General features: G+C 65.4%; 48 protein-coding genes (2 of these 48 running past the window's edge). 22 read left to right on the top strand and 26 right to left on the bottom strand.

Translation table 11 applies throughout. The features are described 5' to 3' along the window. The 5 genes from AC1DR6_RS11460 to AC1DR6_RS11440 form a co-directional block, all read left to right on the top strand. On the top strand, positions 1-558 hold the 3' end of the coding sequence (locus tag AC1DR6_RS11460; protein ID WP_476829343.1) for a glycosyltransferase family 2 protein. Its footprint begins 636 nt before the window's first position; 558 of the gene's 1,194 nt are visible here — the last part of the coding sequence; the start codon falls outside the window, past its left edge; the stop codon is at positions 556-558. Positions 559-952: 394 nt separating this feature from the next. Further along, positions 953-1,555: a hypothetical protein gene (locus AC1DR6_RS11455; protein WP_476829342.1), complete on the top strand. Its 603-nt coding sequence runs from the start codon at positions 953-955 to the stop codon at positions 1,553-1,555. Positions 1,556-2,317: 762 nt separating this feature from the next. After that, a complete protein-coding gene (locus AC1DR6_RS11450) occupies positions 2,318-4,462 on the top strand; it encodes a hypothetical protein (RefSeq protein ID WP_476829341.1) in 2,145 nt (714 codons plus the stop codon). A gap of 125 nt (positions 4,463-4,587) precedes the next feature. Next, complete coding sequence (locus tag AC1DR6_RS11445) at positions 4,588-6,876, top strand: type I secretion system permease/ATPase (RefSeq protein WP_476829340.1); 2,289 nt, start codon at positions 4,588-4,590, stop codon at positions 6,874-6,876. A gap of 73 nt (positions 6,877-6,949) precedes the next feature. Beyond that, positions 6,950-8,884: an HlyD family type I secretion periplasmic adaptor subunit gene (locus AC1DR6_RS11440; protein WP_476829339.1), complete on the top strand. Its 1,935-nt coding sequence runs from the start codon at positions 6,950-6,952 to the stop codon at positions 8,882-8,884. A 38-nt stretch (positions 8,885-8,922) separates the two neighbouring features. Here AC1DR6_RS11440 and AC1DR6_RS11435 read toward each other — a convergent pair whose 3' ends face one another. The 4 genes from AC1DR6_RS11435 to AC1DR6_RS11420 form a co-directional block, all read right to left on the bottom strand. After that, complete coding sequence (locus tag AC1DR6_RS11435; RefSeq protein WP_476829338.1) at positions 8,923-9,525, bottom strand: sigma-70 family RNA polymerase sigma factor; 603 nt, start codon at positions 9,523-9,525, stop codon at positions 8,923-8,925. Between the two features lie 102 nt (positions 9,526-9,627). Continuing rightward, positions 9,628-10,917 carry a polysaccharide biosynthesis/export family protein gene (locus AC1DR6_RS11430; RefSeq protein WP_476829337.1) on the bottom strand — a complete coding sequence of 430 codons (1,290 nt, stop codon included), beginning with the start codon at positions 10,915-10,917 and terminating at the stop codon, positions 9,628-9,630. Between the two features lie 17 nt (positions 10,918-10,934). Beyond that, positions 10,935-12,344: a Wzz/FepE/Etk N-terminal domain-containing protein gene (locus tag AC1DR6_RS11425; RefSeq protein WP_476829336.1), complete on the bottom strand. Its 1,410-nt coding sequence runs from the start codon at positions 12,342-12,344 to the stop codon at positions 10,935-10,937. A 146-nt stretch (positions 12,345-12,490) separates the two neighbouring features. Continuing rightward, a complete protein-coding gene (locus tag AC1DR6_RS11420; protein ID WP_476829335.1) occupies positions 12,491-13,216 on the bottom strand; it encodes a DUF3102 domain-containing protein in 726 nt (241 codons plus the stop codon). Between the two features lie 314 nt (positions 13,217-13,530). Between AC1DR6_RS11420 and AC1DR6_RS11415 the strand changes: the two genes are divergently transcribed. Further along, entirely contained in the window at positions 13,531-13,884 is a 354-nt protein-coding gene (locus AC1DR6_RS11415) for a PilZ domain-containing protein (protein WP_476829334.1), read from the top strand. Positions 13,885-13,920: 36 nt separating this feature from the next. Here AC1DR6_RS11415 and xth read toward each other — a convergent pair whose 3' ends face one another. From xth to AC1DR6_RS11385, 6 genes are all read right to left on the bottom strand, one after another. Continuing rightward, entirely contained in the window at positions 13,921-14,697 is a 777-nt protein-coding gene (xth, locus tag AC1DR6_RS11410; protein WP_476829333.1) for an exodeoxyribonuclease III, read from the bottom strand. A gap of 199 nt (positions 14,698-14,896) precedes the next feature. Beyond that, positions 14,897-16,030, bottom strand: a complete 1,134-nt coding sequence (locus AC1DR6_RS11405; RefSeq protein ID WP_476829384.1) for a glycosyltransferase family 4 protein — start codon at positions 16,028-16,030, stop codon at positions 14,897-14,899. A 5-nt stretch (positions 16,031-16,035) separates the two neighbouring features. Continuing rightward, positions 16,036-17,073, bottom strand: a complete 1,038-nt coding sequence (locus tag AC1DR6_RS11400) for a glycoside hydrolase family 5 protein (RefSeq protein WP_476829332.1) — start codon at positions 17,071-17,073, stop codon at positions 16,036-16,038. Further along, on the bottom strand, positions 17,070-18,878 hold the full coding sequence (locus AC1DR6_RS11395) for an alpha/beta fold hydrolase (RefSeq protein WP_476829331.1): 1,809 nt from the start codon (positions 18,876-18,878) through the stop codon (positions 17,070-17,072). The genes AC1DR6_RS11400 and AC1DR6_RS11395 overlap by 4 nt, the downstream gene beginning before the upstream one ends. Beyond that, the gene (locus AC1DR6_RS11390; RefSeq protein ID WP_476829330.1) at positions 18,875-20,254 is read right to left on the bottom strand and encodes a lipopolysaccharide biosynthesis protein; all 1,380 of its coding nucleotides are present in this window, start codon (positions 20,252-20,254) and stop codon (positions 18,875-18,877) included. Before AC1DR6_RS11390 ends, AC1DR6_RS11395 begins: the two co-directional genes overlap by 4 nt. Beyond that, positions 20,251-21,465 carry a glycosyltransferase gene (locus AC1DR6_RS11385; RefSeq protein WP_476829383.1) on the bottom strand — a complete coding sequence of 405 codons (1,215 nt, stop codon included), beginning with the start codon at positions 21,463-21,465 and terminating at the stop codon, positions 20,251-20,253. Before AC1DR6_RS11385 ends, AC1DR6_RS11390 begins: the two co-directional genes overlap by 4 nt. A gap of 422 nt (positions 21,466-21,887) precedes the next feature. On the opposite strand from AC1DR6_RS11385, the gene AC1DR6_RS11380 reads away from it, so the two are divergent. Then, positions 21,888-24,038, top strand: coding sequence for a GumC family protein (locus AC1DR6_RS11380; RefSeq protein ID WP_476829329.1), 2,151 nt, complete (start codon positions 21,888-21,890; stop codon positions 24,036-24,038). A gap of 1 nt (position 24,039) precedes the next feature. After that, complete coding sequence (locus tag AC1DR6_RS11375) at positions 24,040-25,293, top strand: UDP-phosphate alpha N-acetylglucosaminyltransferase (protein WP_476829328.1); 1,254 nt, start codon at positions 24,040-24,042, stop codon at positions 25,291-25,293. Here the strand turns inward: AC1DR6_RS11375 and AC1DR6_RS11370 are convergent. Beyond that, complete coding sequence (locus tag AC1DR6_RS11370) at positions 25,269-26,459, bottom strand: acyltransferase family protein (protein WP_476829327.1); 1,191 nt, start codon at positions 26,457-26,459, stop codon at positions 25,269-25,271. The genes AC1DR6_RS11375 and AC1DR6_RS11370 overlap by 25 nt on opposite strands. Positions 26,460-26,838: 379 nt before the next feature. Here AC1DR6_RS11370 and AC1DR6_RS11365 point away from each other — a divergent pair, with 379 nt between their 5' ends. The 5 genes from AC1DR6_RS11365 to AC1DR6_RS11345 all read left to right on the top strand — a co-directional run bounded on the left by AC1DR6_RS11365 (position 26,839) and on the right by AC1DR6_RS11345 (position 33,074). Continuing rightward, positions 26,839-27,084, top strand: coding sequence for an acyl carrier protein (locus AC1DR6_RS11365; RefSeq protein WP_476829326.1), 246 nt, complete (start codon positions 26,839-26,841; stop codon positions 27,082-27,084). Positions 27,085-27,194: 110 nt separating this feature from the next. After that, positions 27,195-28,346 (top strand): acyl-CoA dehydrogenase family protein, encoded by a 1,152-nt coding sequence (locus AC1DR6_RS11360; RefSeq protein ID WP_476829382.1) that lies wholly within the window; start codon positions 27,195-27,197, stop codon positions 28,344-28,346. Positions 28,347-28,351: 5 nt separating this feature from the next. Next, complete coding sequence (locus AC1DR6_RS11355; RefSeq protein ID WP_476829325.1) at positions 28,352-29,272, top strand: amino acid--[acyl-carrier-protein] ligase; 921 nt, start codon at positions 28,352-28,354, stop codon at positions 29,270-29,272. A 177-nt stretch (positions 29,273-29,449) separates the two neighbouring features. After that, complete coding sequence (locus AC1DR6_RS11350) at positions 29,450-30,451, top strand: DUF1839 family protein (protein WP_476829324.1); 1,002 nt, start codon at positions 29,450-29,452, stop codon at positions 30,449-30,451. A gap of 4 nt (positions 30,452-30,455) precedes the next feature. Then, positions 30,456-33,074 (top strand): glycosyl hydrolase 2 galactose-binding domain-containing protein, encoded by a 2,619-nt coding sequence (locus tag AC1DR6_RS11345; RefSeq protein WP_476829323.1) that lies wholly within the window; start codon positions 30,456-30,458, stop codon positions 33,072-33,074. Between the two features lie 188 nt (positions 33,075-33,262). Here AC1DR6_RS11345 and glpK read toward each other — a convergent pair whose 3' ends face one another. Continuing rightward, positions 33,263-34,765, bottom strand: a complete 1,503-nt coding sequence (gene glpK, locus AC1DR6_RS11340) for a glycerol kinase GlpK (RefSeq protein WP_476829322.1) — start codon at positions 34,763-34,765, stop codon at positions 33,263-33,265. Between the two features lie 337 nt (positions 34,766-35,102). Here glpK and AC1DR6_RS11335 point away from each other — a divergent pair, with 337 nt between their 5' ends. Continuing rightward, on the top strand, positions 35,103-36,101 hold the full coding sequence (locus tag AC1DR6_RS11335; RefSeq protein ID WP_476829381.1) for a Ppx/GppA phosphatase family protein: 999 nt from the start codon (positions 35,103-35,105) through the stop codon (positions 36,099-36,101). Between the two features lie 11 nt (positions 36,102-36,112). Beyond that, positions 36,113-36,853, top strand: coding sequence for an RlmE family RNA methyltransferase (locus tag AC1DR6_RS11330; protein ID WP_476829321.1), 741 nt, complete (start codon positions 36,113-36,115; stop codon positions 36,851-36,853). A 24-nt stretch (positions 36,854-36,877) separates the two neighbouring features. On the opposite strand, the gene AC1DR6_RS11325 is transcribed toward AC1DR6_RS11330, so the two are convergent. Next, complete coding sequence (locus AC1DR6_RS11325) at positions 36,878-38,317, bottom strand: MFS transporter (RefSeq protein ID WP_476829320.1); 1,440 nt, start codon at positions 38,315-38,317, stop codon at positions 36,878-36,880. 269 nt (positions 38,318-38,586) lie between these two features. Between AC1DR6_RS11325 and AC1DR6_RS11320 the strand changes: the two genes are divergently transcribed. The 5 genes from AC1DR6_RS11320 to eno all read left to right on the top strand — a co-directional run bounded on the left by AC1DR6_RS11320 (position 38,587) and on the right by eno (position 43,940). Further along, positions 38,587-38,910, top strand: a complete 324-nt coding sequence (locus AC1DR6_RS11320) for a hypothetical protein (protein ID WP_476829319.1) — start codon at positions 38,587-38,589, stop codon at positions 38,908-38,910. Positions 38,911-39,079: 169 nt separating this feature from the next. Beyond that, positions 39,080-40,591 (top strand): IMP dehydrogenase, encoded by a 1,512-nt coding sequence (gene guaB, locus AC1DR6_RS11315; RefSeq protein WP_476829318.1) that lies wholly within the window; start codon positions 39,080-39,082, stop codon positions 40,589-40,591. A gap of 287 nt (positions 40,592-40,878) precedes the next feature. After that, on the top strand, positions 40,879-41,289 hold the full coding sequence (locus AC1DR6_RS11310; protein WP_476829317.1) for an MAPEG family protein: 411 nt from the start codon (positions 40,879-40,881) through the stop codon (positions 41,287-41,289). Positions 41,290-41,574: 285 nt separating this feature from the next. Continuing rightward, positions 41,575-42,543: a DUF2865 domain-containing protein gene (locus AC1DR6_RS11305; RefSeq protein WP_476829316.1), complete on the top strand. Its 969-nt coding sequence runs from the start codon at positions 41,575-41,577 to the stop codon at positions 42,541-42,543. Positions 42,544-42,656: 113 nt separating this feature from the next. Further along, a complete protein-coding gene (gene eno / locus AC1DR6_RS11300) occupies positions 42,657-43,940 on the top strand; it encodes a phosphopyruvate hydratase (protein ID WP_476829315.1) in 1,284 nt (427 codons plus the stop codon). Positions 43,941-43,962: 22 nt separating this feature from the next. On the opposite strand, the gene AC1DR6_RS11295 is transcribed toward eno, so the two are convergent. Further along, entirely contained in the window at positions 43,963-44,586 is a 624-nt protein-coding gene (locus tag AC1DR6_RS11295) for a hypothetical protein (protein ID WP_476829314.1), read from the bottom strand. A gap of 255 nt (positions 44,587-44,841) precedes the next feature. On the opposite strand from AC1DR6_RS11295, the gene AC1DR6_RS11290 reads away from it, so the two are divergent. Next, positions 44,842-45,711, top strand: coding sequence for a DMT family transporter (locus AC1DR6_RS11290; RefSeq protein ID WP_476829313.1), 870 nt, complete (start codon positions 44,842-44,844; stop codon positions 45,709-45,711). Positions 45,712-45,714: 3 nt separating this feature from the next. Here AC1DR6_RS11290 and tgt read toward each other — a convergent pair whose 3' ends face one another. The 6 genes from tgt to AC1DR6_RS11260 form a co-directional block, all read right to left on the bottom strand. Continuing rightward, positions 45,715-46,875 (bottom strand): tRNA guanosine(34) transglycosylase Tgt, encoded by a 1,161-nt coding sequence (tgt, locus tag AC1DR6_RS11285; protein ID WP_476829312.1) that lies wholly within the window; start codon positions 46,873-46,875, stop codon positions 45,715-45,717. A gap of 165 nt (positions 46,876-47,040) precedes the next feature. After that, complete coding sequence (locus AC1DR6_RS11280) at positions 47,041-47,397, bottom strand: ArsC family reductase (RefSeq protein WP_476829311.1); 357 nt, start codon at positions 47,395-47,397, stop codon at positions 47,041-47,043. A gap of 11 nt (positions 47,398-47,408) precedes the next feature. Next, positions 47,409-48,116 (bottom strand): glutathione S-transferase N-terminal domain-containing protein, encoded by a 708-nt coding sequence (locus tag AC1DR6_RS11275; RefSeq protein WP_476829310.1) that lies wholly within the window; start codon positions 48,114-48,116, stop codon positions 47,409-47,411. A 126-nt stretch (positions 48,117-48,242) separates the two neighbouring features. Next, positions 48,243-48,665 carry a 2'-5' RNA ligase family protein gene (locus AC1DR6_RS11270; RefSeq protein ID WP_476829309.1) on the bottom strand — a complete coding sequence of 141 codons (423 nt, stop codon included), beginning with the start codon at positions 48,663-48,665 and terminating at the stop codon, positions 48,243-48,245. 82 nt (positions 48,666-48,747) lie between these two features. Further along, positions 48,748-50,316 (bottom strand): glutamine-hydrolyzing GMP synthase, encoded by a 1,569-nt coding sequence (gene guaA / locus AC1DR6_RS11265; protein ID WP_476829308.1) that lies wholly within the window; start codon positions 50,314-50,316, stop codon positions 48,748-48,750. Between the two features lie 49 nt (positions 50,317-50,365). Next, positions 50,366-51,667 (bottom strand): RsmB/NOP family class I SAM-dependent RNA methyltransferase, encoded by a 1,302-nt coding sequence (locus tag AC1DR6_RS11260; RefSeq protein WP_476829307.1) that lies wholly within the window; start codon positions 51,665-51,667, stop codon positions 50,366-50,368. Positions 51,668-51,844: 177 nt separating this feature from the next. On the opposite strand from AC1DR6_RS11260, the gene AC1DR6_RS11255 reads away from it, so the two are divergent. Beyond that, positions 51,845-51,988: a hypothetical protein gene (locus AC1DR6_RS11255; protein WP_476829306.1), complete on the top strand. Its 144-nt coding sequence runs from the start codon at positions 51,845-51,847 to the stop codon at positions 51,986-51,988. A gap of 110 nt (positions 51,989-52,098) precedes the next feature. Here AC1DR6_RS11255 and crcB read toward each other — a convergent pair whose 3' ends face one another. From crcB to AC1DR6_RS11225, 6 genes are all read right to left on the bottom strand, one after another. After that, the gene (gene crcB, locus AC1DR6_RS11250; RefSeq protein ID WP_476829305.1) at positions 52,099-52,530 is read right to left on the bottom strand and encodes a fluoride efflux transporter CrcB; all 432 of its coding nucleotides are present in this window, start codon (positions 52,528-52,530) and stop codon (positions 52,099-52,101) included. Positions 52,531-52,753: 223 nt separating this feature from the next. After that, entirely contained in the window at positions 52,754-53,056 is a 303-nt protein-coding gene (locus AC1DR6_RS11245; RefSeq protein ID WP_476829304.1) for a hypothetical protein, read from the bottom strand. Positions 53,057-53,227: 171 nt separating this feature from the next. Further along, positions 53,228-54,019, bottom strand: a complete 792-nt coding sequence (locus AC1DR6_RS11240) for an amino acid ABC transporter ATP-binding protein (protein WP_476829303.1) — start codon at positions 54,017-54,019, stop codon at positions 53,228-53,230. A 20-nt stretch (positions 54,020-54,039) separates the two neighbouring features. After that, entirely contained in the window at positions 54,040-55,416 is a 1,377-nt protein-coding gene (locus AC1DR6_RS11235) for an amino acid ABC transporter permease (protein ID WP_476829302.1), read from the bottom strand. A gap of 10 nt (positions 55,417-55,426) precedes the next feature. Beyond that, positions 55,427-56,620 carry an amino acid ABC transporter permease gene (locus tag AC1DR6_RS11230; RefSeq protein ID WP_476829301.1) on the bottom strand — a complete coding sequence of 398 codons (1,194 nt, stop codon included), beginning with the start codon at positions 56,618-56,620 and terminating at the stop codon, positions 55,427-55,429. Positions 56,621-57,091: 471 nt separating this feature from the next. Further along, positions 57,092-57,671 carry the 3' portion of an amino acid ABC transporter substrate-binding protein gene (locus AC1DR6_RS11225; RefSeq protein ID WP_476829300.1) on the bottom strand. It continues 443 nt past the right edge of the window, so 580 of the gene's 1,023 nt are visible here — the last part of the coding sequence; its start codon lies off the right edge, out of view — the gene reads right to left on this strand; it ends in the stop codon at positions 57,092-57,094.

The following is a 57,671-nucleotide window of genomic DNA, read 5'->3' as shown; positions in this document are numbered from 1 at the left end:
CCTTACGACGCGTTACGCCAGTTCGAACTCGCGACGGGGCACCTCGCGGAAGACCAGAAGCTGGGCGCGGATTTCGCCCTCGCCGGCCTGGCGCCACGCTTCTGCCCCGACGCGGTGGTCACGAGCCGCCTTCCACAGGGCGACCGAGGCAAGCGGCAGCAGCGCACGCGCTGGGAGCACGGGCATCTGGCGGTGATCGCAGATTTCCTACGTCCGCTGGTTCGCCATAGCGTTAGGATCCGCAGCGCGAGCCTTCTCGCCTTCACGCTGGACCTGTGCATCCCGCCGCTGACGATGCTGGCGATGTCGCTGATCCTGCTTCATCTGACCTGCTTCGCCGCCCTCGCCTGTCTTGGCATCGCAGGGCCGCTGATGCTGTCGACAGCCCTGCTGGTAGGTCTGGTGACCGCGGTCGCCGTGGCATGGTGGCGTTTCGCGCAGCAGATCATCTCCTGGCGCGAGCTTGTAGCCGGCCCGGGCTATTGTCTGCTCAAGCTGCCATCTTACGCACGCTTCGTCCTCGGCCGCCGCATCGGCTGGATTCGGACGGAACGCTGAGATGAGCGATCGGTGGCCTGAGGCACCGCTGGAGAACGCCCTCGCGCGCCGTCATCTCCGACCCGCCCTGCGGCACGCTCTCCGAAGGATGGGCGGATTTGCAGCACTCACGGTTATTGCAGGGTGTTGGGGTCCGGCAGTGTTCGCGCAGAGTGCTCCAGCTGCGGAGGGCCCCCGGCAACCCTTCGCCCTGGGCCAGCGGCCCTTCACACCGACCTCGTCCTGGAACACCCCGATCCCAGCTGAAGCGACCTTCGAGGCCATTCCCTGGCCGGCCGACGCGCGTTTTGGTGTCGCGTGGAGCAGCTATTCGCCTGCCGTTCATGCGAGTTCACCGACAGCCCCCCTCGTTACGATCGAGCATCCAGCGAGCTGGGGGCGGCCAGCAGGTACGGTGCGCATTCGTCTCCCCGCCGACATTGATGGCGCCGCCGGGACCGATGGCGAACTGCTCGTGATCGATGGCGACCTCGTGCATAATTTCTGGCAGTTCAGGCGCCTGGGGCCTCATCAGGCGAGCGCCCAGTCCTATGGCGTGGCGAACCTCGCCGATGATACCGGCTGGGGTGTCGCGATCCCTTTCCTTGGCGCAGGGATCGTCGCCGCGGGCTCGAGCCAATTGGCCGGCCTTCTGGTTGAGGCCGAGACCGGTCGGGGCGAGATCGCCCATGCCCTGCAGATCGCGCTCGACGAGGCCTATGCGAGACCGGGCCATGTCGGCGAGGCGATCAGCGGCGACGGGCGCAACCCCCATGGTCTCCTCAAGGAAGGCGAGCGGCTCGCCATCCCCCCCGGCACCATGATGCCGACGGGACTATCGCCGCTCGGACAAAAGGTCTTCCGCGCCTATCGCCGCTATGGCGGCTACATCGTCGACGTCGCCGGCGGGGTGACCAACCTGCGGGCTCAAGCCAATGTCTATGACGAGGCGACAATCGCGGCCCTGCGGGCAGACCTTGGCCGGATTTCGCCATTGCTTCAGCGTGTGAAGCGATAGATCTCGCCTAGGCGTTGCTGCTGCGGGCTTATCGATTTCTGATCCGCACGGTCGATCGTGGACTTTGCCGCACCGATACGATGCGGTTCCGCAACGTCCGGCCGGTTGCCGGGGACCTGCGATCGCCGCCAGTCCTCCCATGAGCCCTCCCGATCCCCTGCCATAAACGTGGCGGCGCGGCCATGCGACCCGGCCGTCCACAGGCTATCCACAATGATCGCGCTGATAAATGACTGAATTGTATGATTAATTTTCAAGTTAATAAAAATTCTTTGGCAACATACTTCAAACACTATATCTCAGCATCTTCGCTCGTGGATGGAACCACGATTCGCTGCTCGATGCGGCGAGGCTCCATCTAGCGACCGCGATCGTGCAGCGTGCCTGGCTATTGGCTGCAATCGACGGAACGCGAGGCCTACCGGCTGGCCTACCCAAAATCCCCTACGCATTCCTTCTGTATAAACCGAGGATATCAGGCATATGACCTTACTCGAAACACGGCCTTTTTCTGCCTCTTCGAGTTGGAATACTGCAGTAAAATCCGATGCAGCTTTCACGAAACTCAACTGGCCATCTTCGACGGGGTATAATTACAGCGTCGCATGGGATAGCTATTCACCAGCAGTCTACGTTGCCTCTAATTCAGACCCGCTAGTACAGGTTACGTATCCGCCCGGATGGGGCTATCCCGGCGGCACCGTCAGCGTCCACATGCCAACCGCCGCGAACGGCGCCGCAGGCACCGATGGCGAGCTAATCGTGATCGATGGCGACGTCGCCTATAATTTCTGGCAATTCAACCGCACCGGCACGAATTCGGGATCGGCCGCGTCCTTTGGAGCGGAAAACATCGTTACCGGCGATGGCTGGGGCAGCAAATCCCCCTTTCTGAGCGCAGGCATCACGGCGGTCGGGGCGAGCGAGCTTGGCGGCCTCGTCGTCAAGGACGAGACCAACGACGGCTCGATCGACCACGCGCTGCAGCTCGTCGTCGACGCGAAGCTCGTCCAGTCGGGCATGGTCGGTCAGGCGATCTCCAGCGACGGCAGCAGCGCTTCCGGCATCGTCAAGGAAGGGCAGCTTTTGGCGATCCCGCCGGGCACGCCGATGCCGGCCGGGCTCTCAGCCCTCGGGCAGCAGGTCTTCACGGCCTTGCAGAAATACGGGGCCTATGTGGTCGATGTCGCCGGCGGCACCACCAATATCCGCGCCCAGTCGAATGCTTTCGACGATGCGACGATGACGTCGCTCTGGCATGACATGGGCAACATCACGCCGCTGTTGCAGGGCGTCAGCGGCGGCACGACCTCTGGGGAAACCGGCGGCGGGGCGACCCAGCCTCCGGTCACCACGCCCCCCGTCGTGACCACACCTCCGCCCGTCACCAGCCCGCCCGTGACCGCCCCCCCGGTAACCAGCCCGCCTGTCACCACGCCGCCGGTCACCTCGCCGGCGACCGACACGGCTAAACCGACGCTGCAGTGGATCGCGGCCAACGGTCCCGGCCTGGTCAATGGCGGCGGCACCGTCCGGACCGGCGATACGGTTCGGCTGACGCTCAAGCTCAGCGAGGCCGTCACCGTTACTGGCACACCGACCCTGGGATTGAACGACAGGGGCGTCGCGCGTTATGTCAGCGGCACTGGCACCGATACCCTGCAGTTCGATTACAAGGTCGCAGCCGGTCAGAACACCGCCGATCTTGCCATCAGCAGCTTCGCCCTCTCCGGGGTGAAGGATCTGGCAGGCAACGTCGTAAATTTGGCAGGCGCGCCGCGCCAGCCGGCCGGGACTTTGGTGGTCGATACCAAGGCCGCCCCCGTCAACCCGACCGCGCCCGCTACCCCGCTTGATACCACCGCTCCGAAGGTCCAGTGCGTTGCCGCGAGCGGTGCAGGCATCAGTGACGGCCATGGCAAGGTCGGGGCTGGCGACACGGTTCGACTGTCCGTGAACTTCAACGAAGCTGTGACCGTGACGGGGACACCCACCCTGTCGCTCAACAGCGCCGGGACCGCCAAATATGTCGGCGGTGCCGGCACCAACACGTTGCAGTTCGACTACGCCGTCAAATCCGGGGAGACAGCCGCCGATCTCGAGATCGCCGGTTACAATCTGAACGGCGTCAAGGATCGCGCCGGCAACGCCGTCGATCTGCGCGGTTCGCCGCATCAGCCGGGTGGCGTTCTGGCGGTCGGGACGGCGCAAGCGAGCGACCCCACTGCCCCGCAGGTCCGCTGGATTTCGACATCCGGCTCCAGCATCCGGAACGGTCACGGTGTCGTCAGCGCCGGCGACACGGTCTGGGTGTCCGTGAACTTCGATGAGGTCATGACGGTCAGCGGCAAGCCGAACCTGTCGCTGAACAGCAACGGCACCGCCCAATACGTCAGCGGCTCAGGGACCAATACGCTACAGTTCAAGTATGTGGTCGGCGCCGGCCAGACGGCGCCGGATCTCGAGGTCTCCGGTTATCATCTCGACGGCGTCACCGATCGTTCCGGCAAATCCGTCAATCTCGACGGCGCGCCGCAACAGCCCGGTGGCGTGCTGCGGGTCGATGGCGGCGGCTCCCTGGCCAAGACCTCCAGCCTGCTGGCCGAGCCCTCAGCCTCGACTGAGGGGTTGGCTGCAACCTCGGCTTCGAAAAGCTGGACTGCCGGCTCGTCATCTGTCGCCGCGATGACCGATCCGGCTTTCGCGAGCAACCGGACGCTGGGCTATTCCAGCGGGAACGACAATGCCGTCGCGGCCGCCGCCCCTGGCCTTGAAACAGCCAAGCTCGGCTTGCTCAGCCAGTATGCGGCGTCGAGTTTCGCCACGGCTGCGCCGACCTCCACCGGCGCTTCCGCCACGGCGACATGGGACGCATCCGCCCAGACGCTCACCAAGCCGCAAGGCTGAAACGAGCGAAAAACACCACGTCAACGAAGGCGCCGTCCCGGCGCCTTCGCCCTGTCAAAGATTAGCGTTGGACGCGTCGGGTTCGTGAGCACGAGTTCTCTTGTTGCGCCTGCGTCAACCTACACATGCAAGGGTGCCGGAGATTGGAAAATCCCGACAACGATGCCCATCCCCGGCCTGACGACGGCCTGACCGCGCTGATTTTCATCCTGCGCGGACAAGGCGTCAGCGTCGTTCCCGAACAGATCAAGCATCAGTTCCCCGGTCGGCGGATCGGCGTGTCCGAGATGGTTCGCTGCGCGAAGGGCCTCGGCCTGAAGGCGCGCTGCATCACCACGAACTGGGAGCGGCTGGCCAAGACGCCGCTCCCGGTGATCGCCGCGCTGCGGAACGGCAGCTTTCTGCTGCTCGGGCGCTGTGGCGACGACCAAATCCTCGTCCAGGCACCAAATGCGCCGCGACCGGTCATGATGTCGCGCGCCGAGTTGGAGGCCGTCTGGGACGGCCGGCTGGTAATGATGACGAAGCGCGCGACGCTGACGGATCTGGCGCGCCGTTTCGACATCACCTGGTTTATGGGCGCGATCCACAAATATCGCTGGCTGTTGGGCGAGGTCCTGCTGGCATCTTTCTTCCTCCAGCTCTTCGGCCTGATCTCGCCGCTGTTCTTCCAGGTCGTGATCGACAAAGTGCTGGTGCATCGGAGCATGAGCACCCTCGACGTGCTGGTGGTGGGGCTTGTCGCGATCGCGCTGTTCGAGGTCGTGCTGGGTGCTCTGCGGACCTATCTGTTCTCGCACACAACGAACCGCATCGACGTCGAGCTCGGCGCCCGGCTGTTCCGCCATCTGCTCGCGCTGCCGATCGGCTATTTCCAGGCGCGGCGCGTCGGCGACTCCGTCGCGCGGGTTCGGGAACTGGAGAATATCCGCAACTTCTTGACCAGCTCGGGGCTGACGCTCGTCATCGACCTGTTCTTCACGGTCGTCTTCGTCGCCGCACTGTTCTTCTATTCGCCGCTGCTGAGCTGGATCGTGCTGGCTTCGCTGCCGCTCTACATCGCGATCTCGGTCGGTGTGACGCCGCTGTTTCGCCGCCATCTCGACGAGAAATTCGCTCGCGGCGCCGAAAACCAGGCGTTTCTGGTCGAAAGCGTGACGGCGGTCGAAACGCTCAAGGCGATGGCGATCGAGCCGCAGATGCAGCAGCGCTGGGAGGAGCAGCTCGCAGCCTATGTCGCAGCCAGCTTCCGGGTCCTGAGCCTGGGCAATATCGCCAGCCAGGCGGTGCAGTTCATCAGCAAGCTGGTCACAGCCGCGATCCTGTACATGGGCGCCAAGCTGGTCATCGGCGGCGAGCTGTCCGTGGGCGAACTCGTCGCGTTCAATCTGCTGGCGGGGCGCGTGAGCGGGCCGGTGCTGCGGCTCGCGCAGATCTGGCAGGATTTCCACCAGGCGCGATTGTCGATTGCAAGGCTCGGAGACATCCTGAATACGACGCCGGAGCCGGCCTATAATCCTAGCCGGACAGCGCTGCCTGCCATTCGCGGCGACATCGCCTTTGAGCATGTCACCTTTCGTTATCGGATCGACGGGCCGGAAATCCTCCATAACGTCAGCCTCGAAATCCCCGCAGGCCAGATGATCGGGATCGTGGGACCGTCCGGCTCCGGAAAGAGCACGCTGGCGAAGCTCGCGCAGCGGCTTTATGTGCCGGAAAACGGGCGTGTGCTGGTCGATGGCGTCGATGTTGCCCAGATCGACCCATCCTGGCTGCGGCGCCAGATCGGCATCGTCTTGCAGGACAATATCCTGTTCAACCGCTCGATCCGCGACAACATCGCCCTGGCCGACCCCGCTTTGCCGGCCGAGCAGGTGATCGCGGCAGCGCAGCTCGCCGGCGCGCACGAATTCATCCTGAAGCTGCCGGAAGGCTACGACACGATCGTCGGCGAGCGAGGCGGCAGCCTATCGGGCGGCCAGCGGCAGCGCATCGCGATCGCGCGGGCGCTTGCTACCGATCCGCGCATCCTGATCTTCGACGAGGCGACGAGCGCGCTGGATTACGAGAGCGAGCACATCATCCAGCAGAACATGGCGCAGATCGCCCGCTCGCGCACGGTGCTGATCATCGCCCATCGTCTCTCGACCCTGCGGATGGCCGATCGCATCGTTACCATCGAAGGCGGGCGCCTGACCGAGGACGGCACGCATGAGCAGCTGATCCGAAACGGGGGCCGCTACGCGACGCTGCACCGTCTCCAGTCGGGTTTGGCGGAGGCTGCGCCGCAGGCAGGGGGCCGGGCCGATCCATGGCCGGCGGCCGGGGCTTCTGTCGGTTCGCGGGCCCGCCAGGGCTCGGCGGATGCCTCCGAATTCCCATCGCATGAGCCTCACCGAAAGGCGGCCGGATGACCGTTGTTTCCATCACGCCGGACATCGGAAATCGAGGCCGAGACCCACAGGAAGGGATCGCGAGATAACCGCCATGCACGCGATGACGAACGATCAATCGGGTTTGCTCGCCCTCGAAATGCTGCTGCGTTTTCGCGGCGCCGTCGCCACGCGCGACGATCTGCGGCAACATCTTGGAGACGGGGCCGTCGGCATCGCGGAGATGCTGCGGGGCGCGCGGCTCTACGGTCTGGCGGCCAAGACGCTGTCGGCCACCTGGGACAGGTTGGTCGATCTCCCCCTGCCCTGCATCGCGGCACTGCGCGACGGCACGTTCCTGCTGCTCGGCAAGATCGATCACGAAAAGGCGGTCGTCGTCGCCTCGAACATCACCCAACCCAGCTTGATGACGCGGGCTGAATTCGAAGCGCAATGGGGTGGCCATATCGTTCTGGTCAGACAGGGCAAGCCCTCGCCCGAGCCGGAAAAGCGGCTTGACCGCGCGGTGGCGCTGCGGGCACGCCAGGCGCTGGAGACGACCGCGCAATGGAGCGTCCGGGGCACACGCACGGCCATGACCGGCATCGCGACGCGGTCTCAGGCCGTGGGTCAGGCCATCATCGCACGCTCGACCGACGACAACCGCCGGCGAGCGCTGGAACTTGCCTTCCTGCCGGCGGCGCTCGAGATCGTCGAGACGCCGCCCTCCCCTTTGGGCCGCATCATCGGGCTGACCATCATCTCGGTTTTCGGCGCCGCGCTGCTCTGGGCCTGCATCGGCACGGTCGACATCGTCGCGATCGCGCCGGGCAAGATCGTGCCCAGCGACCGGACGAAGATGATCCAGCCTTTCGAGACGGGTGTGGTGCGCGGAATCAAGGTTCATGACGGACAGGCCGTCAAGGCCGGCGAGGTTCTGGTCGAGCTCGACACCACGTCGTCCGACGCAGAACTGGGCCACGTCCAGAGCGACTGGATGGCGGCCCGGCTGGACATCGCCCGGCTGCAAGCGGCCATCGCCAACAAGGACGATCCGCTCTCCGCCTTCGTCGCGCCCGCGGAGGCGGGTGGGGATTTGGTCAAGATCTATCGCGGCCTGCTGCTCAGCCAGAGCAGCGAACAGAAGGCCAAGCTCGCCACCATCGACGGGCAACTGGCGCAGAAGGTCGCCGAACGCGACACGATCCAGGCCTCGATCGATAAGCTGAAATCGACGCTCGTGCCGCTTCAGCAACGCGTCGAAATCCGCGAGCAGCTTTTCCAGAAGGAACTGGGGTCCAAGGTGACCTATCTCACGGAGCTGCAGGACCTTGTGGGTCAGCGCCAGGACATCCTGGTGCAGGAAAAGCGCGGCGGCGAGACCAATGCCGCCGTCGTCGCCCTGAACGAGACCCGCAGCAGAACCATCGCCGAATACGAGCGGATATTGTTCGATGAGCTGACCAAGGCCCAGCAGAAGGCCGCCGGCCTCAGGCGTGATCTGGTGAAGGCGGAACAACGCCGCGACCTTCAGCGCCTGACGGCTCCCGTCGACGGCGTCGTCCAGCAGCTCGCGATCCATACGATCGGCGGCGTGGTCACGCCCGCGCAGACGCTGATGTTCGTCGTGCCGGCCGAGAGCAAGCTTGAGATCGAGGCGATGGTCTCTAACCGGGATATCGGCTTCGTCAGCGCCGGGCAGGAAGCCGCCGTCAAGATCGATACCTTCAATTTCACGCGCTACGGGCTGCTGCGGGGCACCATCCTCAGCGTCTCGCAGGATGCCATTTCGCGCGACAAGGCGCCTGATGGCGCGGCAGAGAAGACCTCGGGCTCGGGCAACGACAGCAGCGAGCCGCGCGGCCGGGAGCTGCTCTATTCCGCGCGCATCGCGCTCGACCGCACGCAGCTGACGATCGAGGACAAACAGGTCAACCTGTCGCCCGGCATGGCAGTGACGGCCGAGGTCAAGACGGGTCGACGCCGCATCATCAGCTATCTGCTCTCGCCGCTGACGCGATATCGGCATGACAGCTTGCGGGAGCGTTGATCAGCGCCCGCGGCAGCGTGCACCGAGCGCGGTTCGCCTCAGAAGGACCAGCGCTTTGTATCCGCCCCTCGGCTGCCGGCCATCACCGCGCGCGTCCGGCTGTCTAGTCCGAGCTCGCTGACATTCTCGATCGAGAGAAGCGCCGCGAGCCGAGATCGGGCCCGGTTGATTCGGCTCTTGATCGTTCCGGTGGTCGTCCGGCACAGCGTCGCGGTGTCCTCATAGGAGAGGCCGGCGGCGCCGACCAGCATCAGTGCCTCGCGCTGGTCGAAGGGAATTTCCCGAAGCGCCGAGCAGAATTCCTTGTATTCGAGCAGGCCTTCCTGCTCGGGCGCGGAGCGCAGGCCCTCTGAATAGCAAGAGTTGGCGTCCTCGACCTCCCGGCGTCGACGGCGAAGGTCGCCGAGGTAGCAGTTGCGCAGGATGGTGGTCAGCCAGCCGCCCAGATTGGTGCCGGGGCGGAAGGTGTCGATCTTGGTGATGGCCCGCAGCAGCGTCTCCTGCACGAGATCATCCGACCTGTCGGCGCTGCGACTGAGCGACATGGCGTAAGCGCGCAGCTGCGGCTCGAACGCCAGCATCTGCTGTTGAACGGAGGCTCCGCCGGGGCTTGCTGTGGCGTTGCGGTCTTCGAAGGCCATCGTCGATCTCCCACTCGATACTCAACAGGACGAAACAACACGGCGTGCCGGCGGCTCGCACGCGTCTCAGACTGCCGGGCCGCAAAGCACGCGGCCCAGGTCTTATTGTTTGACGCGGGTCGGCGTGAGCAGGCTGGTCTGTTCGAGCGAGCCGATGCCGCCGATTGATCCGGGCAGGAAACTGCGCTGAATCCTGAGAACGTCCCCCGGCAAAAGCTCGGTATTCTCGTCCGCCTCGATCGTCAGCGACTTACCGTCCTGCATGCGGACGACGACCAGTGCGCGTGCTTCCACCGGCCCGTCCGAATTGCCGACCAGGGTCGGAACCGTGACTTTCGCCTCGACGAGCAGGCTCCGGTTGGTATCGAACCTCACGCTGATATCGTCGATATCCATCCGGACCTTTTGAACCTCGGCCGTCACCGAAGCGTTCCGCTGGCTTTTCAGGTCGAAAATCCGCTGGTCGGCCTGGGTGATGTTCTGGCGCGACCGCAGGATCAGCGTCTGGAAGCCCTGCTCGTTCATGTCCAGCTGCGCCCGCATGCGCTCAAGATTGGCGAGACGGCTGATGGTCGTCAGGCCGCGCTTGACCAGGCCCCTGACCTCCACGAGCTCCATCTCGACGCTGGCGACCTGAACCTTGTTGGCCTCGATCTGGCGCAGGATCGCATCGATCTCGCGCTCGTAGAGACCGCGGTTCTGCTCCAGGCTCTCGATCTGCGTCTTGAGCGCATCGACATGGATGTTCAGCAGCGAGCGTTCCTCGTCGATCAACTGCCGCACGCCGGGGTCGCTCTGCGAACGCATCATCAGATCGGTCGGGAACTGCACGTCGGCGCGCATGACGAGCTCGGCATTCAAGCGGGCGCGCCGCGCGGTCAGCTCGTAATATCGCCTCGCCAGATTGCGCATCTCGCCGGTGAGATTGATGCTGTCGCGGTCGAGGCGCATCAGGCCGGGGTCGCTGAACCGCAGCCATCCGCCGGCGAGGCTGACGACCTGCAAGGCGGTCATTCCGGGGCGGAACGGGTATTCGCCGGGCTTCTGCACATCCCCGAGGACATAGACCGGGCGGGTCTCGACGACCTCCACGGAGGTGCCGGGCTTGTCGGAAATGCCGGCCCGGACAATGCGCTCGGAAATCTGCCCGGCGATTTCCTTGGTGGAAAGGCCGTTGACCAGGATATCCCCAATGGGCGCGATCGAGATCGTGCCATTGGCGCGGACCTTATATTCGCCGCTCAGCTCGGGATACTGGAAGATCTTGATCCGAAGCTTGTCATCCGCCCGGATAGCATACTCGGACGTGGCGCGGACGGCGTTGCCATCCAGCATGCACAGGAGCAGCGAGGCTGCGGCGATGGCTTTGGTCCATGAACGGTTTCGCTTCATCGTAGCACCTTTCCGCTTCATGCTGATCTCACGACGGGCTGAGATGGCTCTTTCGCGGCGAACAGGCGCCGCCTCGACGCGACGAGCGCTTCAGCCCGCCATAGCGTGTTGCCGAAGCGCCCGAGGACGCGCTCATCGGCTTCGTTCAGAACGGCACCGATGAAGTCCGACCGGGCTACGCCGGCAACGGAGAAAGCGCGCTCGATCCGCTCGAAATTGGTACTGCCGGATCTCACCACCAAGACGACGCCGTCGACATCCTGCGCAGCGATGCGGAACGCGGCGCCGTCCTCGAGCGGCGGCAGTGCCACGACGATCAGATCGGAGGTGGGCTCGGCAGTATCCGGCACCGGGCAGCTCGCGCCCTCAGTGCCGGGCTCGACCAGGACGACCTTGCGGTGGCTGCGCGCGGCGACTTGCGCGACCTGCCATGCGACCTCGGCCGCGCCTTGGCCTGCCGTCGGCGACGCGACGCCGATCACGCGGGCCTGCACAGCCTCGGCGGCGACGAGCACGCGCAGCGAGGTCTGGTTCAATAGCGCCGCGAGAGCCGGCCGCCGCCCCTCGGAGTTTGCGATTGGGAGGCGCGCGCGGTCGCTTTTGCCGGGAAGCACGGGAAACGCGCCGATGCATTCAAGTCCGAGCCGCTCGATCTGTCGCGCCGTGCGGACGGTCCTGTCCAGAAGGTCGCGTGCGATCGCCAGCCCCGCGCCCGTCAGAAGTCCAAGGATCGCCGCTGCCAGCACCACCAGCAGTTTGCGCGGGCCGCTGGGCCTATCGGGGGTGAGCGCGGGCGTCATCACGTAGAGGCTGGGTCCGAGCCCCCGCAGGCGCTCGCGCAAAAGCGGAGCCCTTTCGCCGTCCTGCTCGGCGCTACGGGCCTGCAGGACGGCCTGGCTGATCCCGTTCGCGATACGGGCGGAGTTCGCCGCGTCGCCGCTGGTGACCTCGATCGCGATGGTGTGGCTGGTCCCGATACGCCGGACAGCCAGGCGCCGCACGAGCGAAGCGATCGCGATGTCCTGCCGGCTGCGCTCCTCGGACTGCATTGCTGACGGCGGCCCGAAAACCAAACCCACAATGGTTTGTACGAACGCTGCCTCGGGCACGAATTCCGGATCGTCGGTCAAATTCAGCGCGTTGACGACCCTGGCCAGCGTTCCACGCGAGCGGATAATCTCGATCTCGTTTTCGACCTGCGTAAGGTCGGCCCGGCCGAGCGATATCACCAGCTCGGCACCGGGCTGGACCTCTTTGACGTAGACCAGAACCTGCGTCGTGGCGGTGTAGGTTGCTGCTCGAATCCCTACGAACACCAGGCCAGCTGCAATCGCGACAGTGGCACAGGTCAAGATCAGCCCAAGATGCCGCCGGGCCGTAAACAGTCCGAGCGCTGGAGATTGCCGATTGATGTGCTGGCCCGTCATGGCAGATCCGATTTCTTAGCAAACCCGATCATCGCAGGCCCGGTTTGCTGGCGACGGCCGGTCGATGCCGCTTTAGGCATCGCCGGTTTCGCCATCCGGTGGGGACATCACACACGCAACGAAACGGAGACACGCCGCCGGACCCGTCACTGCAACTCGGAGGAGACAAGGTGGAGGGAAGCGCCCGGGGGCGCGGAGGGCAAAGCCAACTCGGCCCGCTCCGCGTCCACGACCCGCGCCGCCCTCATCCAGACGAAGACGCGGTTCCAGGTTTCCCAGTTCAGTTCCTCCATGATCAGCGCGTAATCGTCCGGGCTGAGACGCCGCAGAAGAAGCTCGGCGACGGCGCGGGCCTGGTCGGGCCCCGCCGCGCGTCCTTCCGCGCCGGCCCGGAGATCGAGCGTCATGAAGGAGGCGGACGAACCTTGTCGCGAAGCCGGACCTGGGCACGAAGCCGGCGCCAGCGCGGTCTCGCGGGCCTTGGAGAGCTGCGAGTACAGATCGCTGCGGGACACCCGGTCGCCGTTTTCGAGCCGTTGCAGCAGAGACGCTCTCACAGCCGGGGGCGTTTTCCTGGACAGGTAGACCCGCAACGTCGAAGGAACCATCAGGGCAACAAGCTTTGCGTCAGGCTTTGTTTCGCGCGCCAGCTTCATCAAGTCTTGCGCTGTCCTGATCTTGAAATCACAGGCTCGCTCGACCCATCTGACGAATGCGCCATGGGGAAGCTTTTCCTTGACGCGCAGCAGTTCCCGCCCGATCTCGATCGCATGCTCAGTGGCAGCCAGCCGCAGGTTCTTGATCTTTTCGGCGGCAGCCTGCAGTTCACCAGCAGAGATCTGCGTTTCGCAAGTTTTCGCTATCGAGCCCACAGCAAATCCCCCAACTCAACCCGCAACAGATTGACGCTACGCTTCATCCATTCCGCAACGAAGAGCGCAAAGGGGATTCCCGCTCTCACCAGAGGGAGTACTCCCTAGAGGGCAGGCCAAGTCTCGCCTCTCCCCCTAAATAGCCGGCTACCGACTAAGCGGCTCTTCGCGATGCAGCCCGTCGTTCTCCCGCCAGCCGAGCACCAGCCGGAAAAGCAGCTTCCGTTAACGCCAAACCACGCCGACGCATGAACCACATGAGAGCCGTGTTATATTGGCGCCCGGTCTGAACTCGGTCGCACAGGAGCCACGGCATGGACGAAGAACGCCGACGCTTGCCGCGCATGCGGACCTTGCTGGCCGGGGTCGCGACGTTCAACGACCGCCGCTCCACGGTCGATTGCACGATCCGCAACGCCTCGGAAGAAGGGGCGCTGCTCAAGCTGTCCGAGGCGGTGATGCTGCCGCCTGTTTTCGAACTTCAAATTCCCGCGCGGCAGAAGCGGTTTTCGGCTCGCGTGATCTGGCGCCGCGGCGATGGGGTCGGGGTGACCTTCGGCGACCCGGTCGCTGAACCGCAGGGGGACCTGCTGCAACGTCTCAAGGTCTCGGAAGCGGCGAATGCGCGTCTGCAGGCGCGGGTGCGGGAGCTGACCGAAGAGGGCTAGGGGGCCTGCTCGCCACGACAGAAAGCGAGATGCCAGTCAGCCGTCGGACAACTCGATCCAGACCGGCGCGTGATCGCTCGCCTTCTCCCAACCTCGGACATGCCGGTCCACTCCGGCGCCTTTCAGGCGCTTCGCGAGCTGCGGACTGAGCAGGAGATGGTCGAGGCGCAGGCCGGCGTTGCGGCCCCAGGCATTCCTAAAATAATCCCAGAACGTATAGATGCGCTCGTTGGGATGGAGTTTGCGCAAAGCATCGGTCCAGCCCTGGGCGGCGAGCCTCGCGAACGCTTCCCGCACTTCCGGCCGAAACAGCGCGTCATCCTGCCAGCGCTCAGGCTTGTAGACGTCGAGCTCGGTCGGCATGACGTTGAAGTCCCCGATGAGCGCGACGGGGACCTCGTGCTCCAGCAGCGATGCCGCATGTGAGATCAGGTGCTCGAACCAGCGCAATTTGTAGTCGAATTTCGGCCCCGGAGCCGGGTTTCCGTTCGGCATGTAGAGGCAACAGACGAGGACGCCTTTGACGGCAGCCTCGAGGTAGCGGCTCTGCGTGTCCTCCTGCTCGCCCGGCAACGCCCGCCGGGTTTCGACCGCGTCTGCACCTCGGACGAGGATCGCAACGCCGTTCCAGCTCTTTTGCCCCTGCCACAGGGCCGAATAGCCGGCCGCACGGAGGGCCTCTTCCGGAAACTTGTTCGGCGCGGCCTTCAGCTCCTGCAAGCACACGATGTCGGGCTGCGCCTCGTCGAGCCAGCGCAGCAGGACCGGCAGCCGGCCGTTGATGCCGTTGACGTTGAAGGTGGCGAGCTTCACGGGTCGCTCAGCGCTTCGGCTCGCCCCCGGTCGCCCGGCCCGGACTTCACCTCGGTCCTGGCCCTGTGCCGGATATCCTGAGCGAGCGATCTTCCGACATCGTCGCGTTTCGACATGGGCACCTCTTTCAGGTCGTGCCCGTTCAACGCATCAGCACCGAATGAGGTCGCATCGCGTTTGGGCATCAAGCGCCCGGTATTCAACGCAGGTAGAGCCCTAGGTATCGCTCGGCGACCTTGTCCCAGGAATAATCGGCGAGCAGACTTGGCGAGGGCCGATCCGCCTTCCCCGCCGCCAGCGCGTCGTAGGCGGCGGCCACCGCGCTCGCCGCCTCCTGCGGTTTGCTGAAATCGGCGAGCCTCATATCCGGGAGCTTTGCGGCGAGCGCTGCGAAAGCGGCATTGGGGTGAACGACGGGGACGAGGCCCGCGCTCATCGCTTCGATCACCACCAGCCCGAAGCCCTCGAACTCGGACGCCGAGACAAAGATAGACGCTTGCCCCAGAAGCGCGCGGATATCTGCGTCGCCGAGGCCCAGATGCAGCGTGACGTGCCGGTCCATGCCTGCGTCGGCGATCGATGCGCGAAGCTCGGTCTCCGTCCAGTCGGACGCCACGCCGATGAGATCGAGGTGCCAATCGGAGTCGCGGCGCGCCAGTTCCCGCATCGTCGCGATCAGGCGGTCAGGCCGTTTGTTCTTGGAGAAGCGGCCGATGCTGATGAGGCGCCGCTTCGAGACCGGGCTCGCCGCGCCCGCGAACTTGTCGAGATTGACGCCGTTTTCGATCAGCATCACACGCTCGCCCGCGATGGTCTCGAAGCGCGCGGCGTCTGCGGCGCTGCACGCTGCGAGCCTGCGATAGGCGCGGGCCGAGAGCCGCGTCAGGCCCTTGAACCACAGCGTCTTCAACCCAGTATAATCGCCGGAGTGGAAGAACCCGCCATGGGTCGTGGCGACCAGCGGCTTGCCGTGCAGGAAGCGCCCCCAAGCCAGGGCATCGAAGAAGAAGTCGATCGCGTGAACATGGACGATGTCGGCTTCGCCAAGATGCGCGAAAACGCCGGGCGCTAGCGGATAACGGCTGGAACCGCGAAACGGGATGCGGGTCACCGGGATTCCGTCGATCACCTCGCTTGCGGGCAGGATGTGGTCGGGCTCGACGAACAGGCGGTTCAACGTCACCACCGACGGTTTCAGGCCGAGCTTGAGCTGCGCCCTGCAGAGATTGGCGACGACATCCTCCAGCCCGCCCCGGTTCGGCAGGAACTGGCGCACGACATGAACGATCCGGGTTCCCGCCGGCAAAGTTTTGGCTTCGGCCGGGAAGACCATCGCGTTCAAGGCTTGGCCTCCCGCCCGCAGGCTCCCTTGGCCTTGGTCGCCTTGAGCCGTTCGATCAACACCTTCATCTGCGGCCGTTCGCCTGAGGCCGTCGGCTCGATGTTGAAGATGTAGTCCGGCGGCCACCAGGCGCCGGCACCCCAATAGGCCCATCCGACCCATTGCTTCGGGTTGGCGTCGACCCGGGCGACGAGCTTGCCGAGCGCCGCGACGCAGTCCGACTGGCCAGACGACGCGAACTCCCCAAGGAAGCCGCGCCGGTCATGCTGTTTCAGCCACGCCGTGACATCGTCGATGGCCTTGATCGCGCGCGGAGCGGCAGAGCATTCGGGAGCGCGGCCGGAGAAATCTGCGTCGAGATATTGATGGAAGTCGTAGGCGTAGCGGTCGAGCGGATCCTTCACGTCGAGCAGGTCGCGGCCGTTGTTGCCGACGGGCAGATCGCTCGTCCAGCTATGGGCGCCGCCATAGGCCGTGCCGGTCACGAGGAGGAGCTGCTTGGCGCCGGCCTTCCGGATTTCCGTCACGGCGACGTTCTGGATGGCGGCCCAGGCGGCACTGTGGATGTCGTAGGGCTCGTTCATGATCGAGAAGACGAGCTTCGGCCGGTTCTTGTAATGCACAGCGAGGCGGCGCCAGACATCGCCCAGCCGTTCGGCCGGCATGTCCTTCGTGCCGAGCTGACGCTTGGCGTAGTAGCCGAAATTATGCAGGTCGAGGATCGGCACGATGCCGGCGTCCGTCGCCTGGCGTACCGCCTGGTCGAGCCGCGCCAGCTCCATGATGTCGAGGCCCTCGCCCAGCGCCGGCTGGAGCCGCTCCCAACGGAACGGCAAGCGCACCGAACCGACGCCGAGACCGGCCAGGCGCTTGAACGCCTCCTCGCTCGGATAGGTGTAATCCTTGTCCGGCTTGCCCGGAACGTCGCCGAACTCCGCGCCCGAGATATTGACGCCGCGCAGGCACATCTCTGCCTGCGCGGGCAGGACGGCGAGCAGGCTCGCCACGATCGCGATGGCAAAGCAGCGCTTCACGGCGCCACCAATCGCATCAGCACCGCCAGCAATCGCTCGGCGGCGGCGCGGTGAGTGAAATTGTGGTCCGCGTCGGGGATCATGGTCAGCGCCGCTTCGGGGTAGGCCGAGAGCCTTTCCCCACGGGCGCCGAAATAGGTGCGGAACTCGCCCATGCCGACATCGCCTTCGGCATAGACCAGCGAGACCTCGACGTCCCTGCCGGCCAGGACGCGCATGCGCCGATGGCATTCGCGATGCAGCCGGCCATGCTTGGTCAGGCGGCCGAGGAAAGGCGCGAGCGCGACCGAGAGCTGCTTATGCCAGCGGAACAGAATGTAGCGCGCCGCCGGGCCGACCCGAAGCTGCCCCGTCAAGAGCCGACGCATCCCACCCTTGCGCCGGAGCGTCGCACCGAAATCGCCGACGCTGCGATGGGCATAGCGGATCGCATCCTCGACGCTTTCGGCAGCGTCCCAGACGAAGCGCTCGTTGTTGACCATCACGAGCCGTCGCACCCGCCGGTCCACTACGGCCGCATTGAAGGCGGCGTAGGCGCCGCTGCAACGGCCGACGAGCACCGGGCTGGCAAAACCACGCGCCTCCAGCGCATCGATGGCGAAGCTGACGTCGTCGATCTGGGCCTGAGAATACAGGATTTCGTCAGGACCGTCGCTTGCAGCCGGACTGTCGCCGATGCCGCTGCAATCGAAGCGAAGCGAGACCACGCCACGGCGCGCGAAAGCCCGCGCCTGGTTCACGGTCACCCGAGCCCAGCCAATATGGTAGTCACGCCCGGCATTGACGAAAAGCACCGGCTCGCTGTCCGCCTCGCCAAGCGGCTCGCAAAGAATGCCGAGCAGGCGCCCACCGGGCCCGAACCGGAACGGTCGCTCGGCATAACCGTCGCCCCGCAGGACGTCATGGCCGAAGATCGGGCCCGGCATGGGCACGACGACACCGGCGTCATTGGCGGGCGTTACCGCCGCGCGCTCGCCGATCCACTGGACGATCCCCGCCAATGTCTGCTGCGGGGGACGAGCCGCGGTGGGATCGGTCGTAAGGACCTCATAGCCCTCGTAAGGCTGCTCCGCGACAGCGCAGCCAAGCGCCGACAGGGTCTCAGCAACGGTGGCATCGGCCGCATGGCCGGGGCGCACGACGAGCAGCGCGTCGGGCGAAGGCGCGGCCTCGATCGTGTTCACCGTCAGGCCGGCGATTGCGTGCAGCCGGCCGGGCGCGATGCGCATGCCCGCTACGGCGCAACCGGTGTCGTCGTCGGGGTCGATGCCGATGCCGATGCGATCGCAGACCATACGCGACCAGACCGAGAGCTCGCGCTGGTAGCGCTTGCCGTTGGCGACGGGCGCCATCAGGACCGTTCCCGCCAAAGGCTGGAGCGCCGGCGCGGCGTGCAGTGCGAGCATCCCGCCCAGCCCTTGCCCGACCAGCACGAGCTGGGAGCAGCCGCTGGCACGCCGCAGCATCTCGGCCGCCGCCCGGATCGTCTCGAACCAGTCGCTTAGGCCTTCGGCATCATCAGGCTCGGGCGCATCGCCTTGTCCCGGATAATCGAAGCGCAGGCTGGCGATGCCGGCTTGCGACAGCTTTTCAGACAGCGCCTGCCAGGTCGTGCGCAGGCACATCTCCTCATAGCCGACGGCGCCCAGCATCAGCACGGCCACCGCCCCTCCGCCGGGATAAAGCAGGCCGAGGCTGTTGCGAATGATGACGGGCTCGCCGAGACGCGAGGGCTCGCGCTCGGCCTCCACTGGGCGCAGCGGCACGATTTGCGCCGTCGACAGAGCCACCGAGGATTGCCTCATTTGCCCGCTCCATGCGCCGGTTGGACCGTCTCGAAGGATTTATCGGCCGGGCGACCGCCGAACAGGAACGGACGGATGAACGCCGTCGCCATGTTGTCGACGCCCCAGCGCGACTTGACCCAGTGCCAGGCGACCAGATTGAGCGCGGTGTTGAAAATGACGCCGGCGATCGCAATGCCCATCAGGCCACCGATGCTGCCCAGCCAGTAAAGCAGCCCGAGATAGAAGACGAAGAGGACCGCGCGGGCACCCAGGAAATAGCGCTCCCCGCCGCCGATCATCAGCAGCCAGGAGCCGGGCCCGAAGAAAGCCTGAGCGATGGACAGCACGCAGAGCGCCGTCAGCACGTCCTCGTGGCGCACGAATTCGGGGTTGAACAGAGTAAGCACGAAGGGCGCGAGGACCGCGAGGCCGAGACCGCCGGCGAGCGAGATGACGAAGCTGCCGAAGGACAATTGCGCGACCAGCTTCTGGACAGCCGGCATGTCGTTCTTCTGCACGCGGGCCGCGATCATCGGGATGCCGACCGTGTCGATCGCGGCCACCGGCAGCGTCAGCAGCATCGCGATGCGCAAGGCGACGAAATAGAAGCCGGCCTTGTCGAGGCCGAGCAGCACGCCGATCAGGATCGTCTCGAAATAGGCCGATGCGGAGATGAAGACGCCGTTGGCGATGAAATATCGGCTTTCCTGCTGCCATTCGGCCTGTGTCTTTGCCGGCGCGCTCGCTTTGGCATGCAGCCAGGTCGTGCCCTCGCGCCGCAGGAAGGCGGCGCTCTGGTAGAAGGTCGTGGCGAAGAGCAGAGCCGTTAGGATCATCATCACGCCCTGGCCGCCACCGAGGAACCCGGCCAGCCCGGCAGCCCCGATGGCCAGGATCGAGCCGCCGCGCCAGACGATCTCGCGCGGCATCAGAGAGAGATTGATCTCGCCATGGATGCGGAAATAGTTCTGCAGGTATTCGCTGAGCGAGAACACGGCTGCGAAGACGAAGGCGAGCCAAAGCTGGCGATAGGTTTCCGGCAGGCTGTCCGAGAAGATGAAAAGCAGCACTGCGCCAGCCAGCAGCAAGGCGTTGCCGAGGCCGAGCCAGCGCGCATTCACGCCGAGTAGCGCCTGGTTCAGCGGCAGATCCGCGCCTTCCATGCGCTGATAGTGCTTCACCACCAGGATCTGCTGGCCGAGAACGGCAATCAGCCCAAGCGCGCTGCCGACCGAAAACAGAAAGACATAGAGCCCGTATTCCTGCGTCGGCAGGAAATGGCTCGCCGTCAGCAGGACGAGAAAGCTCAGCAGCGTGCTGCTGAACCGCGACGAGAACGCGGAAATGAAGCGCCGCCCTTCGACCTGCCGAAGCTGGCGCAAGAGCGCGATCACGAGTGCAACCCTTCCGTCTGCAGCAGGGCAGGCCGCGCCGCCTGCTGAACGAGCCCGGTCAGCGCCTCGTCGAACGCGGCCGCGATGCGCTGCGGCGCGTAGCGGGACGCGGCCTGCAACGCTCCGACCGACAGGCGAGCGACCAAGTCGCGGTCGTCAACAAGACTGTCGATCCGTGCGGCCAGTTCGGCGTCGTCACCGGGCTCGAACAGCAGACCGCTGAGGCCCGGCTCGATCGTCTCGGGAATGCCGCCGCTGCGGGCGCCGATCACCGGAACGCCCTGGGCAAAGGCCTCGATCGTCACGCGGCCGAACGGTTCGCGGATCAGCGAGGGGATCGCGATGACATCGACCTGCGGGAAGAAGTCCTCCGGCTTGGTCCAGCCGAGGAAGCGCGTGTTCGAGGCGGGAAAGCGTTCAGGCAGGCTTTTCGCGTAATCGCGCGAGCCGGTGCCGGCGATCAGGAATTCGACGGGCCGGCCGACCAGGCGCCTCGCGGCATCCGCCAGCGTGTCGAGGCCCTTGAGGCGATCATGCACGCCGATATAACCGACCCTGAGCGGCCTGTCGGAGGCCGGTGCCGGACGCGGCATCGCGCCAGCCGGGGTCGGTACCGCGCCGGCGATGCGGTGGCGGGTCGCGTGGGGGAAATAGCCTTCGGAGAAGTGCCGATCGAGGATGAAGTCGGTTTCCCCGATCACCGCATCGACGAAGCGCGAGCTCAGCTTCTTGCCGTAGGAGGTCGCTTTGCAGGAACCGCAGGCGCCGTCGCAATTGGCGCCGCCGCGCGACATGCTGCCGTTCCAGCAGAGCAGGAAGGCGCTGCGCACGATATGCGCGACCGGCACGCCGCAGCTTTTGGCGGCGGCCCAGCTCGCAACATTGATGTTCTCGATCGAGTCGGTGAGGACGAGGTCGGGCTTAAGCTCGCGGATTTCGCGGCGCATCGCGAAGAAGGCACGCGGATTGAAATTCTCCAGCGCGTGCCAGACCAGTTTCTTCCAGCCCGGCCGCGGCAGCCGGTAATTCCAGTCGATATTGAGAGAGGCGAGCCGCCGGACCGGGACGCCGTCATAGATTTCGTGCCGCGCCTCGTCAGCAACGTTCACGACCGTCACCTCATGGCCGAGACCAAGCAGCAGCTTGGCGACGATCATCGCTGAGATCGGACCACCGCCGTCGATGAACGGTGGAAATGCGGCGCAGGCCATCAGAATCCGCATGCGGTCGCCCTGTTCGAGATCGCGGCGTCTGCGCGCCAGTTCATGGCCGGACCATGCGTAAGGCAGATTAAACAAATCCTAGGCCGAGCCACGATTCAGGTCCGATCGTAAACGCCGCATGACCAGCGATGCCGCCATTTCGATGAAGGCGGCAATTTCGGCAGATGCCGTCAATTTTCGTCAAAGTTGATCTATCAGCTGCGCCAGCAACGGGGAACGCCCCACGACGGGACTTGTGCGGATTTAGTTAACCTTCGCAGAGAGGTATCCGCGAATATTTCACTCAAACCTTATCTCGCCGGTTAGATGAATCTTAACCGTGACGCGGGAACATGAACGCGAAAAAGCCAGGCTGAAGCATCGTTTGTTGCGGACGAGCGTATCAGCCTCGCGAATCAAGGAGTGCGAAGGTGCAGGCGGCTGCCTTGGAGGCGGGAGAAGCGAACGTCGCGGCGGCGCCTGCCAGGCCTGCCATGGCCTTCAGCCTGTCGGAATTGCTGAGACTGCTGCGTCTTAGGCGCAAGCTCGTGCTCGTCAGCATCGCCATCTGCATGGCGCTCGCTTTCGGCTATGCCGTGACGCGCCCGCCGGTCTACCGCGCCACCGCCGAACTTCTGGTCGATCCCACCGCCCTTCAGGTCGTCGGAAAGGACATTGTCCGCACCGACACCTCCGCCTCGATCGACTTCGCCAATGTCGACAGTCAGGCGCTGGTCATGATGTCGACCGGCGTTCTCAAACAGGTCATCGACGATCTGAAGCTGGTCGACGATCCTGCCTTTGCCGGGGCGCCCGGCCTGATGGCGCGCGTGCTCGGCAAGGTGATGCAGCCTTCGCTGGAGGAACGCGCCGCCGCGACGCTGGACTCGCTGAGACGCGCCATCGTCATCCAGCGTGTTGACGCCTCGCTGGTTTTCCGGATCACCGTTTCGCACCCTAACGCTCAGAAGGCGGCCGAGATCGCCAACACGCTGGCGCAGGCCTATCTTCAACAGGGCATCGAGGGCCGGCGCGGCTCCGTGGAGCGGGCCAACGCCTCGCTCATCGGCCAGATTTCGGGCCTGCGCGCCCAGCTCGACGAGGCCGAGCGCGCGGCCGACGATTTCCGCAGCCAGAACGGGCTGGTCAGCACCGGCGAGAGCGGGCTCATCGTCACCCAACAGTTGCGTGACCTCTACAGCCAGATCGGCCAGGCGACGGCCGAAATGGCCCGGCAGCAGGCGCGCCGGGAACAGCTTGGCCGGGCGGGCAGCAACGCCGTCGCGCTGGCCGAGACCCTGCCGGAGGCCGCCAACTCATCCTCGCTGACCTCGCTCAAGGGTCAGTTGGCCCAGACCTCGCGCGAGATCGCCAGCCTGGGCGGAACGCTTGCTCCGCAGCATCCGCGCATGATCGAACTGCGCTCGGAGCTTGCCGAGACGCGACGGCTGATGACCGCGGAACTGGGGCGCATCCGCGCCTCGGCCCAGGAAGGTTATCGTCAGGCCGAGGCCAATCTCGCCAATCTCCAGAAGCGCGCCAAGGAGCTGACCCGCACCCAGGAGGTCAGCAGTGCGGCGCAAATCCGGCTGCGCCAGCTCCAGGGCGAGGCCGACGCGACACGGGTCGTCTACAACGCTTCGCTGCAGCGGGCGAAGGAGCTCGACCAGCAAAAGAAGATCGAGACCAACAACTCCCGGCTGCTGTCGGAAGCGGTGGCACCGACCTTCGCGAGCAAGCCGCCGCTCGCGCTCGTGCTCGGAGCGGCCCTGATGTTCGGTGCCTGCGCCGGCCTTGGTATCGCCTATCTGCTCGAACTGCTGCCGGCGGACCGCAAGCTGCTGCCCATTCGGCCCACGCCTTCCGGCCTCCCTGCGCCGCAGCCGCAGCAGGCCGCGGGCCCCAAACCCTCCGGCCTGAAAATCTCGCGGTTCAAAATCTCGCGGCCGAAATTCCTGTGGCCGCGCTCCTCCGACCATGACGACGCGCCTGCGGCCCCGCCCGCTGCTGCATGGACGCCTTCCAGCGCTGCGGCCGCGCTCGGTATCGACACCGCCGTGACTTTGCCGGAACTGCCGACGGAGAGGCGTTTGGCCTTGCGGCCCGTGGCCGACGCGCTGGAACAGCGCTTCGGCCAGCGGCTGCCCGCGACGATCACCGTTACCGGTAGCTTGTCCACGCCTGCGCTCGATGCCGTCGCGGATCTGCTCGCGCAGGAACTCGCTTTGCGCGGCGAGAGCGTGCTGATCTATCAGGGCGATGTCGGCAGCCGCCACCTCAGCATCCGCCGTGTCGGCGAGGATGGATCCGGCCCCGCCCGCCGCCGCCACAGCTTCATCATCATGCGTCCCGCCACCGTCGGAGGGAACGCGCATGCCGATGCCGACGCGATCGTGCTGGCGACGGGCTTCGCCGGCCAGACCGTCGAGACGCTGAAGGCCACCGCCGACGCCGCCTCGCCCGACCGCAGCCGCATCATCGCGCTGGTGACAACAGACACGACGCCGGCCGCCGAGCCGCAATCCATGGAGAAGGCCACGGCGAAGGTGAGCTGGCTGAACCGCTTCAGGCAGGCCGGCTGAGATGCCGCTCGAACCGCCCGCGGCCGCGACGCCGGGCGCGCCACCTCCCACTTTGCCGCTCTTGCTGCTGGTCGGCGCGCTGACCTTCAACATGGCGCTGTGCTTCCTCAACACCAACGTGCTCGCTGTGAACGACACCATGGTGATGGGCTGCGAGGTGGTGCTCGTCGCGACCGCGCTCTATCTGGGGTTGGGCCAGCGGGCCGGCCCCTATGTCGTGCTAGCGGTGTTCGTGTCCTATGCCGCGCTGCTGATGGCGATGCGCCCGCTTCTCGACCCCAAGGCGGTGCGCGATTTTCTGATTCCGATCGCGTTCTATCTGCTCGGCCGAGCCTGCAACGATATTCGCATCGCCGACCGGGCCGCCTTGATCAGCGGGCTTATCGTCGTGGTGTTCGGTATCTTCGAGTTCACGGCGCTCGACGTTTATGTGAAGTATTTCAACATCATCAAATATTACGTCGCGCGCGGCACCGTCGCCCCGACCGACGTCAAGCCCGATACCGGCGCGCTCTTCGCCAGCGGCGTCAGGCCGGATGCACGCACGCTGTTGCCGTTTCTCGGCCCTCACCGCGCCTCGTCGGTTTTCCTCGAGCCGATCTCGACCGGTAATTTCGGTGCCATCCTCTATATCTGGGCGCTGACGCGCAGCCGGATGCGCCACCGCTGGCTGACGCTGCTCACCGGCGCCTGCGCCATCGTGCTCAGCGACTCGCGCTTCGGCGCCAATGTCTGCATGGTCGCCACCGCCGCCTGGCTCGTCGCGCCGTTGACGCCACGGATCGTCTGGCTCTGCGCGCCCTTCATCATCCTGAGCGGGCTGGCGATCTACGGTTTCAACAGCGCCGAGGTGAGCTGGCAGAACAACCTCGCCGGGCGCCTGCTGTGGACAGCGCGGCTGATTACCTCGCTGTCGCCGGAAGCGGTGTGGGGCCTTTCGCCCGACAAGCCCTTCCTGTCGGATTCAGGCTACGCTTATTCGCTCAACCAGATCGGGCTTGTCGGGATGATCGGCTTCTGGAGCCTGTTCATCTTCCAGCCCGAGCGGACGCCGCGCGCCTGGCGCTTCAAGGTCTGCGTCGCGACCTATATCTGCCTACTGATGCTGGTCAGCGATTCCGTCTATTCGATCAAGACGGCGGCGCTGCTCTGGTTCATGGCGGGGTCGAGCGATTCCGATGCGACCGGGCCGGCGCCGCGCGCGACGGCGTCTGCCGAGACGCTGCCCGCCTACTCCGCCGCGACCGCCGGCTGAACCGTAGCCGTCGCGGGCTTGGCCACCGGGGCCTCGCCGGTATGGATTCGCGCCGTCAGCGAAAACTTACGTCGCAACCGCAGGATCGGCTTCTCGATGACGTGCCAGGAGAAGATCGCCATGGCGCTCGCCGCCGCGACCGAGAGCGCGAAGAAGGCGGCGCGATTGTCGATCCAGGGCATGGTGTGAACCATCGTCTGCTGCAGCGGGTAGCCGTAGAGATAGATGCCGTAGGAGTAGTCGCCGCGCGACAGGGGCTTGAAGACGAACTTCTCGGACAAGCCCGCATAGGTCACCACATAGGCGAAGAGTGGCGCGGTCACGAAGGAGAAGACCGGGTTCACCATCCAGTCCGGAGACCCGAAGGCGGCGATAGCGACATAGGCGACCAGCGCCGTCACCGCATAAGCGAGCCGATACGGAATACGATCCCGATACTGGTAAAACAGGATGCCGACGAGAAAGAGCGGCACCAGTCTGGCTGCGCCCCGCGTGACGAAGACGTAGTTCAGCGCGTCTTGATAGGGCAGCGCGATGCCAAAGCGCCCGCACAGAAAAATTGCCATCGACACGCCAAACAATGCCAGCGTGACCAGCAGCATCAGGAAGCGCCGACGATAGAGCCCAATGACGAGGCAGGCGACCAGCAGCGCGTAGCAGGTCAGTTCATGCGGCACCGTCCAGAGCGAGCCGTTGACGATGTTCGGCTGCGGGTTCGACAGGAAGACGCCCGGCAACTCGTAATGGATGTTGCCGAGGATGTTCAGGAAATACCGCGCGAAGAGCGGGTCGCTGATATACTGCCAGAAGCCGTAAATGGTCAGCAGCGGGCCCAGCACCAGCGCCGACAGCACGATCTCGACCGCAAGCGCCGGCACGATGCGCAGACCACGGTTGATCAGGAACTGCCCGACGGAAAGCCGCTCGGCACTACCGGCGACGAGAAAGCCGCTGAGCGCGAAGAACATCGGCAGAATGGCGAAGTCGAAGGCCCATTGCTGCAAAGGCGCGAACGGAACGACCGGCGCCAGCGCCGCTTCCGGCGTCGCCACCCGCAGCAGCCCGGTATGGGTGAAGAGCACCGACAGCGCCAGCGCGATACGCATGGCGTCGAAGCCGGGTCCTACGCCCTTATGATCGGCAAGCCGCGATCCGAATGTCGCCATGGTCTTCCCCAGCGTCAGATATGACGAGAAGCGTCGAGCCCGTTGTATAGCAGCAGACGATGCTGGATTGCCGTGTTCCCGGACGTATCCAGGCCTGTTTCCAAAAATATCGTAAACGCCATTGCGCGGATATGAGCGAGTTTCCGGCGTATCTTCATTTACCAAAGGTCGTGATCGCCGCTCAATTCATCGAATTCGAGCTTCTTTCAGTGATGAACGCAAGACGACATTAAATCTCTCGGCGCTAGACCTGCCGTAACGAAAACAACGGCGTCAACAGCAAGCAGAGATCCGTGTCCGGCGATCATTCGCAGGATGTCGCCGATGCGGCACCTGCTCACGCCAGCCGGCACCGGCGTTGAGGAAAGAGCAGGCTCCCATGAAGACCAAGATCCGCGAAATCCTGAGCAAGACCGCCAAGCTGCCGGTCGATGTTGCAACGCTGCGTGACGACGACGATCTCTTCAACGCCGGGCTGACCTCCTTCGGCACGGTCGAATTGATGATGGCGCTGGAGGAGGCGTTCGACCTCGAATTCCCCGACAAGATGATGAACCGACGCAACTTCTCCTCGATATCGGGCATCGAGCAGGCGCTCCAGAGCATCATGAGCGAGCACGCCTGATGGGTGCGCCTGCGCGCCGCCCGGAATTGCCGCCGGAGCTTGAAGCGGGCACGGCATCGCCCTCCCCCGTGCTCGTCGATCTCGCCGGCCGCGCCGCCACCGAGAAGGCAATGATCGCGGCGGCCCGCAAGGTCGCGAAGATCGCGGCCGAGCATGCGGCGGATGTCGACGCCAGGTCGCGCTTCCCGCACGAAGCCTTCGAGGCTCTCAAGCGCGAGCGGCTGCTCGGCATCATGATCCCGGTCGCGCAGGGCGGCGAGCAAGCGAGCCTACCAACCATCGCCGAGATCTGCTCGGTGCTGTCGCAGGGCTGTTCCTCGACCGGCATGGTCTACGCCATGCACCAGATCAAGGTGTCGAGCCTCGTCGTCCATTGCGGCGACGATCCCTGGCATGCCGGCTTCATGCAGCGGATCGCGCGCGAGCAGTTGCTGCTCGCCTCGGCAACCACCGAAGGTGGCGGCGTCGGCGGCGACCTGCGCAATTCCGTCTGCGGCGTCGTGCGCGACGGCAACGATTTCACGCTGGAGAAGGAAGGCTGCCTGATTTCCTATGGAGCCCAAGCCGATGCCATCCTGATCACGGCTCGCCGCACGCCCGAGGCTCCGCCCTCCGACCAGGTCATGGCGGTGCTGACCCGCGACCAGTACCGGCTCGAGCGCAGCGCCGTCTGGGACACGATGGGCATGCGCGGCACCTGCTCGGACAACTTCACTTTCGCCGGCCGCGCTCCGCTGCCGCAGGTGATCCCGACGCCGTTTGCCGAGATTGCGGCGCAGTCGATGCTGGCCCACGCCCATCTGCTCTGGGCTGCGATCTGGTACGGCATCGCCTCCGAGGCCGTGGCCCGCTGCGAGACCTTCGTGCGGACCGAAGCCCGCAAGAAGCCGGGCTCGACCCCGCCGAGCGCGCTGCGCCTGGCTGAGCTTTTGGCTAAGCTGCAAGCGTTCAAGGCGCTGGTCGTCGCTGGACTCGACCGCTATGAGCGCGCCCGCAGCGACGCCGACGAACTGTCCTCGATGGGCTTCGTCGTCGCGATGAACAGCGTCAAGATCGCGGCCTCGCAGAGCGTCGGCGAGATCGTGACGCAGGCCTTCCTAATCTGCGGCATCCAGGGCTATCGCAACGACAGTCCGCTGAGCCTGGCGCGGCTGATGCGCGACGCGCTTTCGGCGCCGATCATGATCAACAACGACCGAATCCTCGGCAACACCTCCAACCTGCTGGCCGTGTACAAGCACGATTCCAGCCTTTCCCGGTGATCTGAATGTGCCAGAACTGCTCCCAGCCGCAGGGCTTCCTTGCGCAGCTGATCGATAACGGCCTGCTGATCGACACGGGCGTCGATGGTCTTTACGGCCGCAGCGGGTTGTTCGAGGAGGTCATCGCTCGTTTCGACGACCTGATCACAAGCTATGGCGGCAAGGACGGCGCCGAGATCATTCGCTTTCCCCCCGCCATGAGCCGCAAGCATTTCGAGAAGAGCGGCTACCTCAAGAGCTTCCCGCAGCTTGCCGGCACCGTTCACTCCTTCGCCGGTGACGAGCGCGCCCATGCGCAGCTGCTGCACAATGTAGCTGACGGAGTCGATTGGACCGACGGGCAGATCTCGACCGAGGTCGTGCTGACCCCGGCCGCCTGCTACCCGCTCTATCCTGTTGTCGCCAAGCGCGGCCCGCTCAAGGCAGAGGGCGCGCTGTTCGACCTGCAATCCTATTGCTTCCGCCACGAGCCCTCGAAGGACCCGGCGCGGATGCAGCTGTTCAGGATGCGCGAATATGTCCGTTTCGGCACGCCCGATCAGGTCACGGAGTTCCGCGCGCAATGGCTGGAGCGCGGGCAGGAGATGATGAGGTCGCTCGGCGTGCCGCTCGACGTCGATGTTGCCAACGACCCGTTCTTCGGTCGCGCCGGGCGCATGCTCGCCAACAACCAGCGCGATCAGCGTCTGAAGTTCGAGCTTTTGATCCCGATCGAGAGCGAGGAAAAGCCCACCGCCTGCCTCTCCTTCAACTACCATCAGGACCATTTCGGCTCGACCTGGGGCATCGAGACGGCGGAGGGCGAGACCGCGCATACCGCTTGCGTCGGCTTTGGCATGGAGCGCGTCGCGCTCGCGCTGTTCAAGCACCATGGCTACGATGTCGAGGCCTGGCCGACGGCCGTGCGCGACGTGCTCTGGGGCTGAGAGGTTTCGTTAGCTCCAGACCTCCTCGTCGTCCCGGACAAGCCGCGAAGCGGCGCCGATCCGGGATCCATGCCTGAACCTTCGTCGGAAGCGTTCCGGAATGGATCCCGGGTCAAGCCCGGGATGACGGCGCGGGTGGTGCTCACGTCGAGGCAATACAAGCAAGGACAGCGGCGCATGACCGCCCATTCGAAGATCGGAAAGCCCGCGGCCAAGACGCTGCTGCCGGTCGATCCGCTGGCCTACCGCCCGCATGCGATGCATGCGGGCGAGCGCCACTGGCCGCAGACCAATTGCTATGCCGATCTCTGGATCGAGATCCTGCATGCGCTTGGCACGCAGCCGGCGGCGGCCTTCGGCTTCACGGTGGCGCAGGATTTCGAAGGCGACCAGTTCACCTTCTTCAAGCCGCCGCTCGACGATCTCGAAGCGCTCTATGGGGTCCAGGTCACCGAATTGGCGCTCTATAACGATCTCATCGGCCATATCGAGCAGCAGATCGCGCGGGGACGCCTGGTGCTGATCGAGCTCGATTCCTTCTACATGCCGGACACGCGGGGCCTCTCCTATCGCGAGAGCCACGGCAAGACGACGATCGCCGTCAATCGGCTCGATCGCGCCGGGCGGGAACTCGACTATTTCCACAATGACGGCTTCCACCGTGCGACGGGCGAGGACTTCGACGGTCTCTTCCGCCTGCTGCCCGGCCAGCAGCGCGAGGACACGCTGTTCCCCTATGCCGAGATGGCCCGCCTGCCGACGCGCCTGCCGGACGAGGCTGCGCTGAGGGTCACGGCGCGCCGCCTGCTCGCCCGTCATCTGGCGCGGCGCCCGGAGGCGAACCCCGTCGCGGCCTACCGCACCGTGGCGCTGGCACAGGCCGAGGCGCTGGCCGAGCGGCCGGGCCAGGCCTTTCACCTCTACGCCTTCAACACGTTGCGCCAGCTCGGCGCGAATTTCGAACTGCTGGCGAGCCATCTCGACTGGCTGGATGCGGACGGGTTCTCGGAGGCGCGAGACGCGTCCTTGCGCATCGCCGAAGGCAGCAAGATCGCGCAGTTTCACCTGGCCCGCGCCATGAAGCAGAAGCGTTTCGAGCGCTTCGACAATGCGCTCGGTGAGCTTGCCGGCGCGTGGGACGCGGTCGGCGAGGCACTTCGCCACCGCCTCCCCGGCTGACGGCATGGCCCGCATCGTCGCGCGCAGCAGTGAACGGATCGAGGCCATCGCCGGCTGGCATTGGCTCGCCACACCGGCCGATGCCGCCGCCACGCCTTCGGCGCTGCCGGCAGAGGGCTGGGCCGAAGCCGCGGTGCCCGGCACGGTCGCCGGGACGCTGCGCGCGCAAGGCCGCCTCGACGATGCGAGCGCCGCTGTGATCGGCGATCAGGACCATTGGTACCGCACCCGCCTCGACCGCCCGCTTTCGGGGACGCTGCGCTGTGAGGGATTGGCGACGATCTCCGAAATCTGGATCGACGGCGAGAAGCGCGCCGTCAGCGCCTCGATGTTCGTGCCGGTCGAGATCGCGGTCGATTCCGAGGCCGGCGCCGAGATCGCGCTCTGCTTTCGCGCACTGAACCCCAAACTCGCCGCCGCCCCTCGCCGCTCGCGCTGGCGCCCTTCGATGATCCAGCCCAACGGCTTGCGCTGGTTCCGCGCCACCGCGCTTGGTTCGGCGCCCGGCTGGTGTCCGCCGGGACTGCCGACGGGGCCGTATCGGCCGGTTCTGCGCGTGGAGCGGGAGGCGGGGGCGCCTGTTACCGCCGGCATCGATCTGCAAACGGGCTATGAGGGCGGAACGGGTACGGTTTCGCTGACGATCACGTTCGGCGAGGTTATTCCTTTTGTCGGCTTTGCCTCCATGAGCCCTCATCCTGAGGAGCCGCGAAGCGGCGTCTCGAAGGATGCTCCAGATCGCGCCAAGGCCTCGGTGAGCATCCTTCGAGACGCGCCTGCCGGCGCTCCTCAGGATGAGGGCTTGCGACGGATGACTGTGGTCGGATCGGGCGCGCTCCATTGTGCCGGCAACGAAGCGCGCCTTCAACTGACTGCTCCCAATACCCTCACCGGCACACTCACCCTCCCCGGCATCGCGCCGTGGTTCCCGCATACTCATGGCGAGCCAGCATTGCATGCGCTGACGCTCACGCTTGGCGGTGAGACGATCGATCTCGGCCGCATCGGCTTCCGCTCGCTTGCGGTCGACCGGGGAGCGGATGGAAACGGCTTCGGCCTTATCGTCAACGATGTGCCCGTGTTCTGCCGTGGCGCCTGCTGGAGCAGCGCCGACGTGACGACGCTCGCCGGCGGCCGTGAAACCTATGAGCCTTGGCTTAGGCTGGCGCGCGAAGCCGGCATGAACATGATCCGCGTGCCCGGTGTCATGACCTATGAGGACGACGCCTTCTTCGCGCTCTGCGACGAACTCGGCATCATGGTCTGGCAAGAGATGACGCTGGCCAATTTCGATTATCCGCAGGCCGATGCGGGTTTCCGTGACGCCATCCGCGCCGAGGCCGAACACCTGCTCGACCGGACCCAAGGCTCCCCCAGCCTTGTCGTCCTCTGCGGTGGCAGCGAGGTCTTTCAGCAGGCGGCGATGCTGGGCGCACCGCCCGAGGCCTGGTCGGGGCCGGTCTTCGACGACATCCTGCCGGCGGTCGTGGCGCAAAAACGTCCCGACATTGCCTATGTGCCGAACTCTCCCTCCGGCGGCACACTGCCCTTTGTCGCCAATGCCGGCGTGACACACTACTACGGCGTCGGCGCGTATATGCGCGATCTCGACGATGCCCGCCGGGCCGAGGTCCGTTTCGCAGCCGAATCCCTCGCCTTCGCCAATGTGCCCGAAGAGTTTTCACTGCGCAGCGGCTCGCCTCCGGCGATCACGCATCACCCGGACTGGAAGCGCGGCGTCCCGCGCGACGCCTCCGCCTCCTGGGATTTCGAGGATGTCCGCGACCATTATCTTGGCCGGCTTTACGGGCTCGACCCGGCCCGGCTGCGGCGCGAAGACCCGGAGCGCTATTTCGCCCTCTCCCGCGCTACCGTTACGGAGGTGATGGAGGCCAGCTTCGCCGAGTGGCGTCGCCCGGCTTCGCCGACACGCGGGGCGCTGGTCTGGCTGCTGCAGGATCTTCAGCCCGGCGCCGGCTGGGGCGTGATCGCCAGCGATGGCGAGCCGAAATCGGCCTGGCATGGGCTGAAGCGCGCCTTCCGGCCAGTGCAGCTCGCGCTCACCGATGAAGGCGTCAACGGGCTGGCGCTCCACTTGATCAACGAGCGCCCGCAGCCGCTTGCGGTTAAGCTGGAACTCACCTGCTGGCGCGACGGGCGCACCGCCGTGGTCGAGGCCGAGCGCGAGATGACGCTGCAGCCCCGTTCTGCGCAAACGCTGTCTGCTTTCGAGCTGATCGGGCGCTTCTTCGACATCACCTATGCCTATCGCTTCGGGCCGCCGGGCCATGACGCGACCTCGGCCGTGCTGCGTGACGCAGCGAGCGGCGCAGTGCTGGCCGAAGCGTTCCATTTCCCGCTTGGGCGTGGGCACGAGCGTCACGATCTCGGGCTGGACGTTCAACTCGAAGAAGAGGATGGCGGCTGGTCCCTGATGCTGAGGACTTCGCGCTTCGCCCAATCGGTCGAGATCGTCGATCCGCAGTGGCGCCCGGAGGAAAGCTGGTTCCACCTCGCGCCGGGCGAGCCGCGCCGGGTCCGACTGCTTGCTCGGGACGCAGCCCTTAGCCGCCCGTCAGGCTTTGTCCGCGCCGTCAACGGCCTCGGCGAGGTCTGTTATTAAGCCTTGCCGATCTGGCTCGAAAATACGTCGTCATCCCGGGCGAAGCGAAGCGCAGACCCGGGATCCATTCCGGAGCGCTTGTGATAAGGGTTCCGGAATGGATCCCGGATCGGCGCGGCTTTGCCGCTTGTCCGGGATGACAGTGCATATCGAAAGGCAAGCGTGGAGGCGAAACGCGGCCGCGCCCCTCACCCCGTCGTCAGCGTCCGCCGCACCGCATCGCGCCATCCGTCCACCTTGCGGCTGCGCTCGCTGGCCGCCATTGCCGGACTGAACCGGTGTTCCAGGCGCCAGAGATCGGCGAAGCGGTCCGGGTCGGGAAGCAGCCCGGCGTCGAGCCCTGCCAGATAGGCCGCGCCCAAGGCCGTCGTCTCCAGCACCGTCGGGCGGTCGACCGGCAGGTCGAGAATGTCGGCAAGGCGCTGCATCGTCCAGTCCGACGCCACCATGCCGCCATCGACGCGGAGCACGGCCCGCGCGCCCTTCTCGGCGCCCGGCCAGTCGGCATGCATCGCCTCGATCAGGTCGAGCGTCTGGTAACAGACGCTCTCCAGCGTCGCGCGCGCGAATTCGCGCGGGCCGGTGCCGCGCGTCAGGCCGAACATCGCGCCGCGCGCATGAGCGTCCCAATGCGGAGCGCCCAAGCCCACGAAGGCCGGCACCAGATAGACCTCCTGCGCCGGATCGGCCGCTTCCGCCAAAGGTCCGGTTTCGCTGGCTTTTTCGATGATGCCGAGCCCGTCGCGCAGCCATTGCACCGCAGCGCCCGCGATGAAGATCGAGCCTTCGAGCGCATAGGTCCGCTTGCCGCCGAGCTGATAGGCGATGGTGCCGAGCAGCTTGTTGCGGGAGCGCACCGGCTTGTCGCCGGTGTTGAGCAACGCGAAACAGCCGGTGCCGTAAGTGGATTTGACCATGCCAGGGTCGAAGCAGGCCTGGCCCACTGTCGCGGCCTGCTGGTCGCCGGCGATGCCGCGTACGGGGATGGCCGCGCCGAACAGCTCCGGCACCGTATCGCCGAAATGCGTCGCGCAGTCGCGCACCTCCGGCAGCAGTGCCTCGGGAATATCGAGCAGCGCCAGCAACTCCTTGTCCCAGACCCCGCGGCCGATATCGAAGAGCATGGTGCGCGCCGCATTGGTCGCGTCGGTCGCATGCACAGCGCCGCCGGTCAGCCGCCACAACAGGAACGAATCGACTGTGCCGAAGGCGAGTTCGCCGGCTTCGGCGCGCCGTCTCGCGCCGGGCACGTTGTCGAGCAGCCAGGCGATCTTGGTCCCGGAGAAATAGGGGTCGATGCGCAGGCCGGTGCGGCTCGCGATCAGCTCCTCATGCCCCGCCTCGACCAGCTTGGCGCAATGGGCGGCGGTGCGCCGGTCCTGCCAGACGATGGCGCGGTGGATGGCCTGCCCGGTTCGCCGGTCCCAGATCAGCGTCGTCTCGCGCTGGTTGGTGATGCCGATCCCGACAATGTCCTTCGCCTCCACTCCGGCCTTGGCCATCGCCTCGCGAGACGTGGCGAGCACGCTCTCCCAGATATCTTCGGGCTCATGCTCGACCCAGCCGGAGGCCGGGAAATGCTGGGCGAACTCCCGCTGTGCGCTCGCAACGATGCCGAGCTTCGAATCGAACAGGATCGCGCGCGACGAGGTCGTGCCCTGGTCGATCGCGAGGATATGTCTGGCGGCCATCGTCTTTTCCTGCGGAGTCCGAATGCGCGCCTCGTGCGCCGGCGGAGACTGGCCGAAGCGGGCCGCCCGACGCAAGACCGGGGGCGATCCGGGGGCTCCGTCCGCCCCTGCCCCTTGGCACGGCGCTTGCGCTGTAGTTAGTTCGACAATGAAGCAAATGGCCGCGCCGGTTCGCGGCCCCTGCCGGCGTCCCATCGCCGGTGGATCGAAGGATTAAATCGTGACGGTCGAGGACCGGCAGCCAACGAGCGTCGCACTGGCGGCGGCTCATCAGGTCAGCGTGGACCCGTTTCGGGCCGGCGCCGCGCCCGCTGTCGCCGTCCATCGGCAGCAGGCCTTGCAGCCGCCTGTACAGCACCCAGCAGTGACATATGCGGCGCTCGATCTCGGCACCAATAACTGCCGCCTGCTCATCGCGCGCCCGGCGCAGCATGGCTTTCGCGTCGTCGATGCGTTTTCGCGGATCGTGCGTCTCGGAGAAGGGCTGGCCGCCAGCAGCCGGCTCGGGGAAGCCGCGATGGACCGAGCCGTCGACGCGCTGAAGATCTGCAACAGCAAGATGGCCCATCGCGGCGTCACGCGGGCCCGTCTGGTCACGACGGAAGCCTGTCGCGCCGCCACAAATGGCCTCGATTTCGTCCGTCGCGTCTCGGCCGAGGCGGGGCTGGCGCTGGAAATCATCGATCAGGGCACGGAAGCCTCGCTTGCGGTTTCGGGCTGCGCTGCGCTGGTCGACCCGCATGCCGAAGGGGCGATCGTCTTCGACATCGGCGGGGGCTCGACCGAGATCATCTGGCTCGGCGGCCGCAACGAGGCGCGCGATCCCGCCGCCCGCATCCGGGAATGGGCTTCGCTGCCAATTGGCGTCGTGACGGTGGCCGAACGCTATGGCGGCGTCGAGGTCGGCCGCGAGCTGTTCGAGCGCATGGTGAGCGATTGCTCGGAGGCGTTGGAGCCCTTTGCCAAAAAGGCAGCCGGCGCCAGGGACGCGAAAGGCTTCCATCTGCTGGGCACTTCCGGGACGGTGACAACCGTCGCCGGCATCCATCTCGGCCTGCCCCGCTACGACCGGCGCGAGGTCGACGGGCTGTGGATGCGACAGGCCGATGTACTGACGGTCATCGACCAGTTGATCGAGATGGACTATGCCGCCCGTGCGGCGAATGCCTGCATCGGCCGCGACAGGGCCGATCTGGTGCTTGCAGGTTGCGCGATCTTCGAGGCGATCCGCCGCGCCTTTCCGAGCGAGCGCGTGCGCATCGCCGATCGCGGCCTGCGCGAGGGCATCCTGCTGCGCATGATGCATGAAGACCGCGCCTGGTGGCGGCGCAGATAGGCTTTGAGACCATGAGCAACGCACGATCGGGAGGAGCCGGCGGCAAGACCGGGGCCGGCGCGCGCGACATGCGCGTCAAGGTCAAGAAGGCCGGCAAGCTGAAGCACTCCTCGCAGCTCTGGCTGGAGCGGCAGCTCAACGACCCCTATGTGAAGCGGGCCCGCGAGATGGGCTATCGCTCGCGCGCCGCCTTCAAGCTCGAGGAGATGGACGACCGCTACAAATTCCTGAAGACTGGTCAGCGCCTGTTCGATCTCGGATGCGCGCCCGGCGGCTGGTGCCAGATCGCCGGCGCACGGGTCGGGCTGGAAGCCGGCAAGGGCACGATCGTCGGCATCGACCTGTTGGCTATCGACCCCATCCCCGGCGTCGATCTGATCCAGATGGACTTCATGGACGAGGAAGCGCCGGCCTTGCTGACGCAGCGCCTCGGCGGCCGCGCCGACGGCGTCATGTCCGATATGGCCGCCAACACCACCGGCCATAAGAAGACCGACCATCTCAAGATCATCGCGCTGGCCGAGGCTGCGCTGGAGTTCACCCATGACGTGCTGGCGCCGGGTGGCTTCTTTCTCGCCAAGCTTTTCCAGGGCGGGGAAAGCGCCGAGCTCCTGGCCGAGCTGAAGCGCGACTTCACGACCGTGCGCAACGTCAAGCCAGCGGCAAGCCGAGCGGATTCCTCCGAGCTCTATGTGCTGGCCACCGGCTATCGAAAAAAGGCTGCGCAGCCTCAGGAAGCGGACGAGAGTTGAACGCGTACCGGATAACCGACCGCTTTACTCCAGCGGCTTCTGGTCGGCGATGGCCTCGGCGGTCATCTTGCGCTTGCTGATCGGGCGGTGGCCCGAGACCTCGGCTCCGGCGTCGCGGGTTAGCCTGACCATCCACAGCGCGGACGAGGCCGAGATGAGCCCGACAATGACGAAGGCGGGCCAGAAATCGCCGGCCGACAGCGCCTTGCCGCCGTTGAACCCGTTCGCGGCTTCCAGAGCGAACGCGCCGATCGTCACGCCCATGCTGAGCGAAAGCTGCTGCGAGACGCTCGACAGGCTGGTCGCGCCCGACATGTCGCGGTTGGAGATGTCGGCATAGCTCAGTGCGTTGATGCCGGTGAACTGCAATGAGCGGAAGCAGCCGCCGATGAGCAGGACCGACAGCATGATCGCGTGAGGCGTCGAGGGCGTGAACAGCCCCGAGGCCGCGAGGAAAGCCGAGCCGACGATCGCGTTGAAGGTCAGCACTCGGCGGAAGCCGTATTGCGCGAGAATGGTGCGGGCGAGCGTCTTCATGATCAGCGCGCCGGCAGCCGAGGCGAAGGTGATGAGGCCCGATTGCAGCGGATCGAGCCCGAAGCCGAGTTGCAGCATCAGCGGCAGCAGGAAGGGTATCGCGCCGATGCCGACCCGGAAGATCGAGCCGCCGAGCACGCCGATGCGGAAGGTAGGGATGCGGAACAGCGCCAGGTTCAGCACCGGATAGGGTACGCGCTTGGCGTGGAACCAATAGGCGATCAGCGACGCGACGCCAGCCATGGCGCAGCCATAGGACACCACCTCCGGGACGAGGTGGCGCCCGCCGGTCGCCAAGCCCAGCATCAGGCTGGCGAAACCGAAGGCCGAGAGCACGAAGCCGGTGATGTCGAGCGGGGCGACATCCTCCTCGCGGATATCCTCGAAAAACAGGCTCGACAGCACGATGCCGATCAGGCCGATCGGGATGTTGATGAAGAAGATCCAGCGCCAGTCGAAATAGGTGGTGATGAACCCGCCGAGCGGCGGCCCCACCACGGGGCCGACCAGCGCCGGGATGGTCAGATAGGCCAATGCGCCTACCATCTCGGCCTTGGAGACGCTGCGCAGGATGACCAGCCGCCCGACCGGCACCATCATCGCTCCGCCCATGCCCTGCAGGAAGCGGGCGCCGACGAAGGCCCCGAGCGAGTTCGACATGGCGCAGAGAACCGAGCCGAACATGAAGATGCATAATGCCGAGCGGAAGATCGTGCGCGCGCCGAACTTGTCGGCCATCCAGCCCGAAATCGGGATGAAGACAGCGAGACTGACGAGATAGGAGGTCAGCGCCAGCTTCAGCGCGATCGGATCCTCGCCCAGCGACTTCGCGATCACGGGGAGAGACGTCGCGATCACCGTCGAATCGGTGTTCTCCATGAACAACGCGCAGGCGACGATGAGCGGCAGGAGTTTGGAGCGTTGCAAATCGGCGGACCCTTCGCAGCGGCACAAGCGGCGCTGAAATCATAAGCTCGGCTATTAATCCGCTGAATGAGACCTGGCGAGGGTGAATTGCTGCGAAGCTCTCCTTCGTCGAGCGGAACAGTCATGCGCTCAGATTATAGCCAGATGTCGGGCGCAGCGCTGTCACGCGCCTGACGCACTGCTCGGCCATCCCTCCGCTTCCTACATGTCAAGTCTGCCAAGGCAGGGTCGGCGCGGGGGCGCGCGTCGGCAACATTTGGAGATACCTCATGTCCATCATTGCCCACACCTTCGATCTGATCATCCCGTCACGCGCCGCAAAGCTCGTCGGCCTCGGCCTTGCGGCCGGGCTCGCTTACGGGCTGGCCGCGCCACCGCCGGCTTTCGCGGCCGATTCCCCCACCGATTGGCGGGGCGCCTGCGTCGACAAAGGCTCTCCCCAGGGCAGCGGCCAGATGCCCCGGGCCGACAAATGCATGCGCCAGCAGGCCTGTCAGGACCTCGCCAATACCGCCGGCCGAACCATCTTCGAGTCGGGCTGCTTCTGGGTCGATCCGGACGGTCGCCCGAACGAATCGGTGCTGCGTCGCTGACGCGCCTGCAGCGGCGCTCAGTCCGGCGCTGCCGCATTGCGGAAAGAATCGCGCCCGGCGGACTAGCAAGGCTTCCGGGCGCATGCTAACGGGCCTCGTCAACTCGGCAACGGGCCTCGCTTGCCCCAGCCTCCCCATAAAGCCGGTCTGTCCGGCGTCGGAGTTGACGATGACGCTTTCCCAAAATGGTCTCATTGATCACGTCGGCCTGATCCGTGACGGCTTCACTTTCGACGACGTGCTGCTCGAACCCGGCCCGTCCGAGGTCATGCCGGCCGATGTCGACATCCGCACCCAGCTCACCCGCTCGATCTCGCTGAACCTGCCGATCATCGCCTCGGCCATGGACACCGTCACCGAGGCACGCATGGCGATCGCGATGGCGCAGGCCGGCGGCCTCGGCGTCATCCACCGCAATCTCGAGGCCGACCAGCAGGCGCAGCAGGTGCGCATGGTGAAGAAGTTCGAGTCGGGCATGATCGCCAACCCGATCACCATCCACCCCGACGAGACCCTGGCCGACGCGCTGGCGCTAATGAAGCAGAACGGCATTTCTGGCATTCCGGTCGTCGAGCGCGGTCCTCAGGGTCACAAGGGCAAGCTCGTCGGCATCGTCACCAACCGCGACGTGCGTTTCGCGGCCAGCCCGGAACAGCCGGTCTCCGAGCTGATGACCAAGGAGCGTCTGATCACCGTGCGTGAGGGCGTCAGCCCCGAAGAGGCGCGTCGGCTGCTGCACCAGTTCCGTATCGAGAAGCTGCTCGTCGTCGACGACCATTACCGCTGCATCGGCCTGATCACCGTCAAGGACATGGAAAAGCAGGTCGCCTATCCGAACGCCGCCAAGGACGCCAAGGGCCGCCTGCTCGTCGCCGCCGCGACCACGACAGGCGATCAGGGCTACGAGCGCTCCGAGATGCTGATCGATGCCGGCGTCGATCTGATCGTGGTCGACACCGCCCATGGTCACTCGGCCAAGGTTCTGGAAGCCGTCACCCGCGTCAAGAAGCTCTCCAATTCGGTGCAGGTCATCGCCGGCAACGTCGCGACCGCCGGCGGCGCGAAGGCGCTGATCGATGCCGGCGCGGATGCGGTCAAGGTCGGCATCGGACCGGGCTCGATCTGTACCACGCGCATCGTCGCGGGCGTCGGTGTGCCGCAGCTTACGGCGGTGATGGATGCGGCCTCGGCTGCCGCTAAACTGGGCGTGCCGGTCATCGCCGATGGCGGCATCAAATACTCGGGCGATTTGGCCAAGGCGATCGCCGCCGGCGCCTCCTGCGTCATGGTCGGCTCGCTGCTCGCAGGCACCGATGAGACGCCCGGCGAGGCGTTCCTGTACCAGGGCCGCTCCTACAAGGCTTATCGCGGCATGGGCTCGGTCGGCGCGATGGCGCGCGGCTCGGCCGATCGCTATTTCCAGCAGGACATCAAGGATGCGCTGAAGCTGGTGCCGGAAGGCATCGAGGGTCAGGTCGCCTATAAGGGGCCGGTCTCCAGCACGCTGCATCAACTCGCGGGCGGCCTGCGCGCGGCGATGGGCTATGTCGGCGGCAAGGACCTGAAGGACTTCCAGGCCAAGGCGCGTTTCATCCGCATCACCAGCGCCGGCCTGCGCGAGAGCCATGTCCATGATGTAACGATCGTGCGCGAGAGCCCGAATTATCCGACGCGGTCGTAATCGAGGATCATCTTTATTGAGATCGCTCCGCAGCCCTCATCCTGAGGAGCCGAGAAGCGGCGTCTCGAAGGATGCTTCAGCGGGCCCTGGAGACATCTGGAGCATCCTTCGAGACGGCCCTGCGGGCCTCCTCAGGATGAGGGCTGCGAGAGGGAAAGAAAGCCTGCTCGCGCCATGGCACAGGGTCGCTCTCGGCTGAGAATCGGCGCCGGCATGGACCGGCCCGGTTGTCTTTCCCGCCAACGCCTTTCACAGTCGCGGCGCGACTCGCGCCGGAGCGGCCTTATATGACCCTGAACCTCGTCTACCCGGCGCTCGCGCTGATCTTCTGGATCTTCATCGTCGGCCTCGTGCTGATGAAGCGCAGGCGGGACGCCTTCATCTCGCGCGCCGTGAAGCCCGAGCAGGTTTCGGTTTCGACCGAGAGCTACCCGGTCCCGGCCCGGCTGGCCGGCGCCAATTTCTCGAACCAGTTCGAGACGCCGGTGATCTTCTTCGCGCTCATCATGCTGGCGATGGAGGTCAAGGCGACCAACTATCTGATGACGCTACTCGCCTGGCTTTACGTCGCGACACGCATCGCTCACAGCCTGATTCATCTCGGCCCCAACAAGCTGCCCGTGCGCGGCGCCGTCTATGGCGTCGGCGTGATCGCGCTGTTCGGCCTCTGGCTCGGCGTCGTCATCGCGGTCGTTTGACCGCTCCTGCAAGCCTCCAAAACGCAAGCGTCTTGCGCGTTAAGCATCCCATCGCTTGGCGAGGGACGAGGCCGTGCGGCCCGTTGAGTCTTAACAAGAAGTAAACTACATCGATCGGGCGGCGGACGGTGGACAAGCGTAGTTTGGAGTGACGCGATGTTGCGTGTCCGTGAAGTTCCCGTGCGGGCCCAGGCCCGCAACGGAGAAGCCTGCCTTGCGGCTGCGATTCATCCGTCATCCCGGATACGAAGCCACGCCGGCCGAGCACGCCTCGTCGCGATGGGCATGGCCGGTCTTGCGCTTGGCATGGGCGGCGTCGTGCTGACGGCCTCGCTGGTGCAGGCCGAAGACGATTCGAGCGTTTATTCCGTCCTGCGTCAGGATGCGGCGCGGCGCGCTGCTCCCTCCGAGCCTTCGCGGGCCGCCTATGCGTCGAGCCAAGCGAGCGCCTATGCGCCGGCGCGCCAGGGATGGCGCATTCCTCTCTTCCAGACCGGCACCAGTGGCCTGATCGCGCATCCGCCGGTCGATCTCAATCCCTTCCGCCGCGCCGAGAAGCGTGTCGCGCGGCGCTCCGCCGATGTCGCTCGTGTGGCGCAGGGGCGTGGCACCGATATCGCGCCCGAGCACACCACGCGGACGATCTGCGTCCGGCTCTGCGACGGCTATCACGCCCCGATCGGCTTTCTTCGCGCCACCAGCGATCTCCAGGCACATGAATCGCTTTGCCAGGCGATGAACCCCGGCCTCCCAGTCAAGGTCTTCACCGTCGCGGCCGGAGCCGAGACCATCGATGATGCCGTTTCGACCGACGGCAAGCGCTATCGCGCCTTGCCGGTCGCGTATGCCTATCAGGGTGCGGGCGACAAGGCCTGCCGGCCGGCCATCGTCCAGGCCGGCGAGCGCCGCGTTTCGCTGTTGCGCGACATCACGCTGCGTCCCGGCGACAGCGTGGTGCTCGACGGCAAGGTCAGCACCTTCACGGGCGGCACGGCCTGGCCTTACAGCCGCCGCGACTTCCGGGACTTCCGCTCGGCGAACGAACTGAGTAAGGGCCAGCGCAAGCAGATCGACGAACTCGTCGGCATCTCGCGCATGGAGGCGCAAGCTCGCAAGCTGCGCGACCGGATGAAGATCCGCGAAGCCAGCTTGCAGGACGACACGGTGATGAGCGACGCGGTGCTGCGCGGCGGGCTCGACGGGTCCGATCGCAGCGCGGTGCGGCTGATCCCGATCGCTTCCGCGGGGCGCTGAGCAGACGGTCTTCCCGGCGCCCGGCGGTGGAATCGATCGGCCTCGCCTTGCCGTGACAGTGGGCTGTGCTCTAGAAGCGCGGCAGCCTTCCCTGCCTAGACCGGAGCGAGCCCATGACCGCGATCATCGACATCATCGGACGCCAGATCCTCGATTCGCGCGGCAACCCGACCGTCGAGGTCGATGTTGTGCTGGAAGATGGCTCGATGGGCCGCGCTGCCGTTCCCTCCGGCGCCTCGACCGGCGCGCATGAGGCGGTCGAATTGCGAGACGGCGACAAGAGCCGCTATCTCGGCAAGGGCGTGCTGAAGGCCGTCGAGGCCGTCAACGTGGACATCGCCGAGGCGATCGTCGCGATGGACGCCGAGGACCAGACCGCGATCGACCAGGTGATGATCGACCTCGACGGCACACCCAACAAGGCGAAGCTCGGCGCCAACGCCATCCTTGGGGTCTCGCTTGCCGTCGCGAAGGCTGCGGCCGAGGCCGCCGGTCTGCCGCTTTACCGTTATGTCGGGGGCACCTCGGCCCGGGTCCTGCCAGTCCCCATGATGAACATCGTCAATGGCGGCGCCCACGCCGACAATCCGATCGACTTCCAGGAGTTCATGATCATGCCGGTCGGCGCGGAGTCGTTCAGCGAAGGCCTGCGGATGGGCTCGGAGATCTTCCACACGCTGAAGAAGAAGCTGCACGACGCTGGCCACAACACCAATGTTGGCGATGAGGGCGGCTTCGCCCCCAACATCAAATCGGCCGAGGCGGCGCTCGACTTCGTGATGGAGGCGATCGCGGCCGCCGGCTACAAGCCGGGCGAGGACGTCGCGCTGGCGCTGGACTGCGCCGCGACCGAGTTCTTCAAGGACGGCGCCTACGTCTACGAGGGCGAAGGCCAGACCCGCGACCCGAAGGCGCAGGCCGAATACCTCGCCAAGCTCGTCGGCGCCTATCCGATCGTTTCGATCGAGGACGGCATGTCGGAAGACGATTGGGAGGGCTGGAAAGCACTGACCGACCTGGTCGGGGCCAAGTGCCAGCTCGTCGGCGACGATCTCTTCGTCACCAATGTCGAGCGGCTCGCGCGCGGTATCAAGGGCAAGACGGCAAACTCGATCCTGGTGAAGGTCAACCAGATCGGGACGCTGACCGAGACGCTCGCAGCGGTCGAGATGGCGCAGCGCGCAGGCTACACGGCGGTGATGTCACACCGCTCGGGCGAGACGGAGGATTCGACCATCGCCGACCTCGCCGTCGCCACCAATTGCGGACAGATCAAGACCGGCTCGCTCGCCCGTTCCGACCGGACGGCGAAATACAACCAGCTTCTGCGCATCGAGGAAGAGCTCGGCAATCAGGCGATCTATGCCGGCCGGGCCGCCCTGAAGGCGCTGGCCTGATACGAAACGGACTGCCGCGCTCTCACCAACGCGGCAGCAGGCCCGAGGCCTGGGACAACGTCCAGGACCCTGCGGCTTGAGCCATTCCGGCCGTGCCGGAGACAGCCTCCGCGATCTTTACGGCTGGCACCGTCACGATCCGGGTCCAGCCCCCCTCCTCAGTGTCAGCGGGCGGCGATGCTTCGGTGTCGCCAGACCGCGGCGCCTCGACTTTCGGCAGAATAGCTACCGGCACTGTTCCGCTCGCGACCTTTCGGTCATCGATGCCGACGTCGCGTCTCGGCGGCAGCGGGACTACATCGGCCGCTGCGCTGCGCGATTTCGGCGATGGAGCGGCGACGACTGGCGTGGTCGGTTCAGGCCAGTTCATCGCCATCGGCATGATCATGGTGGCGGGCGTGAAGGGTCGCTCGGCGATCCGGTCTTCGCCAGCCGCGAGGTCCATGCGGTCGATGAACTTGCCCTCCGCCACGAAGGCAGCAGGGGCATCCATCACCGCCACGATCCGGCTTTGATTCACGTGCCCGTCCAGCCAATGCGGCAGGCTGGTCGCGCCGGCAATTGCCAGGGCGATGCCCAGCGATATGGCCAGATGGCCGCCCAGGCGGCTCATCATCGCTGAAGGCTGCGGTGTGGTGGCGCTCATTTTTAAAACTCCGTCGTGCCACGCTGCGGGGTTCGGCAGAGTTTCAGTCAAGCCTAGCAGCCGGGCCGCAAGAGGGCGGAAACACGGCATCATTTAGGTGGGTAATTTTCCCACCCAGAAACAAAGCCATTCGTGCCCTGTGCTTATGCACAATCGCCTCATCGGGGTTTTTGCGCATTGCGGTATGCAGGAGTTATGGACCAGATCGTCGACAGTCCGGCAAAGCCCGATGGGGAGACACGCAGGCGGCGGCGCTTGGCCATCGCGGGCATGGTGCTCAGCGTCCTGATCTTCGGCTCGAACTTCGTGGTCAGCCGCTATGCCGTTCTCCACGGCATGACGGCCCATGACATGATGGCGGTGCGCTTCGGGACGGCCGGGCTGATGCTACTCCCGTTTTTCCTGCGGCGGGGCCTCTTAAACTGCAGCGGGGTGGGCTGGGGCCGCGGGCTGTTCCTGCTCGTCTCGAGCGGCTTCCCGATGAGCTTCCTCATGCTGACGGGCCTTGGCATCGCGCCGGCTGCGCATGGCGCGACGATCACACCCGGCACGGTGACGATGATCGGCATTATCGGCAGTGTCGTGATGTTCGGCGCCGCGATCACACGCAATCTCGTCGCGGGCACCGTGGGGATGCTCGGCGGGCTGGCCTGTCTCGCCATCGCCGGCTCGACAAGCGGCCACGGCACCTTGACGGGCGACCTGCTGTTCTTCTGCTGCGGGCTGCTCTGGGGCTTCTACCCCTTGATGGTCCAACGCTGGCGGATTGCGAGGCTGCATGCGGCGGCGATCGTGGCCGTGTTGTCGCTGGCCTATCTGCCGTTCTACTTCGCTTTCTTCCATCGCGGCTTCGACGTCGCGCCCTGGACCGTTTTCCTATTCCAGGCCTTCTATCAGGGCATCCTCAACATGATCGTGGGCCTGTGGCTGTGGGGCCGCGCCGCGAATGTGCTGGGCGCCGCGATCGTCGGCCGCTTTCCGCCGCTGATCCCGGTGACCGGGACCTCGCTTGCCATTCCCGTGCTCGGGGAATGGCCGGGGCCGATCCAGTGGCTCGGCATCGCGCTGATCGTCGGGGGGCTGTTCGTCGCCTCATGGCGCAGGCCAGCCCGCGCAGCAGCGTAAAGCTCAGCCCTCGCCGCGCGCCCAGCCTTCCTTGGTTTCGGCGACGAAATCGGTCAGGCGGCCTGCCGCGATGGCGGCGCGAAGGCCTGCCATCAGCTCCTGATAATAGGCGAGGTTGACCCAGGTCAGCAGCATCTTGCCGAGCATCTCCTCGGCTTTGACGAGGTGATGGAGATAGGCGCGCGACCAGTCCCGCGCCGCCGGGCAGGACGATTGCTCATCGACCGGGCGCGGATCATCGGCATGTTTGGCGTTCTTCAGGTTCATCCGGCCGAAGCGGGTGAAGATCTGGCCGTGGCGGCCGGCGCGCGTCGGCATCACGCAGTCGAACATGTCGATGCCGCGCGAGACCGCCTCGACGATGTCGTCGGGGGTGCCGACGCCCATCAGATAGCGCGGCTTCTCCGAGGGCAGATGCGGCTCGACTGTCTCGATCATCGCCAGCATGATCTCCTGCGGCTCGCCGACCGCCAGCCCGCCGACGGCATAGCCCTTCAGGTCCATGGCGGCGAGTTCGCGCGCGCTCTCCACCCGCAGATGCGGCACCGCCCCACCCTGCACGATGCCGAACAAGGCGCGGCCGGGATGGTGACCAAACGCGGTCTTGCAACGCTCCGCCCAGCGCAGCGACAGCCGCATGGCCTTCTCCGCCACCTTGTCCTCGCAGGGCAGCGACACGCATTCGTCGAGCTGCATGACGATGTCGGAGCCGAGCAGGTTCTGGATCTCGACCGAGCGCTCCGGGCTGAGCATGTGCTTGGAACCGTCGATATGCGAGCGGAAGGTCACGCCCTCCTCGGTCAGCTTGCGAAGGTTCGCGAGAGACATCACCTGGAAGCCACCAGAATCGGTCAGGATCGGGTGTGGCCAGTTCATGAAGGTGTGCAGCCCGCCGAGCTTCGCGACGCGCTCGGCACCGGGCCGCAGCATCAGGTGATAGGTGTTGCCGAGCACGACATCGGCGCCAAGCGCCCTCACCTGCTCGGGATACATGCCCTTGACGGTTGCGGCGGTGCCCACCGGCATGAAGGCCGGCGTGCGGATGATGCCGCGCGGCATCCGGATCTCGCCGGTGCGGGCAGCGCCATCGCGGGCAGCGAGGTGAAAGGTGAACTCGGCGGGTGCGGCTGTGTCGGGCTGCGTGGAGGCGATCGATGCGGTCATGGCCCGCGAGGTAGAGCAGTGCGGAGGTTTAGGGAAGGGCGGACACCGTCCACTCGTCATGCTCGGGCTTGACCCGAGCATCTCAGGCAGAAGGAGGCAACAGCGCCTCATTTGTCCGGAGATCCCCGGGTCCGCTACGCGGCCCGAGAATGACGCCATGCCGGATTAGCCCTTCGCCAGCGCCGCCGCATAAACCTCGGGCTTGAACCCCACGATCGTCTTGCCGCTGCCCAGATCGAGCACCGGCCGCTTGATCATGCTCGGCTGCGCCAGCATCAGCGCGATTGCCCGGCCTGCATCAAGCCCCTGCTTTTCGGCATCGGGCAACGCACGGAAGGTCGTCCCGGCGCGGTTCAGCATCGTCTCCCAGCCATGCTCCTTCACCCAGCCTTCGAGCGCGGCCTTGTCGATCCCGCTCGCCTTGTAGTCGTGGAAGGCGGTGGCGACGCCGTGGCCCTCGAGCCAGGCGCGCGCCTTCTTCATCGTGTCGCAGTTCTTGATGCCGTAGATCGTTCTGGTCACGCCGCGAACCTTCAGCCTGGCCGCTTCGGGATTTCGAGCCCGCGCTGGACGGCCGGCCGCGAGAGGCAGCGCTCCAGCCAGATCGGCACATGGGTTAGGCTGGCATAGTCGACGAGTTCGCCGGCGCCGTAGAAGCCGACGAGATTGCGGACCCAGCCCAGCATCGAGATATCGGCGATCGTATAATCGTCGCCCATGATCCAGGTATGGGTGCCGAGCCGCTCCTCGAGCACGCCGAGCAGGCGTTTGCTCTCGCTGGCGTAGCGGTCACGCGGGCGCTTGTCGTCATAGTCCTTACCGGCGAATTTATGGAAGAAGCCGAGCTGGCCGAACATCGGACCGATCGCCGCCATCTGGAAGAACACCCATTGGATGGTCTCATAGCGGGCGGTGGAGTCCTTCGGCAGAAGCTTGCCGGTCTTCTCCGCAAGGTAGAGCAGGATCGCGCCGGATTCCCACAGGCCAAGCGGCTTCCCGTCCGGCCCGTCGGGATCGATGATCGCCGGGATCTTGCCGTTCGGGTTGAGCGAGAGGAATTCCGGCCCCCAGGTCTCATTCTTGGTGATGTCGATGGTATGCGGCTCGTAGGGCAAACCAAGCTCCTCCAGTACGATCGAGGCCTTCACGCCGTTTGGCGTCGGCAGCGAATAGAGCTGGATGCGGTCAGGATGGCTGGCAGGCCAGCGCTTGGTGATCGGAAAGGCAGAGAGATCGGCCATCAGGGGCTCCGTTCGGGCTGAGCAGGTTCGGGCCGGAGCTTAACCGGCGACCGCTTCCATGCAACGGCCTTGCGCCTTCCCGGGAACAATGCGGCTCCTGCAGGAACGCAAGAATAACGGGCTTGCCTAATGCGCATCGAATGCCCAACGGCCGAGACATGCATAGGAGCAGCCGTCGACGCTTCTGATGAGCAGCAGTTCCTTCGCAGTCCAGCCGATGCATTCGATCCCGATCGGGGCCACCGGGCGCCGGTGATAGAACAATGTGAGATGGGGTTTAAAAGAACGACGATCCTGCCTTCCGAGGCGCCTCATGCCTCCCGTCAATACGGATTGCAGCGCCTCCGCAGCTGAAAGCCGCTCGCTCATCGCCAGCGCAAAGGCCGGGTTATGCCGCCGATCGCCAAAATCCGCGGCGTGGTCGAACGCAACCCGAAACGGCACCGATGCTGCTCGGCTCCCGACCTCATGCATCTTGGCAACGATCTGGCTTTCCGGACCGAGATCGTCTTCCACGCCCCACAAGGTCACATGGTATGCGAGTTGCATCGCTGAATACTAGAACATATCGGGAACATTACAAGCGCGAGCCGGTGGTTGTTTTAGCTCGGTACCGCTGAGTGCGGCCTTCTCATTCCCACTCGATCGTGCCGGGGGGCTTGCTCGTCACGTCGTAGACGACGCGGTTGATGCCTTTGACCTCGTTGATGATACGGGTTGCCGCGCGGCCGAGGAAGTTCATGTCGAAAGGATAGAAGTCCGCCGTCATGCCGTCGACCGAGGTGACCGCACGCAAGGCACAGACGTGGTCGTATGTGCGGTGGTCGCCCATCACGCCGACAGTGCGAACCGGCAGCAGGACGGCGAAGGCCTGCCAGATCACGTCGTAGAGGCCGGCCTTGCGGATTTCGTCGAGATAGATCGCATCCGCCTTGCGCAGGATGTCGAGCTTCTCCCGCGTGATCTCGCCGGGGCAGCGGATGGCGAGGCCCGGCCCAGGGAAGGGATGGCGGCCGACGAAAGCCTCGGGCAGGCCAAGCTCGCGGCCGAGCACGCGGACCTCGTCCTTGAACAATTCGCGCAGCGGCTCGACAAGCTGCATCTTCATGCGCTCGGGCAGGCCGCCGACATTGTGGTGGCTCTTGATCGTGACGGAGGGACCGCCGGAGAAGGATACGCTTTCGATCACGTCGGGATAGAGCGTGCCCTGCGCCAAAAAGTCGGCGCCACCGATCTTGGCGGCTTCAGCATCGAAGACCTCGATGAAGAGCCGGCCGATGGTCTTGCGCTTGGCTTCCGGATCGGCGCCGCACTTCGCCAGTTCCGAAAGGAAAAGCTCCTCGGCTTCAACATGCACGAGCGGAATGTTGTAGTGGTTCCTGAAAAGCTCGACGACCTGCTCGGCCTCGCCCAGCCGCATCAGGCCGTGGTCCACGAACACGCAGGTGAGCTGGTCGCCGATGGCCTCATGGATCAGCACGGCCGCCACGGCGGAGTCGACGCCGCCGGAAAGCCCGCAAATCACGCGGCCGCCGCCGACCTGATCCTTGATCTTCTTCTGCATCTCGGCCCGATAGGCGGACATGCTCCAATCGGGCTTGCAGCCGCAGATCTCGACCACGAAGTTGCGCAGCAGCTTGCCGCCATCGGGCGTATGGACCACCTCGGGATGGAACATCGTGGTGTAGAGGCGCCGCTCCTCGTCGCTCGCCACCGCGAAGGGAGCGTTCTCCGAGGTCGCCTTGACCGAGAAGCCCTGCGGCAGCTGCGTGACGCGGTCGCCATGGCTCATCCAGACCGGATAGCGCGAGCCCTGCTCCCAGACGCCTTCGAACAGCTTCGAGGGCGCGACGATCTTGACATCGGCGCGGCCGAACTCGGCTGCGTGACCGCCCTCGACCGTGCCGCCGAGCTGGTGCGCCATGGTCTGCTGGCCGTAGCAGATGCCCATCAACGGAATGTCGGCATCGAAGACCGCCTCGGGCGCGCGGGGGCTGCCCTCATCCGGGACCGAAGCGGGTCCGCCTGAGAAGATCACGCCCTTAGGCTTCAGCCGCTCAAAGGTCTCGCCGGCCTTCTGGAACGGCGCGATCTCGCAATAAACGCCGATCTCGCGGATGCGCCGCGCGATCAGCTGCGTCACCTGCGAGCCGAAATCGATGATGAGGATGGAGTCGTGATGGGGGAGCGCGCTCGTCATCGCGTTCCGTTACTGGATGATTCAAGCGCGCGCAACGCTTGCGGGACCGTCAGTCCCCGCGTCGCAGACAGGCCAGATAGAACCCGTCGGTGCCCGTGCGGCGCGGCGAGAGCTGTACGCCGAGTTCTGTTGCGAAACGCGCGAGCAGTGAGAGGTCGGTTTCGGCGCTCGACAGCACAACATCGATGGGAGCGATGGCGGCAAAGCCAGGCTGCCTGGCGAGGAAGGCGCGGATGGCCTCATCGTTTTCCTCCGGCAGCATCGAGCAGGTGATGTAGGCGATGCGCCCGCCGGGTCGCACCAGCCGGGCAGCGCGCGCCAGCACCTCGGCCTGGTCCTTGATGCGCTCGGCCAGCGCGCCGGGACGGACACGCCATTTCGCATCGGGATTGCGGCGCCAGGTGCCGGAGCCGGTGCAGGGGGCATCGACGAGCACGAGATCAGCCTTGCCCGCGACGTCCTCGAGCGGCTCGTGGCCGCGCGAACGCGGGATGCGGATATCGACGATGGCCGCACCCGAGCGGGCCAGGCGGTCGTGCAATGGCGCCAGACGGCGGCTGTCGAGATCGGTGGCGTAGAGGTTGCCCCGATTGGCCATCAGGGCCGCCAGCGCCAGGGTCTTGCCGCCGGCACCGGCGCAGAGGTCGATGACGGTGTCGCCGGGTTGGGGTGCGGCGAGCAGCGTCACCAGCTGCGAGCCTTCGTCCTGGATTTCAAAGGCGCCGGCGAAGAAGCCGGGTTCGGTCTGCAACGATGGGCCACGACCGTCATGGCCGGGATGAAAGCGCAGGGCATCGGGCGACCAGGTGCCCTCCTCCGGCTGAAGATGCGACAACGCCTCAAGGACCTCGCTCCGGCCCGCCCGGAGGCGGTTGACCCGCAGGTCGATCGGAGCGCGGGCGGCAAGCGCTTGCCCCTCCGCGATCGCGTCCTGGCCGAAGGCCGTCGCGAAGGACGGCCAGAGCCATTCCGGCACGTCGGCCTGGACCCAATCAGGCGCATCATCCGCCGAGAACGCCGTCAACAACGCGGTCTCGTCGTCGCTCAGCCTGGCGGGCGCGTGGTTCTCGCCGGAGCAAAGTTCCGCGATCTCGGCCAATGGTATGCCGCGCAGGCCTGCCAGCATGCCGAGGACGAGAGCACGCGTCTCTTCGGATGCCATCGCATACCCGGCCGAGGCCTTGCATCGCAGCGCGTCATAAACCAGCGAGGCGATGGCAGCGCGGTCCTTCGAACCAGCGAAGCGGCGCGACAGGCCCCAATCCTTCAATGCATCGGCCGCGGGCCTGCGGCGCCCGATGATGTCGTCGAGCACTTCGATGGCGGCGCTGATGCGGGCGGCGGGCGTCATGGCATTGGGTCCAGAGGCGGGAGCGACCTTGCGCCGCGATCGGGTGGGACTGTCTTTCGACCAGTTCGAGCATGACTCTGCGGCATAGGTGGCGCGTTGCCATGTTCTTGACGCGCTCGTTCCATAAGCGGCAAGACGATGCAACCGCATGTCGCGGTTTCTGGGGTCAAGCACATCATGAAAAGCGCCGCCCGCCTTGCCGTTCTCGGGCTCTTCGCCCTCGGTCTCACCGCCTGCGCCACGCCGCCGCAGCAGGATTTCAGCCCGCCGCCGTCCAAGCGCCTCGACGCCAAGACGACGCTGGAAAACCCGCGCCGCTGACAGGCGGATGCAGGCCGCTCCGCCTGCCGCCGTCATTCATGACCCGGGACCGCGCCTGACGAAGGGTCCGCGCCTAACGACGGCGCGCTCCTTCCGGGTTGCAGGGTTGCTCAGGCTTGCTCCTCGATTGCCGCCTGTGCGATGCGCGGGTCGGCGCCATTGAGCCTGGCGGCCAGGGTGTGACCGATCGCAACCGCCGCGACGCAGAGCGCCACCGAGGCGACGATGTTGATCGTGGCGCGCAGCGTCGCGCCGCTGCGCAGCAGCTCAAGCGTTTGAAGGCTAAAGGACGAGAACGTCGTGAAGCCTCCGCAGAGCCCGATCATCACAAAAAGGCGCAGGTTTTCCGATGCCGGAAAACGACCATTCGCCAAGGTCAGCGTGCCGAAGAAGCCGATGAGCAGCGAGCCTGCGATATTGATGATGATGGTGCCCCAGGGGAGCTGGCTGCTGATCGGCGCCGCAACGACCGAGATGAGATAACGCGCCAATGTGCCGATGGCGCCGCCGACCATGATGATTATGCAGGTCGTAAACGACATCGGCTTCAGTCCTCGGGCGACCGCAGCACCCGTTATGGGTCATCGGCGAGAGCTCGCCTGAAACCACGAATTCGGGAATCACCAGTGTTCGCGGACAACTTAAGCCACCTGTGCGAGGATAGTCAGCTATCCTCATGGCTGCAACGGACGACACTCCGACAGGCCCAGACAAGCAAAAAGGGCCGGCTTTCGCCGACCCCTTTTTGATGACATGGCTGAATGATCAGTCGCAAACGCGCTCGGTGCGGCTGATCATGCCGCGCGGCGTTTCACGCTGCGTGGTCACCGTGCGGCAGCCATCGTTGCGGTCGCGATAATTGGCGCGGTACTCGCGGTCGCGACGGCGCTCGTAGCGGTCGCGATCGGCCCGGTCGTCGCGATCACGACGAAACTCGCGTTCGACAGCGCGCTCCTGCGGATTGCGTGTATCGACCGAGACGCCGCCCGGGCCGAGATTGATCGACTGAGCATAGGCACTACCGCTCAAAAGAACAGCGGCAATCATGGCAGGAATGAAAAGTTTCATGGCTGGTCCTCCCGTTTGGGATGACAACCGTTGACCCAAGGATTCGTTCCCCGACGCTTTTTCGTCCGATCTAAGACGTGCGTCTAACCCTGCGGATGCTGCAAACGCGAAAGGCGCATCGCTGCGTTGCGATGCGCCTTTCGTAGAGGGAGGCCGAGTTGCCCGCGCTGATCAGTGCAGGATCTGGCTCAGGAAGAGCTTGGTGCGCTCATGTTGCGGGTTCTTGAAGAACTCTTCCGGGGTGTTCATCTCGACGATTTGGCCGGCGTCCATGAAGATGACGCGGTCGGCGACCTGACGCGCGAAGCCCATCTCGTGGGTCACGCAGAGCATGGTCATGCCCTCGTCGGCGAGCGAGACCATGGTGTCGAGCACTTCCTTGACCATCTCGGGATCGAGCGCCGAGGTCGGCTCGTCGAACAGCATGATCTTCGGGCTCATGCAGAGCGAGCGGGCAATCGCCACGCGCTGCTGCTGGCCGCCCGAGAGCTGGCCCGGATACTTCGACGCCTGCTCGGGAATCTTGACGCGACGCAGATAGTGCATCGCGATCTCTTCGGCGTCCTTCTTGGGCATCTTGCGCACCCAGATCGGGGCCAGCGTCAGGTTCTCGAGGATCGTCAGATGCGGGAACAGGTTGAAGTGCTGGAACACCATGCCGACGTCGCGACGGATTTCGTCGATCTTCTTCAGGTCGTTGGTGAGCTCGGTGCCATCGACGATGATCTGGCCCTTCTGGTGCTCTTCCAGCCGATTGATGCAGCGGATCATCGTCGACTTGCCCGAGCCGGACGGTCCGCAGATGACGAGCTTCTCGCCGCGGCTGACCTTCAGGTTGATGTCGCGCAGAACGTGGAACTCGCCATACCACTTGTTGACGCCGATCATCTCCACCGCCGTGGCCGTCTTCAAGGCGGTCGCCTTCAATGCGGCGGGGCGGGTATCGATTTTGGTTTCTGCCATTGCCATGGTCGTGGTCCCTCTCAACGTCTTTGGCCGGCAGCCATCCGCTTCTCGACCGAGATCGAGTAGCGCGACATGCCCCAGCAACACAGGAAATAGAACATCGCGGCGAAGGCATAGCCCGTCGTGCGCGTCGTCGGCGTCGCCCAGGTCGGATCGACGAGCGTCGCCTGGACGGTGTTGAGGAAGTCGAAGATGCCCACAATGGATACCAGCGTGGTGTCCTTGAACAGCCCGATGAAGGTGTTGACGATGCCCGGGATGACGATGCGCATGGCCTGCGGCAGGATGATCAGCCGCATCATCTGCCAGTAGCCGAGACCGAGCGACATCGCGCCCTCGAACTGGCCCTTCGGGATCGCCTGCAGGCCGCCGCGGATAACTTCGGCCATATAGGCAGAGGCGAAGAGCGCCACGCCGATCAAGGGACGCAACAGCCGGTCCGGCGAGTATTCCTGCGGCACGAAGAGCGGCAGCATGGTGTTGGCCATGAACAGCACCGTGATGAGCGGAACGCCCCGGACGAACTCGATGAAGATGACCGACATCAACTGGATGATCGGCAGCTTCGAGCGCCGTCCGAGAGCCAGAATGACCCCGAACGGAAGAGAGAAGACGATGCCGACCGCCGAGATCAGGAACGTCACGGTCATGCCGCCCCAAAGGCCGGTATCGACGCGCGGCAGACCGATCTGGTCATTGATCACGCCGATGATCCCGAAGATGACCAGCGCCATCAGGATCAGCCGCTTGGGCCGATAGAAGCGCTTCCACGGAGAAACCTCCCGCTCGGCGACCATCATCGGCGCGCTGGTCCAGAACGCCAGCGACGGAACGAAGGACGCCACGGCATAGACCACCGCCAGCACCGCGCTGATGATGAGCAGATAGCGCAGCAAGGCCTGCGCGGTCGGCCCGCCCAGCAGCAGGATGAACCCGCTGAGCGGCAGCATGACGAAGAAGAAGAACGCGCCGACCTTCTTCAACGGGGCACGGCCCCAGAGCAACCAGACCACGCCGACCACGAACATCGCGAAGACGGTGTTGACGCGCCAACGCTCCGAGATCGGGTAGGAGCCGTACATGAAGTATTGAATGCGGTCGGCGACATAAGGCCAGCACGCCCCGACGGGACGACCGACCTTGTCGGCGAGGCAGGCCTCGCGATTGGTCCCGGTCCAGACCGCATCGATGAGATAGAAGCGCACCAGATCCTGCACCGCCACGAAGACGATGTAGAGGCTGAGCAATGTCAGGATCGTCGCGAAGGGGCCGGAGAACAGCCGCGTGCGGATCCAGGCCACCGGCCCCGCTACCGACAGCGGCGCAGGCTGCTGTTCCAGTGCTTCGCGGCGGATGAAGGCGTTGGGCGCATTGTCGAGAGTTGCGTCGGTCATGGTTGCACCCTCACCGTTCCACGAGCGCGACGCGCTTGTTGTAGATGTTCATCGCGAAGGAGGTCACCAGCGAGATCGTGAGGTAGACGCCCATGGTGATCGAGACCATCTCGACCGCCTGGCCCGTCTGGTTCAGCACCGTGCCCATGAAGACCTGGGTGAGATCGGGATAGCCGATCGCCACGGCGAGCGACGAGTTCTTGACCAGATTGAGATATTGCGAGGTCAGCGGTGGGATGATCACGCGCATGGCCTGGGGGATCACGACGAGCTTGAGCGTCGGCCCCGAGCGCAGTCCCAGGGCATTGGCGGCTTCCGTCTGTCCGCGCGAGACGGCTAGGATGCCGGCACGCACCACTTCGGCGATGAAGCCGGCGGTGTAGGTCGTCAGGCCGATCAGGAGCGCCACGAATTCGGGATAGATCTGGACGCCGCCGGTCAGGTTGAAGCGGCCTTGCTGCGGATACTCGAAAGCCAGCGGCCGTCCGACGACGAAGAACGTCAGAAGCGGCAGGCCGATGACCAGAGCCAACGCGATCCAGCCATTGGGATATTGCCGGCCTGTCTGGGCCTGTTGGCGACGGCTCCAGACGAAAAATACGACAGCTGCAACGATCGCGATCAGCAAGGCGATGACGACCGCCTCAAAGGCCGCACCGAACTGCGGGGTGGGCAGGATAATGCCGCGATTGTTCAGGTAGATGCCACCAGGCATCGAGATCGAGTTGCGGGCGTCAGGCAGCGGCTTCAGCACCGCGTTGTACCAGAAGAAAAGCTGCAGCAGCAGCGGGATGTTCCGGATCAGCTCGACATAGACCATCGCAAGCTTGGCGATGATCCAGTTGTCGGAGAGGCGCGCGACGCCGACCGCAAAGCCGAGGATCGTCGCGAGGACGATGCCGATCGCCGCCACAAGCAATGTGTTCAGCAAGCCGACGAAGAAGGCCTGGCCATAGGTCGAGCCCGACGCGCTGAAAGGGATCAGCTTCTGGTTGACGTCGAAGCCGGCCGCGTTGTTCCAAAAGCCGAAGCCGGAGGCGATCTTCTGCGCACGAAGGTTCTCGATGACGTTCGAGGTGGCCGACCAGATCAGAAAGCCGACGACCAGAACCAGAAGGATCTGATAGGCGTAGCCGCGTATCTTCGGGTCGTAGAATAACGACGCCTTGCCGGGTGAAATCGTCTTGTCGGGGATGCTCGACACTTGCCACGCCCTCTTTTGCTTCGCTTGTTTCGGCCGGCGATCCTGCGGCGGTGCGGTCGCGCCGAGGTCGTGCTGTTATCCGTGCCGTCTTTTGTCGATCACGCGGTGGAGGGCGCGCCTCGGCGGCAGGCCCGATCCGGGCTCAGCACCGAGGCGTCATTCCAAAATCCGCAGGCGCTGCGCCGATAGCGTCGAAGCTGTGTGCTGTCATGCCGATCCCCTGTTCGGAGCGGGTTGGTCCCGCTCTCCCGACTGGTCAAATCTTGAGCAGCAATTGCCGGAACGGCAAGTCCCGCTGACGCGAAATCCCAATCGAATTCTCAGCAGCAAATCCCGGACCAACCAGAGCCGCCTCGCGAGCGGATACAAAAACGCCGCGGGACGCTTCGATGAGCGGCTCGCGGCGAGGCGGCTGCTGTCAGGCCGCGAACAGAGAGAAGGCGCCGATGGACCGGCGCCTTCCAAAAGATATCAGCGAACCGGCGGGGCGTATTGCAGGCCGCCCTTGGTCCAGAGCGCGTTCTGGCCACGGGCAATCTTCAGCAGCGAGCCGGTACCGACGTTTTTCTCGAAGGATTCGCCGTAGTTGCCGACCAGCTTGACGATACGAACGGCCCAATCCGTCGTGAGGCCGACCTGCTCGCCGAACTTGCCCTCGGTGCCAAGCAGACGCTTGATCTCGGGATTGTCCGACTTGGTCATCTGATCGACATTCGCCTTGGTGACGCCAAGTTCTTCGGCGTTCAGCATGGCGTATCCGACCCATTTCACCAGCGCGAACCATTGCGGATCGTTGTTGCGAACCGACGGGCCGAGCGGCTCCTTGGAGATGATCTCCGGCAGCACGATGTGGTCGTCCGGCGCGGTGAGCTTGAGGCGCTCGGCATAGAGGCCCGAAGCGTCGGTGGTGAAGGCGTCGCAACGGCCGGCGTCATAGGCCTTGACGGTCTCGTCCGCGGAGGCGAAGGCGACGACCTCGTACTTCATGTTGTTGGCGCGGAAATAGTCGGCGAGGTTCAGTTCGGTCGTCGTGCCCTGCTGGGTGCAGACC

Source organism: Allobosea sp. P5_A5 (assembly GCF_056400625.1).
The sequence above is the reverse complement of the archived record's forward strand: the minus strand, read 5'-3'. Positions and strand labels throughout refer to the sequence as shown.

Excerpts from the sequence above, each read along its gene's own strand:
- AC1DR6_RS11440 (WP_476829339.1), top strand. The coding sequence starts at position 6,950 with ATGCACGCGATGACGAACGATCAATCGGGTTTGCTCGCCCTCGAAATG.
- AC1DR6_RS11240 (WP_476829303.1), bottom strand. The coding sequence starts at position 54,019 with ATGGCAGAAACCAAAATCGATACCCGCCCCGCCGCATTGAAGGCGACC.
- AC1DR6_RS11255 (WP_476829306.1), top strand. The coding sequence starts at position 51,845 with ATGAAAAGCGCCGCCCGCCTTGCCGTTCTCGGGCTCTTCGCCCTCGGT.
- AC1DR6_RS11370 (WP_476829327.1), bottom strand. The coding sequence starts at position 26,459 with ATGGCGACATTCGGATCGCGGCTTGCCGATCATAAGGGCGTAGGACCC.
- tgt (WP_476829312.1), bottom strand. The coding sequence starts at position 46,875 with ATGACCGCATCGATCGCCTCCACGCAGCCCGACACAGCCGCACCCGCC.
- AC1DR6_RS11330 (WP_476829321.1), top strand. The coding sequence starts at position 36,113 with ATGAGCAACGCACGATCGGGAGGAGCCGGCGGCAAGACCGGGGCCGGC.
- AC1DR6_RS11415 (WP_476829334.1), top strand. The coding sequence starts at position 13,531 with ATGGACGAAGAACGCCGACGCTTGCCGCGCATGCGGACCTTGCTGGCC.
- AC1DR6_RS11245 (WP_476829304.1), bottom strand. The coding sequence starts at position 53,056 with ATGAAACTTTTCATTCCTGCCATGATTGCCGCTGTTCTTTTGAGCGGT.
- AC1DR6_RS11425 (WP_476829336.1), bottom strand. The coding sequence starts at position 12,344 with ATGACGGGCCAGCACATCAATCGGCAATCTCCAGCGCTCGGACTGTTT.
- AC1DR6_RS11345 (WP_476829323.1), top strand. The coding sequence starts at position 30,456 with ATGGCCCGCATCGTCGCGCGCAGCAGTGAACGGATCGAGGCCATCGCC.
- AC1DR6_RS11430 (WP_476829337.1), bottom strand. The coding sequence starts at position 10,917 with ATGAAGCGAAACCGTTCATGGACCAAAGCCATCGCCGCAGCCTCGCTG.
- AC1DR6_RS11365 (WP_476829326.1), top strand. The coding sequence starts at position 26,839 with ATGAAGACCAAGATCCGCGAAATCCTGAGCAAGACCGCCAAGCTGCCG.
- AC1DR6_RS11435 (WP_476829338.1), bottom strand. The coding sequence starts at position 9,525 with ATGGCCTTCGAAGACCGCAACGCCACAGCAAGCCCCGGCGGAGCCTCC.
- AC1DR6_RS11350 (WP_476829324.1), top strand. The coding sequence starts at position 29,450 with ATGACCGCCCATTCGAAGATCGGAAAGCCCGCGGCCAAGACGCTGCTG.
- crcB (WP_476829305.1), bottom strand. The coding sequence starts at position 52,530 with ATGTCGTTTACGACCTGCATAATCATCATGGTCGGCGGCGCCATCGGC.
- AC1DR6_RS11355 (WP_476829325.1), top strand. The coding sequence starts at position 28,352 with ATGTGCCAGAACTGCTCCCAGCCGCAGGGCTTCCTTGCGCAGCTGATC.
- AC1DR6_RS11375 (WP_476829328.1), top strand. The coding sequence starts at position 24,040 with ATGCCGCTCGAACCGCCCGCGGCCGCGACGCCGGGCGCGCCACCTCCC.
- eno (WP_476829315.1), top strand. The coding sequence starts at position 42,657 with ATGACCGCGATCATCGACATCATCGGACGCCAGATCCTCGATTCGCGC.
- AC1DR6_RS11270 (WP_476829309.1), bottom strand. The coding sequence starts at position 48,665 with ATGCAACTCGCATACCATGTGACCTTGTGGGGCGTGGAAGACGATCTC.
- AC1DR6_RS11310 (WP_476829317.1), top strand. The coding sequence starts at position 40,879 with ATGACCCTGAACCTCGTCTACCCGGCGCTCGCGCTGATCTTCTGGATC.
- AC1DR6_RS11295 (WP_476829314.1), bottom strand. The coding sequence starts at position 44,586 with ATGAGCGCCACCACACCGCAGCCTTCAGCGATGATGAGCCGCCTGGGC.
- AC1DR6_RS11395 (WP_476829331.1), bottom strand. The coding sequence starts at position 18,878 with ATGAGGCAATCCTCGGTGGCTCTGTCGACGGCGCAAATCGTGCCGCTG.
- AC1DR6_RS11320 (WP_476829319.1), top strand. The coding sequence starts at position 38,587 with ATGTCCATCATTGCCCACACCTTCGATCTGATCATCCCGTCACGCGCC.
- AC1DR6_RS11445 (WP_476829340.1), top strand. The coding sequence starts at position 4,588 with ATGCAAGGGTGCCGGAGATTGGAAAATCCCGACAACGATGCCCATCCC.
- guaB (WP_476829318.1), top strand. The coding sequence starts at position 39,080 with ATGACGCTTTCCCAAAATGGTCTCATTGATCACGTCGGCCTGATCCGT.
- AC1DR6_RS11275 (WP_476829310.1), bottom strand. The coding sequence starts at position 48,116 with ATGGCCGATCTCTCTGCCTTTCCGATCACCAAGCGCTGGCCTGCCAGC.
- AC1DR6_RS11305 (WP_476829316.1), top strand. The coding sequence starts at position 41,575 with ATGGCCGGTCTTGCGCTTGGCATGGGCGGCGTCGTGCTGACGGCCTCG.
- AC1DR6_RS11405 (WP_476829384.1), bottom strand. The coding sequence starts at position 16,030 with ATGGTCTTCCCGGCCGAAGCCAAAACTTTGCCGGCGGGAACCCGGATC.
- AC1DR6_RS11360 (WP_476829382.1), top strand. The coding sequence starts at position 27,195 with ATGATCGCGGCGGCCCGCAAGGTCGCGAAGATCGCGGCCGAGCATGCG.
- AC1DR6_RS11235 (WP_476829302.1), bottom strand. The coding sequence starts at position 55,416 with ATGACCGACGCAACTCTCGACAATGCGCCCAACGCCTTCATCCGCCGC.
- AC1DR6_RS11385 (WP_476829383.1), bottom strand. The coding sequence starts at position 21,465 with ATGGCCTGCGCCGCATTTCCACCGTTCATCGACGGCGGTGGTCCGATC.
- AC1DR6_RS11260 (WP_476829307.1), bottom strand. The coding sequence starts at position 51,667 with ATGACGCCCGCCGCCCGCATCAGCGCCGCCATCGAAGTGCTCGACGAC.
- glpK (WP_476829322.1), bottom strand. The coding sequence starts at position 34,765 with ATGGCCGCCAGACATATCCTCGCGATCGACCAGGGCACGACCTCGTCG.
- guaA (WP_476829308.1), bottom strand. The coding sequence starts at position 50,316 with ATGACGAGCGCGCTCCCCCATCACGACTCCATCCTCATCATCGATTTC.